Genomic DNA, 57,109 nt, shown 5'->3' with positions numbered 1-57,109 from the left:
GGGCGCCCATCCATGACACCTGCGCTCGTGCGGCAGCACGTACGGCACACGGCAACAGTGCCCGACGCGGAGCCACGCGCACGCGCGCGTGACTGGTCCGAGATCCAGGAGCGGATGCTGGTCCCGCTCTACGAGGCCGTCTACGCGCGACTGGACGTGGGCTCCGGCACACGGCTGCTGGCCCTCGGCTGCGGCTCCGGACTCGCCCTGCTCCTGGCCGCGGCCAGAGGCGCGACGGTCACCGGTGTCGACTCCTCCTGCCCCGAGCGGCTCGCCCTCGCCCGCAGGCGGCTGCTGCCGGACCCGTGGGACACACGCACGCGTGCGACCGCCCGGATCGTCGACGGATCACCGCGGGACGCCGCAGTTCCGGGCAGCCCCGCGTACACCGTCGTGACCGCCTTCGAGCCGATCGGCTGCCTCGCGGGAGACTCGGAGGGGCCGGCCGGTCTGCTCGCCGCCGCGGCACCGCTCGCCGAGAAGGGAGCGCCCGTGGTCCTGGCCGGCTGGGGACCGCCGGAGCGCTGCGCGACCTCGTCCGTGCTGCGGGTGGCGACCAAGCTCGCCGATCCGCTGCGCGGCCCCGGCAGTTGGCGCCCCGCCCTGCGCGACGACCTGGAGGAGGTGGCCCAGCGTGCCGGTCTGCGGCCGGACGGCTCCGGCCGCGTCGCCTGCCCCTTCGGGTACGCCGACCTCGACAGCGCGGTACGCGGACTGCTCTCCACGGGGCTGTTCGACGCGGCCGTCGCCGCCACCGACCGGAACCAGGTCGACAAGGAACTCACCGAGGCCCTGCACGCACACCAGCGGCCGGACGGCACCGTGTGGATGCCCAACGTCTTCCGGTACCTGATCGCACGGACCCCCTGAATGCGGACGCCCTGAACACGACGCCCCGGACCCGGACGCCCGGACACCGGCGCGCGCCCGCACACCCCCGAACCTCACTGGACGCCGTCGGCCTCCGCCTCCTTCCGCAACCGGGTGATCCCGGCGACCCGGTAGGCGTCGGCCTCCTCCAGCGTCTCGTTCTCCAGCAGCGCCTGCGCCAGCGCGTCCAGCTGCCCCCGGTGGTCACGCAGCTTGCGGCACGCCTCCTCGTAGCACTCGTCGACGATGCGCCGCATCTCGCTGTCGATGGCGTCCAGGGTCTGCGGGGCGGCGGCGAGCCCGTAGGCCTGCTGGGCGTCGTCCGGCAGGGCGGAGAGGCGGCCCAGGTGCTCGCTCATGCCCCAGCGGGCCACCATCCCGCGCGCGATGCCGGTGACCTGCTCGAGGTCGTGCTCGGAGCCGGTCGTGACGACCCCGTAGACGACGTGTTCCGCCGCCATACCGCCCAGCGCACCGATGATGCGGCCCCGCAGGTAATCCTCGGTGTACGCGTACTTGTCGGACTCCGGCGTCGACAGCGTCACCCCGAGCGCCCTCCCGCGCGGGACGATGGTGATCTTGCGAACGGGGTCGGCGCCGGGCTGGAGCATGCCCAGCAGGGCGTGCCCGCTCTCGTGGTACGCGGTGCGCCTGCGCTCCTCCTCGGGCATCACCAGCGCACGTTCGGCGCCGAGCTGGACCTTCTCCAACGCCTCCGAGAAGTCGGCCCGCGTCACCTGCTCCTGCCGGCGCTTGACCGCGAGCAGGGCGGCCTCGTTGGCGAGGTTGGCCAGCTCCGCCCCGGTCATGCCCGGAGTCGTACGGGCCACCCGGGCGAGGTCCACGTCCGGGGAGAGCGGGATCTGGCGGGTGTGGATCCGCAGGATCGCCTCGCGGCCGCCCCGGTCCGGCGGCGAGACGCTCACCACCCGGTCGAAACGGCCCGGACGGGTCAGCGCGGGATCCAGCACGTCGGCACGGTTCGTGGCGGCGAGCACGATGACGCCCTCCGAGCCGGAGAAGCCGTCCATCTCCGTCAGGATCTGGTTGAGCGTCTGCTCGCGCTCGTCGTGCCCGCCCACCGAGGCACCGCCGCCCCGGGCCCGGCCGATGGTGTCGATCTCGTCGATGAAGACGATCGACGGCGCCACCTTGCGGGCCTCCGCGAACAGCTCGCGCACCCGGGAGGCACCCACCCCCACGATCATCTCGATGAACTCGGACGCCGACGCCGAGAAGAACGGCACATCCGCCTCACCGGCCACGGCCCGCGCGAGCAACGTCTTGCCCGTGCCCGGCGGTCCCGTGAGCAGCACCCCGCGGGGCATCTTCGCGCCCATGTGGCGATAGGCGTCCGGATGCTCCAGGAAGTCGACGACGTCGTCCAGCTCGCCCTTGACCTCGTCGATGCCCGCCACGTCCGCGAAGGTGGTGCGCTGGGTGCCCGGCTGTAGTTCGATCGGCCTGGGCGGCGTCTTGCGCCCCAGCAGACCGCCCGGCCCGCCCAGACCCGAGCCGATCCGCCGTGCGAAGAAGATCCACAGCGCCGCCAGCACCGCGATCGGCGCCAGCGAGAGCAGGAGATTCGACAGCAGGCCGCGCTCCTGCACGACCGGCTGCGCGGTCACCGTGACATGGTGGCTGCTCAGGCTCTGCCAGAGCTTGTCGTCCGCGAAGGCCGGACGCTGCGTCTTGAACTTGGTGTACTTCCCGCCGCCCTCGGGTTTGGCCTGGGCGCTCCTGAGCCGGCCCTGGATCGCGTCGCCCTTGGAGTAGATCGTGCCGACGTTGCCCGCGCCGAGCTGCCTGCTGAACTCGGTGTACGAGATCGTCGGCTCGCTGCCCTGGTTGTAGTAGCTCAGCCCGCCGTAGGCCACCAGGAAGACGATCACCGCGGTGACGAGCAGGCCCCACCACCTGCCGCGCATCCTTCTGCCACCGGGCCGCCTCGGCGGCTCGTCCGGCGTGCCCTCGGTACGCCACGGCTGGTCAGAGCCGTTGCGCGGCGGCGCGACATTGCTCATATCTGGACGTTACGGCACATGGCGTACACCGGCACGCGCTGAGGGCGCCCCTCCGTGGAAGGGCACCCTCAGCGTCGTCCAGACGCCGTACGAGTGACAAGCGCGTCCCGTAAGACGCTCGGGGTGGGCCTCAGCCCATGAACTTCTTGAACTCGTCCGGAAGCTCGAAGTCCTGGCCGGCCTGCTGCGGCAGTCCCAGGGCGCCGCCGGCCTGGGCGGCGGCGCGGCGGGCCGCCTCCTCCTGCTCCTGCTGCTTGCGCTTCATCGGGTTGCCGGAGCGCTGCTTGCCCTTGGCCTTCTTCGGCTGCTTCTTGGACCGGCCGGGACCGCCGCCCATGCCCGGGATCCCCGGCATGCCGGGCATACCGCCGCCCTGGGCCATGCGGGACATCATCTTGCGCGCCTCGAAGAACCGCTCGACCAGGTTCTTCACCGCGCTGACCTCGACGCCGGAACCCTTGGCGATACGGGCGCGGCGCGAGCCGTTGATGACGGTCGGGTCCTGGCGCTCGCCCGGGGTCATCGACTTGATGATCGCGGCCGTGCGGTCGACGTCCCGCTCGTCGATGTTGTTGATCTGGTCCTTGATCTGGCCCATGCCGGGCAGCATCCCGAGCAGCTTGCTGATGCTGCCCATCTTCCTGACCTGCTCCATCTGGGCCAGGAAGTCGTCCAGGGTGAAGTCCTGGCCCTTCTTGGACGCCAGCTTGGAGGCCATCTTCTCGGCCTCTTCCTGGCTGAACGTCTTCTCCGCCTGCTCGATCAGGGTGAGCAGGTCACCCATGTCGAGGATGCGGGAGGCCATCCGGTCCGGGTGGAAGGCGTCGAAGTCGTCGAACTTCTCACCGTTGGACGCGAACATGATCGGCTTGCCGGTGATCTGCCGGATCGACAGGGCCGCACCACCGCGGGCGTCACCGTCGAGCTTGGACAGCACCACGCCGTCGAAGCCGACGCCGTCGCGGAAGGCCTCCGCGGTGTTGACGGCGTCCTGACCGATCATCGCGTCGACGACGAACAGGATCTCGTCGGGGCTGACGACGTCCCTGATGTCCGCCGCCTGCTGCATCATCTCCTGGTCGATGCCGAGGCGACCGGCGGTGTCCACGATCACGATGTCGTGGACCTGGGTCCGCGCGTGCTCGATGGAGTCCTTGGCGACCTTGACCGGGTCGCCCACACCGTTGCCCGGCTCGGGCGCGTACACGGCGACGCCGGCGCGCTCGGCGACGACGCTGAGCTGGTTGACGGCGTTCGGACGCTGGAGGTCACAGGCGACCAGCAGCGGGGAGTGACCCTGCTCCTTGAGCCACTTGCCGAGCTTGCCCGCGAGCGTGGTCTTACCGGCGCCCTGCAGACCGGCCAGCATGATCACGGTGGGCGGCTGCTTGGCGAAACGCAGGCGGCGGGTCTCGCCGCCGAGGATCGTGACCAGCTCGTCGTTGACGATCTTGAGGACCTGCTGGGCCGGGTTCAGCGCCTTCGAGACCTCGGCGCCGAGGGCACGCTCCTTGACGTTCTTGATGAACGAACGCACGACGGGGAGGGCGACGTCGGCTTCGAGCAGGGCGATGCGGATCTCGCGCGCCGTGGCGTCGATGTCCGCTTCGCTCAGGCGCCCCTTGCCCCTGAGGGACTTGAAGGTGGCTGAGAGGCGGTCGGAGAGAGTATCGAACACGGCGGCGTCGGTCCTCGGCATAGGCGACAGGATGGATCGCCCTCCAGGGTATCCGGCCCCGCAAGGGATTCGTCCCCGCCCGCCCGCGAGGTCACGTCCGCAGCGCCTCCTCCAGCCGCCGCACCACGGACGCCGCCTCCTCGTCGGGCAGCGGGTCGCCCGCCGGGCCGGTGACGTAGAAGGCGTCCGCGGCGTTCGCTCCCAGCGTGCTGACGTGCGCGCTGCGCACCCGTACCTTCGCGTCCTCGAGCGCCCGCCCGATCCGGAACAGCAGCCCCGGCGCGTCCTGGGCGCGTACCTCGATCACGGTGGCGTGCCGGGAGGCGGCCGGGGCGACCGTGACCCTGGGCGGGGGTGCCGCCACGCCGTGGCGGCGCGGGTAGGCGGCGTCCCGTTCGGCGAGGCGGGCCGCGATGTCGAGGGAGCCGTCCAGGGCCCGGACGAGGTCGGCGCGCAGCCGGGCGGCCCGGGGCAGGGCGCCGTACTCGGCGGCCACGCGCCAGTCCAGCAGCAGTACGGAGCCGGGAGCGACGCCGTCCGGCAGGTCCAGGGGCCGTAGCTCGGCCGTGCGGACGGTGAGCCTGTGGGTCGCCAGCACTCCGGCGACCGAGGGCAGGACGCCGGGCTGGTCGGGGACGGCGATCAGCAGCTCGACGCCAAGGGGGTCGGGCTCACCGGGGTACTCCTCGATGGACGGTTCGGTCCGCGCCCGCAGTGCCAGGGCCGGCCCGCCGGTGCGGAACGCCTCGATGGCGAGCCGTTCCTGCTCGGCGGTGGGCGCGGCGGGCTCGGGCTCGTCGGGGACGTCCCCGGCGAGGACCGCGCCGACCCGTCCGACCAGGTCGGTGACCAGGGAGCCACGCCAGGACGACCAGGCGGCCGGCCCGGTGGCCAGGGCGTCCGCCTCGGTGAGGGCGTGCAGCAGTTCGAGGGTGCTCTGGGTGCCGACCGCCTCGGCGACGGCGTGGACGGTGACCGGGTCGTCCAGGTCGCGCCGGGTGGCGGTCCGGACGAGCAGCAGGTGGTGGCGTACGAGGGTGGCGAGCACCCGGGTGTCCGCCGGGTCGAAGCCGATGCGCCCGGCCACGTCCGCGGCGATGCCCTCGCCGGCCGCGCAGTGGTCGCCGGGCCGGCCCTTGCCGATGTCGTGCAGCAGCGCGGCGACCAGGAGCAGGTCGGGGCGGCCGACCCGGCGGGTGAGGGCGGAGGCGCGTACGGCGGTCTCGATCAGGTGGCGGTCGACCGTCCAGCGGTGGACGGGGTTGCGCTGCGGGCGGCAGCGCACCCGCTCCCAGTCGGGCAGCAACCGGGTGATCAGCCCCTCCGCCTCCAGTGCCTCCCAGACCTCGACGGTGGGGCGGCCGGAGCCGAGCAGGGTGACGAGCTGTTCGCGGGCCTCGGCGGGCCAGGGCGTGGGCAGGGGGCACGCGGTGGCCGCGAGGTGCCGTACGGCGTGCGGTGAAAGCGGCAGGCCTGCCTGCGCGGCGGCGGCCGCTGCGCGCAGCGGAAGCACCGGGTCGCGTTCGGGGCGCGCGGTGCGGGCGAGCCCGACCTCGCCGTCCTGTTCCACCACCCCTTCGGCGAGCGGCGTCCGCTCCACGACCGGCCGCCCGCCGCCGAGCAGGGCGCGCAGCCTCGGCCGCACGGCGCGCGACCGGAGCACGCGTCCCACCTCGCGCCAGGTGACGTCACCGGCGTACGAGAGGACGCGTGCCGCCTCGTACACCTGGCGCAGGAGCGCGTCGGCGTCGGGCAGGCCCAGTTCCGCGGCGACCTGGTCCTGGTCCTGCAACGCGAGCCGGTCGGAGGCGCGGCCCGTCGTCAGGTGCAGGACGTCGCGCACGTCCAGCAGCCGGCGGCGGGCGTCGGCGAGGCCCTCGCGCGGTGCGTCGGCGAGCCAGGAGGCGGCGACGGCGCGCAGGGCGGTGGCGTCCCGCAGGCCACCGCGGGCCTCCTTCAGGTCGGGTTCCAGGAGGTACCCCAACTCGCCCTGCCGTTCGGCGCGTTCGGCGCACAGCTCCCGGAGTTCGGGCAGGCGTCTCGGCGCCTGGTTGCGCCAGTCGGCGAGGATCGCGGTGCGCAGTGCGGTCGTCAGGCCGAGGTCGCCGGCGAGGTGCCGGGCGTCCAGCAGGCCGAGCTGGACCTTGAGGTCGTCGCGCGCCGCCCCGCGGGCCTCGGCCGGGGTGCGGACCGCGTGGTCGAGGGCGATGCCGAGGTCCCACACGGGGTACCAGAGGCGGTCGGCGAGGGCGGCGATCTCCTCGGTGTCGCCGCCGTGCAGGAGCAGCAGGTCCAGGTCGCTGCGGGGCGACAGCTCTCCGCGCCCGTAGCCGCCCACGGCGACGAGGGCGACGCCCCGCGGTCCCCCGGCCGCCCTGGTGAACAGCTCCGCGAGCCAGCGGTCGGTCAGTCCGGCGAGCGCGGCCCGGCGCGGTGGCCCGGACCGCGCCCCCTCGGTGAGGAGGCGCAGCCGGGCCGCCGCGTAGCCGCCCGGCCCCGCGTTCTCCGCTTCGCTTCGCACGTCCGCGCCCGTCACCGGCGGCTCCTGTTCCTCGCGCTGTTCAGAGCGCGTCCGGGCCGCGCTCGCCGGTGCGGACCCGGACCGCCGTCTCGACCGGCACGGACCAGACCTTGCCGTCACCGATCTTCCCTGTGCGGGCGGCCTTCACGACGACCTCGATCAGCTGCTCGGCTTCGTCGTCCTCGGCGAGCACCTCGATGCGGATCTTGGGCACCAGGTCGACGGTGTACTCGGCTCCGCGGTAGACCTCGGTGTGGCCGCGCTGACGTCCGTAGCCGCTCGCCTCGGTGACGGTGAGACCGTTGACGCCGAACGCCTGGAGGGCCTCCTTGATCTCGTCGAGCCGGTGGGGCTTGACCACGGCGGTGATGAGCTTCATGCGTCCACCTTCCTGCTCTGCGTGGCGGCCTTCTTGATCTGCGCGGCGGCCAGGGCCGGGGTGGTGACGGCGGTGACGACTCCGCCGCCCGCGCCGGTGAGGTCGTAGGCGGTCTCGGCGTGCTCGGCCTGGTCGATGCCGGAGATCTCCTCGTCCTCGATGACCCGCATGCCGATGGTCCGGTCCAGGAGGAAGGCGAGGACCCCGGAGGCGATCAGGGAGTAGGCGAGGATGGCGAAGACACCGGCGCACTGCTTCCAGAACTGCTCCAGGCCACCGCCGTAGAAGAGGCCCTTGACGGAGGACTGGCCCTTGCCGCTGGCGAAGAAGCCGATCAGCAGGGAGCCGACGACGCCGCCGACCATGTGGACGCCGACCACGTCGAGGGAGTCGTCGTAGCCGAACCGGTACTTCAGGCCGACCGCCATGGCGCACAGGACGCCGGCGACGGCGCCCACGGCCATCGCGCCGAGCGGGGAGACGGCGCCACCGGACGGGGTGATCGCGACCAGGCCGGCGACCGCGCCGGACGCGGCTCCGAGGGTGGTGAACGCGCCGTGCCGGATCTTCTCGTAGGCGAGCCAGGCGAGCATGGCGGTGCCGGTGGCGACCTGGGTGTTGACGAACATCAGCGGGCCGACGCCGTCGTCGTTGCCGAGCCAGGAGCCGGCGTTGAAGCCGAACCAGCCGAACCACAGCAGGCCCGCGCCGAGCATGACCAGCGGGAGGCTGTGCGGGCGCATCGGGTCCTTCTTGAAGCCGATGCGCCTGCCGATGACGAGGATCACGCCGAGTGCCGCCGCGCCGGCGTTGATGTGGACCGCGGTACCGCCCGCGAAGTCGATCACTCCGAGTTTGCCGGCCCAGCCGCCGGGGCCCCAGACCCAGTGGGCGACCGGGAAGTACACGACCGTGGCCCACAGCACCAGGAACAGCGTCCAGGCGCTGAACTTGACCCGGTCGGCCAGGGCGCCGCTGATCAGGGCGGGGGTGATGATCGCGAACATCAGCTGGAAGACGGCGAAGACGAAGACCGGGATGGTGTATCCGGGCCACAGTTCGGTCTTGCCGATACCGCTGAAGCCGACGAAGTCGGAGGTCCAGCCGATGAGGGAGCCCCGGTCGGCGCCGAAGGCCATCGAGAAGCCGTAGAGCACCCACAGGACGGTGACGACGCCGAGGCTGATGAAGCTCATCATCAGCATGTTCAGCGTGCTCTTGACCCGGACCATGCCTCCGTAGAAGAAGGCCAGACCGGGGGTCATCAGCATCACCAGGGCGGAACAGATGAGCATGAAGCCGGTGTTGGCGGACGACAGTTTGGGTGCGTCCGCCGCCAGCAGGATGGCGGCTGATGCCATCGGCGTCTCCTCGTCGGTCGGTGCGGCCCCGTACGGGCGGCCGGGCGAAGCCTTGCGCGGTCCGGTCGGCCAGGGGTTGGGCCGGCCGACCGTGCCACGAGACTGGCCCGGCGCGGTTTCGGTGGACGCCTCGCGTTGTTTCGCCGGGGTGACGAAGAGGTCTGCTGTGTTACGTGCCGGTGAAGCGCGTGGTGACGTGCCGTGAAGCACGTGCCGGAAACAGGCCGGCCGCGGGCGGCCTTCCGATGACCAGGCATGGGGGAGCCGAGTCGGGCAGTTCGGGAGGGCCGGCCGCGGCCGGGGTCGGGGAGGGCGCTGTCAGACGGCTTCGGCGGTCTCGGGCAGTTCGGCGGCGAGCTGTTCGGTCAGGTCGACGACCTCCGCGAGGTCCCCGTAGCCGCGTACGGCGTTGTCGACGGTCTTGCGGATACGCGTGGTCACGCGCTCGGAGCGGACCTTCTTGGCCACCCTCATGGCCTGCCTCGCGTATTCGGTGCTCTGCTCGGGCTCGCGCTGGAGCAGGTGGACCGTGGCCATGCCGATGAGGTTCAGGGCGTACGACCGCTGGTGTTCGCGGTCCTCGGCGAACCGTTCCACGGCCTTTTGCATCAGCGGCTCCGCCAGTGAGGCGTAGGTGGGGCTGCGGCCGGCGACGTAGGCGAGGTCGCGGAAGGAGTGGGAGTTCTCGCCGTACAGCTCGGCCTCGGAGAAGAAACGGATCCAGTCGGGGTCGGGCTCGTCCCAGTCCTCGGCGTCGGCGAAGGCGTCCTCGGCCATGCGCACGGCGCGCTTGCACTTGCCGGGCTGGCCCGTGTTGGCGTAGGCGCGGGCCTCCAGTGCGTACAGCATGGACTGGGTGCGTGGGCTCGCGCAGTCGCGGCTGCCGTACTGCGCGAGGTGGATGAGCTCCAGGGCGTCCTCGGGGCGGCCGAGGTGGATCATCTGGCGGCTCATGCTGGACAGGACGTAGGAGCCGAGCGGCTTGTCGCCGGCTTCCTTGGCGGCGTGCAGGGCGAGGACGAAGTACTTCTGCGCGGTGGGCTGGAGTCCCACGTCGTAGCTCATCCAGCCGGCCAGTTCGGCGAGTTCCGCGGCGACCTTGAACAGTCGGCGGCCGGTGGGCTCGGGCTGGGGCTCCTGGAGGAGGTCCGTCACCTCGTGCAACTGGCCGACGACCGCCTTGCGGCGCAGGCCGCCGCCGCACTGGGCGTCCCACTGCCGGAACATCACGGTGGTGGTCTCCAGCAGCTCCAGCTCGGGCCGGGAGAGCCGGCCGGGGCGACGGGAGGCGGCTTGCGGCTCGGGCTCCTCCAGGGGGGCCGGGGGCGCGGGCACGAGCCAGCGCTGGAGCGGCTCGATGAGGGACGGGCCCGCGGACAGCGCCAGCGACGTTCCGAGGAAGCCGCGCCGCGCCAGCATCAGGTCGCTGCGCGAGAACTCGCTGAGCAGGGCCACGGTCTGCGGGCCCGTCCAGGGCAGGTCGACACCGGTGGCGGAGGGGGTCGGGCGGGCGGTGCGCAGACCGAGGTCCTCCACGGCGACGACGCAGCCGAAGCGCTCGGAGAACAGCTCCGAGAGGATCCTGGGGATAGGCTCGCGCGGGTTTTCGCCGTCCAGCCACCGCCTGACGCGCGAGGTGTCGGTGGAGATGTGGCTGGCGCCCAGCTGGCGGGCTCGGCGGTTGACCTGGCGGGCGAGCTCGCCCTTGGACCATCCGCTGCGCACGAACCACGAGGCGAGCAGCTCGTTCGGGCGCTTGTCCGCGCTCGCAGCGCTCGTCTCGCTTCCGCCGTTGCCGCTCACTGGAACGCCCCCATCCCTGAGACCACTTGTCGCTTGGTGCGCCAAGCCCTATCAGAATGCCGGTCAACAAGGCCGCTCGTCCGCCGGTTCTCACCCTTCGAACCGACTGCCGACTTGCCTCCGGCATACCCACGAGTGCATGTGCCCCCAGGCCTCGCACACTCACAGTAATCCCACGATCACCGGCTCAGCCACGGGGATCCCTGAAACGCCACCATTCGCCACCCCTTCGAATGAACCCTCGGTGGCCCCTACGCGATTCACTTGACATAGGACAGCCGCGGGCGAGTGGAGCGGTGCACGCGAGGGCGCGCACCGCCGGACGCACCACCCCCGCCACTTCCGCACGCCGTATGGACCCGGCCGGGCCGGGAGGGGTGGAAACAGAGAGCGACGATCGGCATCCGCTTCGTAACCATCGGGGCGGTGGACCCGTTGGAGGGGGCATGGGCTTCACGATCGGCGGCATTCGCGAGATCCGCTCCGGCACGCGGCGGCGCGGCCGGTCGTACCGCTCGTCGGAGTGCACGGCGGTGGCCGAGTACACCGGGCTGTGGGGCTGGGACGTGGTGCGGGGCGCGCGGGCCGTCGGCGGCGCCTGCTCCTGCGGCCGCACACACTGCCCGGCTCCGGGCGCCCACCCCCTGGAGTTCGCGCCCGGGATCCCGGCCGGGGCCACGCTCGACGAGGTGACCAGGGCGTGGCGGGAGCTGCCGGGGGCCGCGGTGATGCTGGCCGTCGGCCGCGTCTTCGACGTCATCGAGGTCGCCGAGCCGGCCGGGCGCCGCGCCCTGGCCCGGCTGGAGCGCATGGGCCTCCCCCTCGGCCCGGTGACCGCCACCCCGGACGGCCGGGCCCAGTTCTTCGTCGCCCCCGGCGCCGCCGCCGAGCTGCCCGCCCTGCTCTACCGCCTGGGCTGGGACGATCCCGCCGCCCTCGATCTGTGCGGCCTCGGCCCCGGCACGTTCCTCACGGCCCCGCCGTCCGACCGCGGCGGCCGCGGCCCGGTCCGCTGGCTCCGCCCACCCGCCCTGGACACCGCCAAGCCGCCTCAGGCCCGACTCCTCCTGGGCACGCTGGCCTACGTGGCTCACCGGTCACGGGCGTAGCCGGCGGACGGGACACTCGAGCATCGCCACCGGGGACACCCGACGGCGAGCGGAGGTCGGGGCGCGGTCCCGCCGAGCGGGGCCGCCCACGGGGTCAGTCTGCCGAGCGGGGCCCACGGGAGCAGTCGCCGAGCACGAGTGCCGGGGGCATCCGCCGCCAGGGTGGACGCGAACAGAGAGGGCACGGCGCCCGTCGGCCCCACAAAGAAGGACTCGCCCTCGAAGGCGGTCGAAGAATGCCTCATTGGCGCCCCCTCTCACTGGGCACCCCGACCGGCAGACGACGGAATCCGTCCGGACGCGGCGAACCGATGGCCCGAGCAGCCAGGCGGCCGGGGTGAGGTGGGCCCGCGGCCCGTACGGCCGAGAGGTGCTCGGCTCATGTCCGGACAGCACTGGTCGTATGGACGACGCCCAACCCAGGGCCGCGTGTCCTGTGCTGGTGCGCGTCCGGGTCCGGGTGGTGGCGCGTGCGTGTGCCCAGGCGGCGCCTGCGACTCGGCACGTGTCCGCGCCCGCCGGTGTCCCCACGCCGTGTACGGGCGCGGGGCGGGCCGCGGCCGAAGGTGCCGGCGTCCGGCCGGGGTCGTTCCGGGAGCGGCCGCGAGTGAGCGCGGCTCGACGGACCGCCGGAGGGACGAGGCGTCCGGGTGTCGTGGCTCCCCGGCGGCCGGGGCAGGGACTCGTCCTGCGGTCCTCGGCTCGGCCTGTCGGGCCCGGCTCGACGTGCCGTCCCGTGGACGCTCGGCGTACTGGGTCCGCAGGCGCTCGGCGTGCCGGGTCCGTAGACGGAAGTGCCCGCCCCGGTGGGACCGGGGCGGGCGCTGAAAGGGGTGGGAGTCAGTCTCCGATGAGGGCGTCGACGAAGGCCTCCGGTTCGAAGGGGGCCAGGTCGTCCGGGCCCTCGCCGAGGCCGACCAGCTTGACCGGCACACCCAGCTCGCGCTGGACGGCGACCACGATGCCGCCCTTGGCCGTACCGTCCAGCTTGGTGAGCACGATGCCCGTGATGTCGACGACCTCGGCGAAGACGCGCGCCTGGACCAGGCCGTTCTGGCCGGTGGTCGCGTCGAGCACGAGCAGCACCTCGTCCAGCGGCGCGTGCTTCTCCACGACGCGCTTGACCTTGCCGAGCTCGTCCATGAGGCCGGTCTTGGTGTGCAGGCGGCCGGCGGTGTCGATGAGCACCACGTCGGCGCCCATCTCCTTGCCGTCCTTCACCGCGTCGAAGGCGACGGAGGCGGGGTCGCCGGCCTCGGGGCCGCGCACGGTGTAGGCGCCGACCCGTTCGCCCCAGGTCTGCAGCTGGTCGGCGGCGGCCGCGCGGAAGGTGTCGGCGGCGCCCAGCACGACGCTGCGGCCGTCGGCGACCAGGACCCGGGCGAGCTTGCCCGTCGTCGTGGTCTTGCCGGTGCCGTTGACGCCGACGACCATCACGATGCCCGGCTTGCTGGCGGCCGGCTCGGTCTTCACCGTGCGGTCCATGTCGGGGCCGATCAGCGTGAGCAGCTCCTCGCGCAGCAGCCCGCGCAGCTCCTCGGGAGTGCGGGTACCGAGCACGCGCACGCGCTCGCGCAGCCGGTCGACCAGCTCCTGGGTGGGCTGCACACCGACGTCGGCGGTCAGCAGGGTGTCCTCGATCTCCTCCCACGTGTCCTCGTCGAGGTTCTCGCGGGAGAGCAGAATGAGCAGGCCCTTGCCCAGGGCGTTCTGCGAGCGGGAGAGGCGGGCGCGCAGCCGCACCAGACGGCCGGCGGTGGGCTCGGGCACCTCGATCGGGGGTGCCGGAAGCTCCTCGACGGGCGGCTCCTCGACGGCGACGGGAGCCGAGCCGTCGGGCAGGTCCACCTCCTCGATCGTCCGCCGCGGCTCCTCTCGCGGCGTCTCGGCCTCCTCGCCGACGTGTGGCTCGGCCGGAGGGGCGGTGATGTCGGGCGCCGAGGGCGGCGGCGGGGGCAGCGGCTTCCTCCGCCGGCTGCCGATGATGAGCCCGCCGAGCGCGCCGAGCACGACCACGGCGATAACTACAGCAAGGATGATGGTTTCCATAACGCGTCCAGTATGCGCGACCACCTGGGCGGTCAGCGGTAGTCCCGACGGGGCCGCGTGCCCCTGGAATACGGGACCCGCCGACCGCCCGGCGTACAGGATGCGGAACGCCCTCACGAGCACGTGCTGCCCCGGCTCGGTGCGTGAGCCGGGGCAGTGAGGCAGGGGCGGTTACCCCATCTCCTCCAGCGCCTTGCCCTTCGTCTCCTTGACGAACTTCAGGACGAACGGGATGGAGAGCGCGGCGAAGGCCGTGTAGACGACGTAGGTCCAGGAGAGGTTCCAGTCGGCCAGCGACGGGAAGCTCGCGGTGATGGCCCAGTTGGCGATCCACTGCGCCGAGGCGGCCACGCCCAGCGCGGCGGCGCGGATCTTATTCGGGAACATCTCGCCGAGCAGGACCCAGACGACCACACCCCAGGACAGGGCGAAGAAGAGGACGAAGACGTGGGCCGCGATCAGGGCGACCCAGCCCTGGGTGGCCGGCAGCTTGCCGCCGACCAGGGGGTACGAGAACGCCCAGGCCTCCAGGGCCAGGCCGACGACCATGCCGCACGAGCCGATGAGCGCGAGCGGCTTGCGGCCGATGCGGTCCACGAAGATCATCGCGATCACGGTGCCGACGATGTTGATGATCGACGTCGTGAACGAGTAGAGGAACGACTCCGTCGGGTTGACGCCGACCGACTGCCACAGCGTCGCGGAGTAGTAGAACGCGACGTTGATGCCGACGAACTGCTGGAAGGCGGACAGGCCGATGCCGATCCAGACGATCCGCTTGAAGAGGAAGCTGCCGCCGAGCAGGTCCTTGAAGGTGGACTTGTGCTCGCGCTTCATGGCGGTCTCGATCTCGGCCACGCGGGCGTCGAGGTCGATGTGGTCGCCCTCGACCTCGGCGAGGATCCGGCGGGCCCGTTCACGGCGGCCGACGGAGAGCAGGAAGCGCGGGGACTCGGGGATGGCGAAGGAGAGCAGTCCGTACAGGACGGCCGGGACGACCATCACGCCGAGCATCACCTGCCAGGCCTCAAGGCCCATCAGCCGGCCGCGCTGGTTGCCGCCGGCGGCGTTGAGCAGACCCCAGTTGACCAGCTGGGAGATGGCGATGCCGACGACGATCGCGGCCTGCTGGAAGGAGCCGAGACGGCCGCGGTAGGCGGGCGGGGCGACCTCGGCGATGTAGGCGGGGCCGATGACCGAGGCCATGCCGATGGCGAAGCCGCCGACGATCCGCCAGAAGGCGAGGTCCCACAGGGCGAACGGCAGGGCCGAACCGACGGCGCTGACGGTGAACAGGGCCGCGGCGATCCGCATGCAGCGGATGCGGCCGATGCGGTCGGCGATGCGGCCCGCGGTCGCGGCGCCGATCGCGCAGCCGATCAGGGCGATGGCGATGACCTGGGCCAGTTCCGCCGATCCGATGCCGTAGCGGCTCCGGATGGCCTCGACGGCGCCGTTGATCACGGAGCTGTCGTATCCGAAAAGGAAGCCGCCCATGGCGGCGGCCGCGGCGATGAAGATGACGTGCCCGAGATGTTCGGGGTGAGCCGTCCGGGCTCCTGGCCCTGGGGCCTGCATTGTGGTCACGTGTTACTCCTCGGGCACCCCGGCAGCGCTGCCGGGGTGGGGGTCAGCCCCTCCAGACGAAGAGATCAGATCTGAAGATAAAAACAACGGTACAGAGACTATGCCTTCACTTGCCGAAGTCAATTTCCTGCCCTATTGGGCTTTAGACGGGCATCGATCCCCTGGCGACTCTGGACTTCGATTCAAGTGTTGTAGTCAAGCTGCGGACATGGTCCGTCTACCCCGAAGCGACGGAGGCACGCGGGATCCCTGGCACCACACGTGCCGGGGCGCTGACGCAGTGCTAACGCAGGCGCTGGCTGATGACCTTCGACACACCGTCGCCCTGCATGGAGACGCCGTAGAGCGCGTCGGCGACCTCCATCGTGCGCTTCTGGTGTGTGATCACGATCAGCTGCGAGGCCTCCTGAAGCTCCTGCATGATCCGGATCAGCCTTTGGAGGTTGGTGTCGTCGAGGGCCGCCTCGACCTCGTCCATGACGTAGAAGGGGCTCGGACGGGCCTTGAAGATCGACACGAGCAGCGCGACTGCGGTCAGCGACCGCTCGCCGCCGGAGAGCAGGGACAGCCGCTTGACCTTCTTGCCCGGCGGGCGCGCCTCGACGTCCACGCCCGTGGTGAGCATGTTGTCGGGGTCGGTCAGTACGAGCCGGCCCTCGCCGCCCGGGAAGAGCCGGCCGAAGACGCCCTCGAACTCGCGGGCGGTGTCCCGGTAGGCCTCGGTGAAGACCTGCTCGACGCGCTCGTCGACCTCCTTGACTACCTGGAGCAGGTCGGCGCGGGTCTTCTTGAGGTCCTCGAGCTGCTCGCTGAGGAACTTGTGGCGTTCCTCCAGCGCCGCGAACTCCTCCAGGGCCAGCGGGTTGACCTTGCCGAGCCGCTGGTAGGCGCGCTCGGCGGCCTTCAGCCGCTTCTCCTGCTCGGCCCGCAGGTAGGGCCGGGGCCGGTTGCGGGGGTGCTGCGGGTCCTCCGGCAGCTGCTCCCCCTCGGCGGGCGGCGAGGGCGGGACGAGCTGGTGCGGCCCGTACTCCGCCATCAGGCCCGCCGGTTCGACCCCGAGTTCCTCCAGTGCCCTGGTCTCCAGCTGCTCGATGCGCAGCCGCTTCTCGGCGCCGAGCACCTCGCCCCGGTGGACCGAGTCGGTCAGCTTGTCGAGTTCGGCCTTGAGCTCCCGGTCCTCGGTGCGGGCGGCGGTCAGCTCCTGCTCGCGCCGGGCCTTGGCGGCCTCGGCGGCGGCCCGCTCCTCCTCGGCGCGGGCCACGGAGACCTCGACGTGCGCGAGCAGCTGCCGGGCGCCGGAGGCGACCGCCGAGGCGACCTCCGCCTCGTGGCGGAGCCGGGCGCGCCGCTGCTCGGCACGCGCGCGTGCCTCGCGTTCGGCACGGGCGGCCCGGTCCAGCGAGTCGGCCCTGCCGGCCAGTGCCCTGACCCGTTCCTCGTGCGTACGGACCTGGAGGCGGGCCTCCATCTCGGTCTGGCGGGCGTTGGCGCCGTCGGCCGCGAGCCGGTCGCGTGCGGAGGTGTCGGGCTCCTCCTCGATCGGCATCTCCTCGGCCACGGCGAGCCGCTCGGCGAGTTCCTCCACCTCCTGGAGGGCGTTGTCGAGGGCCTCCTGGGCGCGGGCGGCGGCGGCCGAGGACCGCTCGGCCTCCCCGGCGGCGCCGCGCGCCTGCCCGGCGAGCCGGCCCAGTTGCTGGGCAACGGCCGACTTCTCCCGGTCGGCGGTCCGCCGCCGCTCCCCCAGCTCCTCGACCAGCGCCGCGCACCGGCCGCGCCGCTCGGCGGCCCGCTGCTGGTCCTCGGTCAGCTCCTCGCACCGCACGGCGAGCCGCTCCAGCTCGGCGGCGGCCTCGTCCACGGAGGCCTGCACCTCCAGCAGACTGGGCGCCCCGGCGGAGCCGCCCTGAGCGAAGTACGCCCCGAGCAGATCCCCTTCGGCGGTCACAGCGGTCAGCTCGGGTCGGGCGAGGACCAGATCCTCCGCGTCCTCCAGCGTCCCCACCACGACGATTCCCCGCAGCAGCCACCGCACGGCGGGCATCAGCTCCGCGGGGCCGCGCACGAACTCGGCGGCGAAGTGGTGCCCGGACACCGGGGTGCCGGTGGTGGCGGGCGCGCCCGACGCACCGCCGGTACGGTCCTCGGCCCCACCCCGTCCGGCAGCGGCGCCAACCGGCCCACCGGCCGCGGAAAGCCCGGCTCCCGCCGCACCGGTTCCACCCGCATCGACGACTGCCACACCCCCGGCCGCGGACGGATCGGCACAGACCGCCAAGGTCGTGGCCTCGTCCGGCTGGATGGCGTCCGGCGCGCCCGACGAAGTGGTGGGCGTCGCCGGGGCCGCCGTCGGGCCGGGCTGGGTGTCGCTCGGGAGGGCTTCGCCCGGCGGCGTGGGCGCTTGGATCGTGGGGGTTTCGGGTGAGGGGCCCGCGAGGAGCAGTGCGGCTCGGCCCGCGTCCTGTTTGCGCAGCAGGCGGAGGGCGTCGGCCGCCGCTGAGGGGGTGGTCACGGCCAGGGCGTCGGCGGCGGTGCCGAAGGCGGTGGCCAGAGGGGTTTCGTAGCCGGGGGTGACCGTCAGGAGTTCGGCGGCGGGGCCCAGCAGGCCGGTGAGGCGGTCCCCGGCGTCGAGCAGGGCGCCCGTGCCGTCCTTGCGGCGCAGGCCCAGGGCGAGGGCGTCGTGCCGGGCCTGGGTCGCGGCCCGCCTGCGTTCGGCCGCGGTGACCGCCTCTCGGGCGGCCGTGAGGGCGGCCTCCGCCTCGGCCAGTGCCGTCTTCGCCGCCTCGTGCCGCCCGGCCAGCTCCTCGTCGCCCGCGTCGAGGCCGTCGACCTCGGCCTTGAGCGCCTCGTAATCCTCCTGGGCGTGGACGGCCCGTTCCTGGGCCTCGTCCCTGGCGGCGGCCAGCCGCTCGATCTCGGCCTGGGCGGAGGCGGCGCGGGAACGTGCCGCGTTCACCTGGCCGCCCAGCCGGGCCAGGCCCTCACGGCGGTCGGCGATGGCGCGGGCCGCGTCCTTCAGGCGCCGCTCCTCGACGGCCAGTTCCCGCTCCAGCTCGGCGCGGTGGGCGATGGTGTCGTCCAGGGCGCGCTGTGCCGCCTCCAGGGCCGCCTCCAGCCCGGCCTCCTGTTCGCGGACGCGGTCGGCCTCGCGCTCCAGTTCCTCCGGATCGCGGCCGCGCCGCTCCTCGGGCGGCGCGGAGGTGGCGCTGTGCACGCGCGCGTCGGCGAGCGAGATGGTGCCGCGCACGCGTTCGGCGAGCTGGGACAGTTCGTACCAGGTCTGCTGGGCGCGCTGGAGGCGCGGGACGAGCCGGCGCACCTCGTCCTCCAGCAGGGCCTCGCGCTGGAGGGCCTTCTTCAGCTCCTGCTCGGCGGTTTCCTTGCGTTCCTTCAGGGCCGCTTCGTCTGCGACCTCGGCCTTCAGGGCCTCGCGCAGGCCGACGAGGTCGTCGGCCAGAAGCCGCAGGCGCGCGTCCCTCAGGTCCGCCTGGATGACCGCGGCTCTGCGCGCGACCGCCGCCTGCCGGCCCAACGGCTTGAGCTGGCGGCGCAGTTCGTCGGTGAGGTCCTGCACCCGCGCGAGGTTGGCCCGCATCGCGTCCAGTTTCCTGAGCGCCTTCTCCTTGCGCTTGCGGTGCTTGAGGACGCCCGCGGCCTCCTCGATGAAGGCGCGGCGGCCCATGGGGTCGGCGTGCAGGACGGAGTCGAGCTGGCCCTGGCCGACGATGACGTGCATCTCGCGGCCGATGCCGGAGTCGGAGAGCAGTTCCTGGATGTCGAGCAGCCGGCAGGTGTCGCCGTTGATCTGGTACTCGCTGCCGCCGTTGCGGAACATGATCCGCGTGATGGTGACCTCGGCGTACTCGATGGGCAGGGCCCCGTCGGAGTTGTCGATGGTCAGGGACACCTCGGCGCGGCCGAGCGGCGGACGGCCGGTGGTGCCGGCGAAGATGACGTCCTCCATCTTTCCGCCGCGCAGCGATTTGGCGCCCTGTTCGCCCATGACCCAGCTGAGCGCGTCCACGACATTGGACTTGCCCGAGCCGTTCGGTCCGACGACGCACGTGATCCCCGGCTCGAACCGGAGCGTGGTCGCCGAGGCGAACGACTTGAACCCACGGAGGGTCAGGGCCTTGAGGTGCACGCCGCCGGACTTTACCGGCCGTCGGTACCCCACTCCACGAACCCCCGCAACCGCGCGGTTTCACCTTTGAATATGCAGGGCACACCAAAAGTTAAAGACGGTGAAAGGACACGCGGGGGCAACAAAGGCGGGGCAAGAAGGGCGGGGGGAAAGAACGAAGGGACGCCGAAGCGTCCCTTGCAACTCTGACAACTGAGCGGTTGACGGGCAGCCCAACCACTGTGTCGTTGTGCGATGCAGTGATCAGGTGAGCGCAGGCTCCGCCTGGTGTGCGTCGACGCGCTCCATGATCCTGTCGTGAGAAGCGGCAGCCGTCAGGGCGTCGTTCTCCGCCTGGATCCGCACAAGCTCGGATTCCAGGTCCTGGACGCGCTGCTGGAGCCGTCGCATCTCGGCGAGGAGTCGAGGGTCGGAGCCGCCGACGTAACCGAGAAGCGCCTTTGCCATGATGGATGGTCCTCCACACTGAGTGACCGACCGAAGCGGTGTGGGTCGTGAGGGATTCGCACCCGTGGTGCTTGGCACTGCCTGAGTTATGGTGCCGTTCATCCATGCCAAACAGCTAAGGTGCGCGGGCTTTCAGCGTCTCACCAAAAAGTTTGACGGTCAACACGATCACGCCCCGTATCCATGGGCGTCCCGGGGGCGCGCGACCGGAAACCAGGTGGCGCTGCGACTCCTGCGGGCCCCTCGGGGCGTGCGGATCATCTTGCTGTGCGGAGCCTGCCACGCCGCGCGTTTCTTGGCAACCACCTGCTCCTTTTCCCTTCGGGCAGATGCCGGTGGCAGTTCCCGCCGCGGCCGGCGGGACCCGCACCGCGCCACACGATCAGCGGATGGCGAAGCCGTCGTACCCGCCGCGCGGTGTGTCCCAGATCTCGGTGACACCGTCCACACGTCCGGGCGTGTCGCCGCCCTGCAACCAGTCCAGGAGTTTCTGGCACCCCTCACGGGCCCCCTCCGCGACCACCTGCACGCGCCCGTCCCCGAGATTGAGGGCGAAACCGCTCAGGCCCCCGATCTCCAGCGCCGTGGCCCGGGTGAACCAGCGGAAACCCACTCCCTGGACTCGTCCGCGAACCCAGGCGACCAGTCGAACATCCTCGCTCATGGGTGCAACCTAACCGGCCAATGTCTCTCTGGGCACCTCCGCCTCTCGCGCCATGCGGTACCGTCCCGATCCAATGAATCTCATCTGAAACTCACTCGATCGAGTGAGTTGGGTTGACCGCGTCGGCTCAGGGCGCGCGTCGACAGAGAGAGACGAGGAAGGCCAGCACATGGGACGCCACCGACGCTCGGACGCCGGCCGCGCCGCCACGGGCCGCGCCACGGGGGACAGTCGGACGCACGGCTCGTACGAGCGGGACCGCGATCCGTGGGACAGCCACCCGCAGGACGACGACGGCCGTCTGGGCATCGCGCCCTACCTGAACGCGGACCTGTACGCCGACCCCCGCACCAGACCCCAGGAGTACCTCTTCGACACGGACGACGGCGCCGCCCACGCCAGGACCACCGTGGTCTTCCCGGCCGAGGGCTTCAGCCCGGCGGACGGACCGCGGGAGCGGGGGCACCGCCGGAAGAAGAAGGCCGCGACGCCGGTCCGCACGGGGCTTCTCGGGGTCTCCGCCGCGGTCGCCCTCGGCACCGTCGCGGTCGCCACCGGCGCGATGCCCGGGCTCGAGAACTACAAGCTGGGCGGCCCGAACGGCGGCGGCGCCGACAAGGTGCAGGCCGCGGGCTCGCCGACGAACAGCGAGAGCCCGCAGGGCGGCACCTCCGGCAGCGCCGGCGTCGAGCCGGGCGGCCCCGACCCGGGCTCCACGACGAGCCGCGACGTGGATCGGTCCACGTCACCGGAGCGGTCCGCCTCCGAGTCGGCCCCGGCCACCGCGCCGGACGCCGACCCGTCGTCGGCCACGCCCACGAAGGCACCGGAGGCGAAGCCGGTCACGGCGCCGGAGAAGCCGGAGACCGCGCCGGCCGAGACCGCCACCAAGGCGCCGCCGAAGACCCAGGCCCCGACCGCCGTCTCCACGCAGGCCGCCGTCGAGGCCGAGGTGCTCAGGCTCGTCAACGAGGAACGGGCGAAGGTGGGGTGCAGCGCGCTGACGGCGAGCAGCTCGCTCGCCGGCCTCGCCCAGGACTTCAGCGAGGCGATGGCCGACCAGAACTTCTTCGACCACACCGATCCCAGCGGCGCCTCGCCGTGGGACCGGGCGGCGAAGCTCGGCATCACCAGCCTCGGCGGCGAGAACATAGCCCGCGGGCAGGCCGACGCGGAGGCGGTGATGGACGCCTGGATGAACAGCCCCGGCCACCGCGCCAACATACTGAACTGCGACTTCAAGACCCTGGGCGTCGGTGTGCACTTCGGCTCCGGCGGTCCGTGGTGGACGCAGGACTTCGGGTACTGAGACAGCCGCAGGTCAGAGGTCTGGGCCGAGTGCCGGCGTCGTCCCATGGCCACGACATCTGCAGGGATATGGCCATGCGGCCTGATCGCACTCATCATGACCGGCATGCGGAGCGTTCAGGCGGGAGCAAAGACCGGCAGGGCACGGGGATCGCTCGGCAGAGCCTCGGCCTGTCTCTTCGTGACGGGGAGCGTTGACGCGGGGATTTATCTCGCCGAGTTGATCACGGATGGCGACCGCTACGTCGCCATGCTCGAGTCCGCCTCTGTGCTGCTGTTCACAAGCTGGATCGTCGGAGCAGTGCACTTTCTCCGGATCAGGAAGGTGGAGAGGCAGGCACTGGCGGGACCTGCCCCGCCGATCGTCAGGTAGCACTGACTCTTGGTCAGCGCCACCTGATGGTGAGCGCTGTGCGCGGGTACGCTTGGGTCATGAGCACCCCGCAGACCCAGGACGACCTCCCTTACAGCGTGTTCGCCAGGGCCTGCCCTTCACGCGGCACGCTGGAACATGTCACGGGTCGCTGGGGCGGGCTCGCGCTGGGCGCCCTGTACGAGGGCTCGCTCCGCTTCAACGAGCTGCGCCGCCGTGTCGACGGCGTGAGCGAGAAGATGCTGTCCCAGACCCTCCAGGCGCTGGAGCGCGACGGCCTGGTGCATCGCGAGGCCCAGCCGACCAACCCGCCCCGGGTGGACTACGAGCTCACGGCGCTGGGCCGCGAGGTCGCCGAGCGCCTGCTGTCGCTCATCCACTGCGTGGAGGGGCGCATGGACGACGTCCTGGCGGCACGCGAGCGTTACGACGCCACGCGCGGCGCTCGCTGACACTTCGGGCAGTAGTAGCTGGAGCGGTTCATCCACGGGCGGCGACGCAGCGGGGTGGCGCAGCGGCGGCAGGGCAGGCCCTCACGGCCGTAGGCGTCCAGGGAGCGGTCGAAGTAGCCGGACTCCCCGTTGACGTTGACGTAGAGGCTGTCGAAGCTGGTGCCGCCGACGGCGAGGGCCTCGTTCATCACCCCCCGGACGTGGGTGAGGAGTTCGGCCGTGCGGGAGCGGGTGAAGGTCGCGGTGGGGCGTTCGTAGTGGACGCGGGTGCGCCACAGGGCCTCGTCCGCGTAGATGTTGCCGACGCCGCTGATCAGGGACTGGTCGAGCAGGGCCCGTTTGATGGTGGTCCGCTTGCGGCGCAGGGCCTGGTGGAAGGCCTCGTCGTCGAACAGCGGGTCGAGGGGGTCGCGGGCGATGTGCGCGATGACGTCGGGCAGCCCGTCGGGGGTGGTGTCGTGCAGCGACAGGCCGCCGAAGGTGCGCTGGTCGACGAAGCGGAGTTCGGTGTTCAGCTCGTCGGCGAAGCGGACGCGGATGCGCAGGTGCTTCTCGACGGGCGCGGTCAGCGGCTGGACCAGCAGCTGGCCGCTCATGCCGAGGTGCGCAAGGATCGCCTGGCCACTGTCCTGGAGGGGCAGCCACAGGTACTTGCCGCGGCGGCTGGGCAGGCCGAGCCGATGGCCCTGGACTCGGTGCGCGAAATCCTCCGCGCCGGCCGGGTGGCGGCGTACGGCACGCGGGTGCAGGACCTCGACGCCGGCGACGCTCCGCTGCGCGACCCACCGCTCCAGTCCGCGCCGTACGACCTCGACCTCGGGCAGCTCGGGCATGACTCCCCCGTTTCACACATCGCGGCCGCTGCGGCCGTCACGGGCCGAGCGCCCGCCCCGGGGCGGGGACGGGCGCTCGGTCGCGTTCTGCTGGGCGCGGCCTGCGGGCGGAGGACCGCCGGACGGCCGCGCTCGGTTTCCCGGTTCTCAGGCGGAGGCCGGCGCCTCGTCGGCGCCGTCGGCGGACCCCACCGCCTTGGCGCGCTCGTCCGCTGCGGCCCGGATGGCCCGCCACGCGGACTCCGCGGCCTGCTGCTCCGCCTCCTTCTTGCTGCGGCCGGTGCCGGTGCCGTACGAGACGCCTCCGACGCGGGCGGCAGCAGTGAAGGTCTTCTCATGATCGGGGCCGGTCTCCGTGACCAGGTACTCGGGGACGCCGAGCCCCTCGGTCGCGGTGAGCTCCTGGAGACTGGTCTTCCAGTCCAGGCCGGCTCCGAGGTTGGAGGACTTCTCGATCAGTGGGTCGAACAGGCGGTGCACCAGTTCGGAGGCCGCGTCGAGGCCCTGGTCGAGGTAGACCGCGCCGATCACCGCTTCCAGGGTGTCGGCGAGGATGGACGCCTTGTCCCGGCCGCCCGTGCCCTCTTCACCACGGCCGAGCCGGATGAAGGCGCCCAGGTCGAGGCCACGGCCGACCTCCGCCAGCGCACGCGAGTTGACCACCGCGGCCCGCAGCTTGGCCAGCTGGCCTTCGGGCAGGTCGGGGTGGGTGCGGTACAGCGTGTCCGTGACGACCAGACCGAGGACGGAGTCACCGAGGAACTCCAGTCGCTCGTTCGTCGGCAGACCGCCGTTCTCGTACGCGTAGGAACGGTGGGTCAGCGCGCGCACCAGAAGGGCGGACTCGAGCTTGTAGCCGAGCCGCCCTTCCAGAAGCGTGTGGGACGAGGCCGTGTTGTCCGACGGAGCACCTCCGCGTCGGCGGTGATTGCCCGCTTCGGCGCCTTCCGCCTTCTTGGCAGTGGACACAGTGCCTCTCACCAGCCGCTCAGACCTCGAGGACCTGGCGCTTGTTGTAGGTGCCGCACGACGGGCACGCGATGTGCTGCTGCTTGGGCTCGTGGCAGCGCTCGCACGCAACCAGGGTGGGGACCGCAGCCTTCCACTGCGACCGGCGGTGGCGCGTGTTGCTGCGCGACATCTTCCGCTTCGGAACAGCCACGGCTACTTCTCCTGCTTCTCGTCGGCGCGTGCTGATCGAGGCGCGCCGCCGCTCATCTCGTCCTTCTCGCCGTCCTTCATGGTGCCGGCGAGTCCCTGCAAAGCCGCCCAACGGATGTCGACGGCGTCGTGGTGGTGGTCCGGGTCGTCCGCGAGCCGCGCTCCACACTCGGAGCACAGACCAGCGCAGTCTTCCTGGCACACCGGCTGCATCGGCAGTGCGAGCACCACCGCATCCCGCAGCAGAGGTTCGAGGTCGAAGAGTCCGTCCTCGAGGAAGAGCCTGTCCTCGTCGTCCTCGTCGTCGGCGGCGTCTTCGTCGGACCGTGCGATCGCACGGCCCCGCTCGTCGGCGTCGGGGTACGAGAACAGCTCCTGGAAGTCCGCGTCGAGTTCGAGCTCGAGCGGCTCCAGACACCTTACGCACTCCCCCTCGGCCTGTGCACGGGCGGTGCCTGTGACGAGCACCCCTTCCATGACCGACTCGAGCCGGAGTTCGAGTTCCACCGGGGCGCCTTCCGGCACTCCGACGACGCCCTGGAGACCGAGGTCCTTGGGGGCGGGGACCGTACGGGTCAGGCGCTGCAGCGCGCCGGGCCGCCGTCCCAGCTCGTGCGTGTCGAACACGAGAGGGTTGCGGTGGTCGAGGCGGGCGTTCTGAGCCATTCCTGCTTTCGGTTTCCGAACTCGGGGGGACGCTCTCCCGGCGGTGTTCCGGGCAGCGCAGATCGCGGACGTATGCACGACCGAAGAGCCAGGATACTTGACCTTTCGCTCTCGGCCCAAATGGGCGGCCGGCCTAGAGGCCGCGGCCCTGTTCGTAGGCGCGCAACTGCTCGGCGCTGATCATGCTGGTGTCGAAGAGGCTGGTCTCGTCGAGGGCGTGCGCCTGCGGCTGCGCGTAGCCGTGGTGGTCCTGGGGGTCCTGCTGCCCCTGCTGGGCCTGGCTCGGGTCGTAGCCGGCCGGCTGCTGGGCGTCGTAGGCCTGGAAGGGGGCGCCTCCCGCCTGGGCGTAGCCGGAGGTGCCGGCGGTGGGGGCATACGGGTCGGGCTGCTGGTAGCCGTACTGGTCCTGCTGGCCGTAGCCCTGCGGGTAGCCGCCGTACGGATCGCTCTGCCCGGGCTGCTGGTAGCCGTAGGCCGGCTGCGGCTCGTACTGCGGCGGGGCGGGCCGCTCGGCGGGCGGGGACGCCGGAGCCACCGGGGAGAGCGGGGCCGCCGGAGCGTCGGCCAGGGCCGCGAGGTCGGCGAGGTAGTCGGCGTCGCTGGAGTGCTGGACCGTGGTGGTGTCGTCGGCGAGGGCGCCGAGGTCGTCGGTGGCGATGCGGCCGTGCAGCTTCTGGCGGCCGCGGCCGACGGCCTCCAGGGTCTTGGCGAGGACCGCCTCGAAGGCGCCGAGCTTGGCGTCGACGTACGCGTCGGCGTTGCGGCGCAGGGTCTCGGGGTCGTGGCTGCGCTCGGGGGCGTCCTCGTCCTCGTAGCCGTCCTCGTCGAGGCCGGGGCCGGTGCCGAGCAGCTTCTCGCGACCGCGGCCGACCGAGCCGAGGGTCTTGGTGAGGACGACCTCGAAGTTGGCGAGCTTGGAGTCGACGTAGTCGTCGGCCTCGGCGCGGACCTCCTCGGCCTCCTGCCGGGCCTCGCCGAGGATCCGGTCGGCCTCGGCCTGGGAGCGGCGGGCCACCTCGGTGCCGGAGACCAGCGAGCCGCGCTCGGCGTGCGCGCCTTCGATGATCCGCTCGGCCTCGCGCCGGGCCTCGTGCACCATCTGGTCGCGGTCCCCGATCAGCTCCTGGGCCTGTGCGAGGGAACCGGGCAGGACCTGGCGCACCTCGTCGAGCAGCGCGAGCAGTTCGGCGCGGTTGACCACGCACGACGCCGACATGGGCATGGACCGGGCGCTGGAGACCGTGGCCACGATCTCGTCGAGCTTGTTCTGCACGTCCACCGTGTGCTCGCCACTCTCTACAGGTGTGTTGGACTACCGATGTGTCGGAGACGGACGGGACGACTGTACGTCCATGAGGTGATCGCCGGACACCGGGTGACAGGCAGTCAGCCGCCTCAGTCCTTCTTCAGCCGCTGGGTGAGGGCCTCGAGGACCTGCGGCGGCACCAGGTGGGAGACGTCTCCGCCCCATGCCGCGACCTCCTTGACCAGGGAGGACGACAGGAAGCTGTAGGTGGGGTTGGTGGGCACGAACAGCGTCTCGACGCCGGAGAGGCCGTTGTTCATCTGGGCCATCTGCAGCTCGTAGTCGAAGTCGCTGACGGCGCGCAGGCCCTTGACGATGGCCGGGATGTCGCGCTGCTTGCAGAAGTCGACCAGGAGGCCGTGGAAGGCCTCGACCCGGACGTTTCCGTACTCGGCGGTGACCTGCTGGATGAGGTCGATCCGCTCGTCGATCTCGAACAGGCCCTTCTTCGACTGGTTGATCATCACCGCGACGTAGACCTCGTCGTAGAGACGGGAGGCGCGGGCGATGATGTCCAGGTGTCCGTTGGTGATGGGGTCGAACGACCCGGGGCAGACGGCGCGGCGCACTTGAGATCCCTCGCTCTCCGGTCCGGTCATCGTGCGTCTTCGCACGTAGAGGCGGCGCGACCGTACCAAAACGTCCCTTCGCCGTAGCGACGGGCCCGGATCGCGTCGAACCCTCGCGGCCACGTGAACTCGCCGCCCCTGGTGCTGCGCTCCACGGTGACGAGGGCGCCCTCCGCGAGCCACCCCTCGGTGCGGAGTGTGAGCAGAATCTCGCGAAGATCGTCGTCGGAGACCGCGTACGGCGGGTCGAGGAAGACGATGTCGTACGGCTCCGCCGGGGCCGGTGTCTGGACGATCTGTTCCGCTTTGCCCGCCCGTACGTCGGCGCCTGGGAGGCCGAGCGCCTTCACGTTCTCCCGGACGGTGCGGACCGCTCGCGCGTCGGCCTCCACGAGCAGGGTGTGCCCGGCGCCCCGGGACAGCGCCTCCAGGCCGACGGCGCCCGAGCCGGCGTACAGGTCCAGGACGCGTTCGCCGTCCAGCGGGCCGCCCAGGAGGGACTGCCAGGTGGAGAACAGGCCTTCGCGCGCCCGGTCCGAGGTGGGGCGGGTTCCGCTGCCCGGCGGTACGGCGAGACGGCGTCCGCCGGCCCGGCCGGCGATCACGCGGGTCATGTCTGGGTCCTTGCTTGTCGGTGGCGGCTCGGGTGCGGGCCGGTCCCAGTCTGTCAGCCCTTCTCCAGGTATCGCTCCCGCTCCTCGTCCAGCAACGCGTCCAGCGCCGTGCGCAGTCCGGGCAGGTGCTCCAGGTCCGGGTCGGCGGCCACCACCGCGGCGGCCTCCTCGCGGGCCTCGGCGATGATCTCCTCGTCGTCGATGACGGCGAGCACCCGCAGGCTGGAGCGGGCGCCGGACTGGGCCTGGCCGAGGACGTCGCCCTCGCGGCGCTGTTCGAGGTCGATGCGGGAGAGCTCGAAGCCGTCGAGGGTGGAGGCCACCGCGTTCAGCCGCTGCCGGGCGGCGCTCGCCTCCGGCATCTCGCTGACCAGCAGGCACAGTCCGGGCGCCGCGCCGCGACCGACGCGGCCGCGCAGCTGGTGCAGCTGGGAGACGCCGAAGCGGTCGGCGTCCATGATCACCATCACCGTGGCGTTCGGCACGTTCACGCCGACCTCGATGACCGTGGTGGCGACCAGGACGTCGGTCTCGGCGGCGGCGAAGCGGCGCATGACCGCGTCCTTGTCGTCGGGCTGCATACGCCCGTGCAGCACCTCGACCTTCAGGCCGTGCAGGGGGCCCTTGCCCAGCCGGCCCGCGACGTCCAGCACGGCGAGCGGCGGGCGCTTCTCCGCCTCGTCCTCGGCGGACTTCTTCGCGGCGGCCTTCTTCGGGTCGTCCTCCTCGTCCCCGATGCGCGGGCAGACCACGTACGCCTGGTGGCCCTTCGCCACCTCCTCGCGCACCCGCTCCCAGGCCCGGGCGAGGAAGTGCGGTTTGTCGGCTGCCGGGACGACATGGCTGGCGATGGGCGAGCGGCCCGCCGGGAGCTGGTCGAGGACGGAGGTCTCCAGGTCGCCGAAGACGGTCATCGCGACCGTGCGCGGAATGGGCGTGGCGGTCATGACCAGCAGGTGCGGGGGTTGCCTGCCCTTGCCGCGCAGCGCGTCGCGCTGCTCGACGCCGAACCGGTGCTGCTCGTCCACCACGACCAGTCCCAGGTCGTGGAACTGGACCTTGTCCTCGATCAGCGCGTGTGTGCCGATGACGATGCCCGCCTCGCCGGTGGCCAGGTCGAGCAGGGCCTGCCGACGGGCCGCGGCGCCCATGGACCCGGTGAGCAGCACCACCTTGGTGCCGTGCTCGGCGCCGCCCAGCATGCCTCCCTCGGCGAGCTCCCCCAACATCTCGGTGACCGACCTGTGGTGCTGCTGGGCCAGCACCTCGGTGGGCGCGAGCATCGCGGCCTGCCCGCCCGCGTCGACGACGGCGAGCATGGCGCGCAGGGCGACGAGCGTCTTGCCGCTGCCGACCTCGCCCTGGAGCAGGCGGTGCATCGGGTGCTCGGTGGCCAGGTCGGCGAAGATCTCGCGGGAGACCTTCCGCTGCCCCTCCGTGAGCGTGAAGGGGAGGCGGTCGTCGAAGGCCGCCAGGAGGCCGTCCGGGCCGGGTACGCGGGCGACGGCGGGGAGTTGGGTGTCCGCGTGGCGGCGGCGGGCGAGCGCGACCTGGAGGACGAAGGCCTCGTCCCACTTCAGGCGGGCGTGGGCGTCGGCGATGTCCGCCTTGCTGTGCGGGCGGTGGATCTTGAGCAGGGCCTCGGGGAGGGCGACCAGCCCGCGGCCCGCGCGCAGCGACTCGGGCAGCGGGTCGAGCGCCTCCTGGGCACTGGGCAGGACGGTCTGGACCGCCTTGCCGATCTTCCAGGACTCCAGCTTGGCGGTGGCCGGGTACATCGGGATGAGGGCGCCGGCCCAGCTCTCGACTGCTTCTCCGTCCTCCCCCTTCAGCAACTCGTACGCCGGGTGGGCCAGTTGCAGCCGCCGGTTGAAGACCGAGACCTTGCCCGCGAACATCGCGCGTGTGCCCGGCAGGAGTTCCTTGTGGGGTTTGTGCACGCCGTTGCCGAAGAAGACCAGTTGGAGCCGGCCGCTGCCGTCGGTGATCGTCACCTCCAGGCGCTGGCCCTTGCCGCGGGGCGCGCGGGCGGAGGCGAACGTGTGCAGGCGGGCGTCGGCGACCTGGGCGACCACCGTGACGTGCTCGTCCATGGGCAGGTCGGCGAGGTGGGTGAGCTGGCCGCGCTCCTCGTACCGGCGCGGGTAGTGGTGCAGGAGGTCACCGACGGTGTGCAGGCCGAGGTGCTCGGCCATCACCTTCGCGGTGGCGGGGCCGAGCACTGACTTCAGTGGCTGTTTCAGTGGTTCTTGCAGTGCGGGCACGAGATCCATTGCACACCACGGCACCGACAATGCCGTAGACCTCCCGGGAAACTCCTGGTCAGCCGGTCCGTCCGGGCTCCGGGTCCGGTCGTCGCACTCCCACTCGTTCCGCCCGAGGGGCGGGCCGCACGGCAGGCGCGAATGTGACGGCGGGAATGTGACGACAGGGCCTAAGATGACGTGCTCCGGCCATCCCCGCGGCAACCGCCTCACAGGTGCCGCCCTACCCCGCGCCGACGCGAAGTCCCCCACCGGCGCTGCGACGATGGACTTCCAGACCTCACAGTCAGCACAGGCATCCCACTCACCACAGTCGTCCCGCCGGCCCGACTCGGCCCATATGTTCCAGGTCGATCTCCGGGGTCTGGTGGATCTGCTCTCGCACCACCTGTACTCCAGCCCCAAGGTCTACCTGCGCGAACTGCTCCAGAACGCCGTGGACGCCATCACCGCCCGGCGCGCGGAGGAGCCCGGCGCCCCCGCGCGCGTACGACTGTTCGCGGACGGCGACACCCTGCGGGTGGAGGACACCGGCGTCGGTCTCACCGAGTCCGACGTGCACGAGCTGCTGGCCACCATCGGCCGCAGCTCCAAGCGGGCCGACGGCCTGCGCGAGGCGCGCTCGGACTTCCTCGGCCAGTTCGGCATCGGCCTGCTGGCCTGCTTCGTGGTGGCCGAGCGGATCCGGGTGGTCAGCCGCAGCGCCCGTACGCCCGACGCCCCGCCCGTGGAGTGGACGGCGCGCGACGACGGCTCGTACACCGTGCGGGCCCTCCCGGACTCCGCCCGCCCGGAACCCGGCACCACCGTGCACCTCCGGGCCCGGGCCGGGACGGGCGAGTGGCTCACCGAGCAGCGTGTGCTCGCACTGGCACGGGACTTCGGGTCGCTGCTGCCGTACGACGTCCGGGTGGGCGAGGAGCCGGTCACCGATCTGCCGGCACCGTGGGACCGGGCCTACCCCTCCCCCGCGGCCCGCCGGGTCGCCCTGGCCCGGTACTGCCACGAGGCGTTCGGGTTCACCCCGCTGGACACCATCGGCCTGGACGTGCCGCTGGCCGGGATCCGCGGGGTGGCGTACGTGCTGCCGTCGGCGGTCAGCCCGGCGCAGCGGGCGGGTCACCGCGTGCACCTGAAGGGCATGCTGCTGACCGAACGGGCCGAACAGCTGCTGCCCGACTGGGCGTTCTTCGTGCGCTGCGTACTCGACACCGACAGCCTGCGGCCCACCGCCTCGCGGGAGTCGCTGTACAAGGACGAGACGCTGGCCGCCGTGCGCGAGGCGCTCGGGGAGCGGATCCGGTCCTGGCTGGCCTCTCTCGCGGCCGGCGACCCGGAGCGGCTGACGGCGTTCCTCTCGGTGCACTTCCTGGGCGTGAAGTCCCTCGCCCGGCACGACACGGAGATGCTGCGCACGATGCTGCCGTGGCTGCCCTTCGAGACGACCGACGGGCGGCTCTCCCTGGAGGAGTTCGCGCAGCGCCACCCCGTCGTGCACTTCACGCGCACGGTCGAGGAGTACCGGCAGGTCGCGCCGATCGCCTCCGCGCAGGGCATCGGCGTCGTCAACGGCGGCTACACCTACGACAGCGAGCTGGTCGAGGCACTGCCGTCGGTGCGCCCGGGGACGGCGGTGGCCGAGCTGGACGCGGACATCGTGACCGCGCACCTGGACTCCGTCGACCCGGCCGAGGAGCTGGCCCTGTCGGGCTTCCTGGCCGCCGCGCGGAACCGGCTGGACCCGCTGGGCTGCGACGTCGTGCTGCGCGCCTTCCACCCGCTGTCCGTGCCGGCGCTGCACCTGGACGACCGGGCGGCCCGGCACGAGCAGGCCCGCGCCGAGGCCGAGGCGCAGGCCGACGACCTGTGGGCGGGCATCCTCGGCTCGCTGCGGGGCGGCGCCCCGCGCGCGCGTCTGGTGCTCAACCACCTCAACCCGCTGATCCGCCGGATCGGTTCGCTGGGCGACCCGGAGCTGATCGGCACGGCGACCGAGTCGCTGTACGGGCAGGCACTGCTGATGGCGCAGCGCCCACTGCGGCCGGCGGACTCGGCGCTGCTGAACCGGGCGTTCATCGGCCTGCTGGAGTGGGCCACGCACAGCGGCACCGACTCGACGGGGGACGGCCGGCGATGAGTGACATCACCGACTTCGACTCGCTGCGCCGGGAGATCGCCGCCAACGGCGAGCGGCCGGAGGGTCCGGCCCGCAACGCGCGCGCGGAGCGGCTGCTCGCCGAGGCCGAGAGGCTGAACATCCCGCTCGCCGTGATCGAGGCGCTCGGACACCAGCTGAAGGTCTACAACTACAGCTCCGAGAAGGACAGGATGTTCGTCCCGTTCGCGCGGCTGCTGCGCATGTGGGACGAACGCCCGGAGGACTTCGACGAGTACGAGACCCACTCGCTGCACTGGGTCTTCAAGTGGATGTCGGCGGGCATGCTGGGCCAGTCGCACATCCCGCTGGCCGCCGTCGAGAAGTGGCTCGGCGAGATGGAGCACCGCTACCGGCTCGCCGGCCACTCCGAACGTGCCGTGCGCAGCGCCGAGTTCAGCGTCGCCCGGCACGTCGGTGACCTCGCGCGGGCGGAGCGGGCGTACGCGGCGTGGCTGGCCGCCGACCGGGACCGCATGGCGGACTGCCACGCCTGCGAACTGCACGACCAGGGCAGGTGGCAGGCCGAGTGCGGCCGCGACGCGGAGGCGGTCGAGCTGTGGCGGCCGGTGCTGGACGGCGAGTTCTCCTGCGCCCACGAGCCGCACGGCGTCCTCGCCTCGTCGCTGATGCCGCTGCTGCGGCTGGGCCGTCCCGACGAGGCGCGCGCCCACCATCTGCGGGGCCTACGGCTGGTGCGGCCGATGGAGAGCATGCGCGGCGCCTACGCCGACCACGTGGAGTTCTGCGCGCTGACCGGCAACGAGGCGCGGGCCCTGGAGCTGCTGGCCGAGCGGCCGGCGTACTTCACGGACGACGGGAACCCGCTCGGCAGGCTGGACTTCCTGGCGGTGGCGGCCCTGCTCATGGACCGGCTGGTCGAGCTGGGGCGGGACGGGCAGGCGGTGCCCGGTCCGGCGGGGCGCGTCTGGACGGCCGGGGAACTCGCCGTGCACGCGCGCGCGGAGGCATCGGCCCTGGCGGCCCGCTTCGACGAGCGCAACGGCACGTCCCGGGTCGGCGAGCGGGCACGCGCGCGCATGGCGCGGCGCCCGCTGGTGGACCGGCTGCCGCTGGGCGTGCGCACGGCACGGCCCGCCGGCATCGCTCCGGCTCCCGCCGTGCGAGTCCCCGTTGAGGCGGCGGCCGAAGCGGCGGCCCCCGAAGAAGCCGGCCTGCCCGCGCTGATCGCCGAGGCGCGACGGCTGTCGGACACCCTGCGGCCGCACGCCATGGAGGCGTGGGCGGCGGTCGCGCGGGCCGCGCAGGGCGTCGAGCTGGAGGCGCGGGACCGGGCCGAGATCGCCGACCACGAGGCGATGGACCGGGGCCCCGAGGGCGCCGCGCTGTTCGAGCGCGCCGCCGAGTGGTACGCGCGGGCGGGCGATCTTGGCGAGGCGCTGGCGGCACGCTCGCGTGCGGCGTACGTGAGGGCGCTGACCGGCGACGTGGACGGGGCGCTCACCGCGGTCGCCGAACCCTACGAGCGGGTCCTCGCGTTGTACGCCGAGGAGGGCACCGGCCTACGGCAGGCCGCGTCCGTGGTGATGGGACGGGCGCGGATCCTGATGCGGCCGGTGCACGAGGCCGAAGGGCCCGTGGACCCGGGGACGCTGTCCGCCGCCGAGGAGGCCGCGCGCGAGGTCCTGGCCCTCGTGGAGGGGCACGCCGGGGACGATGTGCGGCTCGCGTCCCGGGCGGCCGAGGCGCGGGCGATGCTCGCCGAGACCGCCGCGCGCACCGGGGACCTCCGGGGGGCCGCGGAGCTGTTCGGGCGGGCGGCGGCCGAGTACGTCGGGGCGGGCCTGCCGTGGTTCGCGGTGGAGTACGAGGCCCGGCTGGCGGCCCTCGCGCACCACCTGGGCGACCCGGAGGGCGCCGAGCGGGCCCTGCGGGCGGCCCTGGAGCACGGCGGGGCGCATCTGGAGGCCGTGGGCCGGGCACAGCTGCACCTTCAGCTCGCCGAGGTGCTCGGCGGCCTGGACCGGACCGAGGAGGCGGCGGAACACGCCCTGGAGGCGGCGCACTGGGCCGACGTGGCGGACGAAGGACCGGCGCTCGGGGCCTGGGCCCGGCAGCAGCTCGGCGGCCTGCTGCTGCGGCTGGGGCGGTGGGCGGAGGCCGCGGAGGTGCTGGAGTCCGCGCTGCCCGACCTGTCCGCCGAGACGCACGGCGACGGGGCCGTCGTACAGACGCAGTGGTGGCTCGGCGACTGTCTGAGCGAGCTCGGGGAGCACCGTGCGGCAGCCGAACGCAGGCTTCAGGCCGCCGAGACCGCCCGGCACTGGTCCGAGCAGCAGGACCACGCGAGCCTCGCTCATCTGGCCGCCGAGTCGCTGAGCCGGGCCGGGCTGCACGACGAGGCGGACCGTGCCTACACGCGCGCGGGCGACCTGTGGCGCTCCCTGGGCGACGTGCACGGCCTGGTCCGCGCCCTGCGCGCACGCGCGTGGCTCGCGCTGGGCACCGAGGCCGGCCCGGACGCGGCGCGGGAGCTGATGGAGGCCGCCGTCACCGAGTGCGAGGCGGCGCTGGACGCGGTGGACGACACGGCGGCGCGGCAGCGGCTCGTCGCCGAACTCGGGCACACCCAGCGGCAGTTCGGTGATCTGCTCGCGGACAGCGCGCAGGACGAGGGGGACGGGGCCGCGTCCGAGGAGGCCCTGTCCAGGCTGGAGCGGGCGATCGCCGCCTTCGCCCTGCTGGGTCCGGCCGCCGTGTACGACCGGACCGGAGCGGAACTCGCCGCGGGATGGCTGGCGTTCGGCCTGGGCCGCCCCGCCGAGGCCAAGGCCCGCGCGCGTGCCGTGCTGGCGGCCTACGAGCACGCGGACGACGAGGACGGCAGACCTCGTTCCCGCCGTACGGAAGCCGAAAGACTCCTGCGAGCCCCCGAGGTGGAGGGATCCGCGGACTGAGGCTCACTCCACCCCGATGAGCAGCAGCGCCCCCTGCCGGCCGCCCCGGTGGACCACCGTGTCGACGGCGAGGTAGGACTCGCGGACGCGGGTCTGGAGGCGGTCGGCGATCGCGTCGGGGGCCTCGTCGCCGAGGACGAGGGTGACCAGTTCGCCGCCCGCCGAGAGCATGCGGTCCAGGACGGTCTCGGCGGTGGCCGCGACGTCCGAGCCGATCACGGCCACGTCGCCGTCGATGAGGCCGAGGACGTCACCGGCCTGGCAGATGCCGGCCGTGGTCCAGGACTGGCGTTCCGCGACGGTGACCTCGGCGTGGCGGGTGGCGCCGGCCGCCGAGGTCATGGCGACGACGTCCTCGTCGAAGCGGCGCCCCGGCTCGTGCACGGCGAGGGCGGCGATGCCCTGCACGGCCGAGCGGGTCGGGATCAGTGCGACGCGGACGCCCTCCCCGCGGGCCTGCTCGGCCGCGGCGGACGCGGTGTGGCGCAGCTCGGGGTCGTTGGGCAGCAGGACCACCTCGCGCGCGTGTGCCCGCCGTACGGCCTCGACGAGCTCCCCGCTCGCGAGCTGCTCCCCGGGCCGGGCGAGCACCGCGGTCGCCCCGGCCTCGGAGTAGAGCGCGGCCAGGCCCTCGCCGGGCACGACGGCCACCACGGCGCGCTGGGCCCGCTCCCGGTGCGGCCGTCCGGACCCGCCGGTGTGCGCGTCACCGGCGCCGAAGTGCGTGATCCGGATCCGGTGCGGCCGCCCGGCCTCCACGCCCGCCTCCACGGCGGCTCCGGCGTCGTCGACGTGCACGTGCACGTTCCACAGGCCGTCGCCGCCGACCACGACGAGGGAGTCCCCGAGCCCGTCGAGACGCTCGCGCAGCCGGGCGACGGCCGTGTCCTCGGCGTCCAGCAGGTAGATCACCTCGAAGGCGGGACCGCTCGCGGGCGGCGCGCAGGCGCCGGGCCCGTCGTCCTCGGCGGGGCACACGCGCGCGTGGGGCACGAGCGGCCGGCCGTCAGCCGCCACCGCGGCTGCCGAGGGGGATGCGCCCTGCTCCGGCGTGCGCCCCGTGAACGTCTCCACCAGGGCCGCGAGGACCGCCACCAGCCCCCGCCCGCCCGCGTCGACCACCCCGGCGCGCTCCAGGACCGCCAGCTGGCCGGGGGTCGCGGCGAGGGCCGCGCACGCTCCCTCGTAGGCGGCCAGCGCGACCGTCCCGCAGTCTCCCTCGGCTCCGGTGGCCGCGTCCGCGGCGGCCGAGGCCACCGACAGGACCGTGCCCTCCATCGGGTGCGCCACGGCCTGCCGGGCGGAGTCGGCCGCGCGCCGCAGGGCCAGGCACAAACCGAGCCCGTCGGTGTGCGCGCGGTCACCGTCGGCGGCGAACACCTGGGCCATGCCGCGCAGCAGCTGGGCGAGGATCGTCCCGGAGTTGCCGCGGGCCCCGATCAGCGCGCCGTGCGCCATCGCCCGCGCGGCGTCGGCCAGGGAGGGGCCGGAGGCAGTCCCCTCGGCCGCGCCGGTCCCGCCGCCCACCTCGTGCGCGGCGAACACGGCCTCCACCGCCGCGGCGGCGGACTCCACGGTCAGATACAGGTTGGTGCCGGTGTCCCCGTCGGCCACGGGGTAGACGTTGATCGCGTCGATCTCCTCGCGCGCGCGTCCCAGCGCCCGCAGCGCGAGTCCGCACCAGGTGCGCACCGCCGGCGCGTCGAACGTCTGCGGCACCTGCGCCACCTGCGCCTCCCTGAGCTGCTGGACTGGACGCAGCGTAGACCCCGGGGCGGTGCCTGACGGAAGAGGGCCCGCGCGGGCCCCGGAGCCACCGTGGTAGTTTCGCCCTACGGACGCAGCCGTTGTATGCTGCTCCGGTTGCCCGATCCTGATCGGGCTCTCCCCTGGCAACGCCACTCGGATTTCAAGTTTCAAGAGCGTTCTCTGAGCCTGAGATCTTGATCCCGGCATGCCGGGATCAACCGTAAGTGCATCTGAAGTCTTTGGAGTGACCCGTGGCTGCCAACTGCGACGTCTGCGGCAAGGGGCCGGGCTTCGGCAACAACATCTCGCACTCGCACCGCCGTACGTCCCGTCGCTGGAACCCGAACATCCAGCGTGTGCGTACCGTGGTCGGCGGGACGCCGAAGCGCGTGAACGCCTGCACCTCGTGCATCAAGGCCGGCAAGGTCTCGCGCTGACGCACAGCAACAGCTAAGCGCGCGGCCACCGCTGGTTCGCTGCACTGAGCCGGTCCACCTCGGTGGACCGGCTTTTTGCCGTACCCGCGCACGCCATACCCGCGCACGCCATGCCCGCGCACGCCATGCCCGCGCAAGCCGTACCCGCGCACCCGGACCCCCGGTCGGTGCGCGGGCCGCGCGACTACCCCGCCCGAGGCCCGCCCAGGGCCCACCCGTGGTCCACGGGCCCGATCCCCCCGCCGAGCGCGAAGCCGGCCGCGATCGCCCCGGTGACGTACTCCTTGGCCGCCGCCACGGCCTCCGGCACGGAATCGCCCCTCGCCAGGTGCGAGGCGATCGCGGAGGCGAGGGTGCAGCCGGTGCCGTGCGTGTGCCGGTTGTCGTACCGCGAGGCGCGCAGCCAGTGCTCCTCGGCGCCGTCGGTGAGCAGGTCCACGGCCTGGTCCCCGCCCTCCCGCACAGTCTGGTTCCCGCCCTTCCCCCCGGCGTCTCCGGCGAGATGGCCGCCCTTGATCAGCACCCACTTCGGCCCGAACGCCAGCACCGCCTCCGCGGCCTCCCGCATCTGCCCCTCCGTCCGGACCCGGACGCCGGTCAGCTGGGCCACCTCGTCGAGGTTCGGCGTGGCGACGGTCGCCACCGGCAGCAGCCTGGTCCGTACGGTCCGAAGCGCGGACGCGGCAAGGAGCGGGTCGCCGTGCTTGGAGACGCCGACCGGGTCGACGACCGCGGGCGCGTCGGTCCCGGCGATCAATTCCGCGACGGCCCCGGCCAGTTCCGCCGAGGCCAGCATCCCGGTCTTGACCGCCTGGACGCCGATGTCGTCCACGACGCTGCGGTACTGGGCCCGGACCGCCTCCACGGGCAGTTCCCACGCGCCCTGCACGCCGAGCGAGTTCTGGGCGGTGACCGCGGTGATCACGCTCATGCCGTGCACACCCAGGGCGAGCATCGTCTTCAGGTCGGCCTGGATGCCGGCGCCGCCGCCGGAGTCGGAGCCCGCGACGGTCAGCACACGGGGAGGGGCGGCGGTCATGACTCGATGTCCCCGAAGTGGTCCCAGCCGCCCTTGCTGGTCCACAGCGCGCCGTCGACCGTGACCTGGGGCACGGCCGAGGGGCTGAGCACTTCGCCGATCACCTTCCAGCGGGCCGGCAGCTTCACGTCCGGGGGGAAGGCCGCCACGATCGCGTGGTCCTCGCCCCCGGTCAGCACCCACTGCAACGGGTCGACGCCGACGGCCTGCCCGATGTCGTTCATCTGTGAGGGGATGTCTATGGCTCCGGAGCGGATGTCGATGTGGACCTTGCTGGCCTCCGCGATGTGCCCGAGGTCGGCGATCAGTCCGTCGCTGACGTCGCACATCGCGGTGGCGCCGAGCCCGGCGGCCGCGGGACCCGCGTGGTACGGCGGCTCGGGACGGCGGTGGGCCTCGACGAAGGCGCGGGGCGAGCGGAAGCCCCGGGAGAGCACCGCGTATCCGGCCGCGGACCAGCCCAGCCAGCCGGTCACCGCGATCAGGTCGCCGGGTTGTGCGCCGGCGCGGGTGACGGGCTCGTGGTTGCGCAGATCGCCGAGCGCGGTGATCGACACCATGATCGTGTCGCCGCGCACCACGTCGCCGCCGACGACGGCGGCCCCGGCGACCTGGCACTCGTCGCGCAGCCCGTCCATCAGCTCGGTGGGCCAGGTGACCGGGAGCTCGGAGGGGACGACCAGGCCGAGCAGCAGCGCGGTCGGCACGGCGCCCATGGCGGCGATGTCCGCGAGGTTCTGGGCGGCCGCCTTGCGGCCCACGTCGTAGGCCGTGGACCAGTCCCGGCGGAAGTGCCGCCCCTCCAGGAGTATGTCTGTGCTCGCCACGACCCTGCGGTCGGGGGCGGCGACCACCGCGGCGTCGTCGCCGGGGCCGACCCGGACCGCCGGGGTGGTGGTGAGACGGGAGGTGAGCTCCCTGATGAGCCCGAACTCCCCGAGCTCACCAACAGTGCCCTTCATCGACCTTTCGCCCCTTCTGTCCCTGTACGTTCCCGGTCGCGCTTCAACGCGGTCCTCGCTACGGTCGAGATGACCGTCAACTTCTGTCCTACCTGCACCCCGGCGCGTGCGTCACGGTCTTCCCGGGTCTCCCCACGGCGCGTGACGACGCGATACCGTGGCGTTCCTTTTCCCCCACATGATCCTCGTGGCCGCCCTGGAGGTTCCGTGGTACAGGCGTACATCCTGATCCAGACGGAGGTCGGCAAGGCGTCGACCGTCGCCGAGACGATCAGCAAGATCCCTGGGGTGATCCAGGCCGAGGACGTGACGGGCCCGTACGACGTCATCGTGCGCGCCCAGGCCGACACGGTGGACGACCTGGGTCGCATGGTGGTCGCGAAGGTCCAGCAGGTGGACGGCATCACGCGCACCCTGACCTGCCCGGTCGTGCATCTGTAGCCCCCGTCTACCCTTGGCCGGTGAGCTTCTTCCGTCACCGGCTTCTCGGCCTGCCCGTTCTCGCCGCGCTGATCACCGCCGCGGGCTGTTCCCCAAGCGACGACAGCGCCACCGTGACGGTTCCCCGCCCACGGCCGTCGGTTGCCGAACTGTGCCGGAATCTGGACAGGGAACTGCCTGGGAAAGTGGACGGACTGAGCCGCGAGGACCCCCGGCCCGCCTCCGCGCTGACCGCGGCTTGGGGAAGCCCGGCGATCATACTGCGCTGCGGTGTCCCGCGGCCCGCCGCGATGGACGATCCGGAGGCCGACGGGGCCGAGGTGAACGACGTGGGCTGGCTGCTGCAGAAGCAGGGGGACAGGTCGTTCCGCTTCACCACCACGCTGCGCCTGGCCTATGTGGAGGTGACGATCCCCGCGGGGCGGACGGACCACGGGGTGGCGCCGCTGGTCGATCTGGCCCCGGCCGTGAAGAAGGCGATCCCCAAGGGGATCGCCGACTGAGCGCACGGCACGCGCCGTGGGGGTCCCGGACGTCCGCCGGCACCCGCTGCCCCCTGGGCGCGCGTCCTCAGCGCAGGCCCGTCGAGCGGCGCAGCGCCGCCTGGATCAGCCGGTCCACCAGTTCCGGGTAGCTGATCCCGCTCGCCTGCCACATCTGCGGGTACATCGAGATGGGCGTGAAGCCGGGCATGGTGTTGATCTCGTTGATCACGAACTCGCCGTCCTCGGTGAGGAAGAAGTCCGCGCGCACCAGGCCCTCGCAGGAGGCCGCCTCGAACGCCTCCACCGCGAGCCGCCGCACCTCGGCGGTCTCCTCGTCGGTCAGCGGGGCGGGCACGACGCCGGGCGTGGAGTCGATGTACTTGGCCTCGAAGTCGTAGTACGCGTGCGCCTCGGGCGGCGGGATCTCGGCCGGTACGGAGGCCCGCGGGCCGTCCTCGAACTCCAGCACGCCGCACTCGATCTCGCGGCCGCGCAGCGCGGCCTCCACGAGCACCTTCGGGTCGTGCCGCCGGGCCTCCTCGACCGCCTCGTCCAGGCCGGAGAGGTCGTCGACCTTGGTGATGCCGATCGACGAACCGGCGCGCGCGGGCTTCACGAACAGCGGCCAGCCGTGCTCGCCGGCGAAGTCGACGATCTTCTTGCGGGCGGCGGACGGGTCCCGCGCCCACTCGCGCGGCCGGATCACCACGTACGGGCCGACCTTGAGCCCGAAGGAGGTGAACACCCGCTTCATGTACTCCTTGTCCTGGCCGACGGCCGAGGCGAGCACGCCCGAGCCCACGTACGGCACGCCGGACAGCTCCAGGAGGCCCTGGAGGGTGCCGTCCTCGCCGTAGGGGCCGTGCAGCACCGGGAAGACCACGTCGACCTCGCCGAGCGCCTTGGGCACCGAACCGGGCTCGCTGTAGACGACTTCGCGGTTGGCCGGGTCCACGGGGAGCACCACGCCGCCCTCGGCGGAGTCGGTGAGCTCCTCGACGTTCGGGGTGCGGCCCTCGGTGATGGCCATGCGCTCCGGCTCGTCGGCGGTCAGGGCCCAGCGGCCGTCGCGGGTGATGCCGATCGGCAGGACCTCGTACTTGGTCCGGTCGATGGCGCGCAGCACCGCGCCCGCGGTGACCACGGAGATTCCGTGTTCGGAGCTGCGGCCGCCGCACACGACGGCCACGCGGGGCTTGCGGGACGGCTGCTCGGGGCTCTGGGGGAGGTTCTCGCTGCTCATATCGCGATGAGAGTACCCGCTGGTATCCACGGCGTCAGTGCCCGCATGGGCACCGTAGCTCAGCGTCGCACGGACGGTCGCGCAACGTGATGCGGACGGCCGAACGGCGCCGGTTTCAGCGGCGTTCGGGCTTGGCGCTGCGCGACATCAGCTCCCGGAGGGCCACCACAGGCGGCTTGGCCTCGTGCACGATGCCGACGACGGTCTCGGTGATGGGCATGTCGACGCCGTGCCGGCGGGCCAGATCCAGCACCGACTCACAGGACTTGACGCCCTCGGCGGTCTGCTTGGTGACCGCGATGGTCTCCTGGAGGGTCATGCCCTTGCCGAGGTTGGTGCCGAAGGTGTGGTTGCGCGAAAGCGGCGAGGAGCAGGTGGCCACCAGGTCGCCGAGGCCGGCGAGTCCGGAGAAGGTCAGCGGGTCGGCGCCCAGGGCCATGCCCAGCCGGGTGGTCTCGGCGAGACCGCGGGTGATGAGCGACCCCTTGGCGTTGTCGCCGAGCCCCATGCCGTCCGCGATACCGACGGCCAGACCGATCACGTTCTTGACGGCGCCGCCGAGTTCGCAGCCGACCACATCGGTGTTGGTGTACGGCCGGAAGTACGGGGTGTGGCAGGCGGCCTGCAACCGCCGGGCCACCGCCTCGTCGGTGCACGCGACCACGCCGGCGGCCGGCATGCGGGCGGCGATCTCCCGGGCCAGGTTGGGCCCGGTGACGACGGCGATGCGGTCGGCGCCCACCTTGGCGACGTCCTCGATCACCTCGCTCATCCGCATGGCCGAGCCCAGTTCGACACCCTTCATCAGGGAGACGAGCACTGTGTCCGGGGCGAGCAGCGGCGCCCATTCGGCGAGGTTCGCCCGCATGGTCTGCGAGGGGATGGCGAGCACCGTGAAGTCGGCGTCGCGGGCGGCCTCGGCGGCGTCGGCCGTGGCCCGCAGGTTCTCCGGGAGTTCGACTCCGGGCAGGTAGTCGGGGTTGGTCCGGGTGGAGTTGACCGCGTCGACGAGTTCGGCGCGGCGGGCCCACAGGGTCACCTCGCAACCGGCGTCGGCGAGGACCATGCCGAAGGCGGTGCCCCACGATCCGGTACCGAAGACGGCCGCCTTGACCGGCTTGCTCACGTGCCCTGCCCCTCTTCCTGCACGGATTCCCGCACGGCCGGCCCGCGCTGCGCGGCCGGCACGGTCCTGCCCTGGTTCTGCGACTCGGTGCGGCGGCGCTGCTCGATCCGCTCCCGCCGCGGATCGTACGGCTCGGCGGGCGCCTTCTCGCCGCGGATCTCCTCCAGCCGGCGGGTGATGGCCGCCATGATGACCTCGGTCGCCTCCTTCAGCAGTTCCGGGGTCATCTCCTGGTCGTAGAAGCGGGAGAGGTCCACGGGCGGTCCGGCCAGCACGTGGTGGGTCTTGCGGGGCAGCAGGTGGGGCTTCTTGGCGTAGGGCGGCAGCAGTTCGTTGGCGCCCCACTGGGCGACCGGAATCACCGGGCACTTGGTCTGGAGGGCGACCCGGGCGGCGCCGGTCTTGCCGGTCATCGGCCAGCCGCCGGGGTCGCGGGTGAGGGTGCCCTCGGGGTAGAAGGCGACGCACTCGCCGCGCTCCACGGCGTCGATGGCGGCCCGGAACGCGCTCAGCGCGTCCGTGCTCTCGCGGTAGACGGGGATCTGCCCGGTGCCGCGCATCGCGGCACCCACCAATCCCTTCTTGAAAAGCCCGCTCTTCGCCAGGAATCGCGGCACTCGGCCGGTGTTGTACTGAAAGTGGGCGTACGCGAAGGGGTCGACGTGCGAATTGTGGTTCACCACGGTGATAAATCCGCCGTCGGCAGGAATGTTCTCCATTCCGCGCCAGTCCCGCTTGATCAGAACCACCAGTGGCGGTTTGCAGATCACCGCTGCGAAGCGATACCAGAAGCCGATTCTGCGGCGGGGCACGCGGACACCTTCCTCTAGGGCCTGGGGGCCGCACAAGTGTCGCCCCAGGCCGCCTGTCTGTCGAGAACACCGTACGCCCGCACGTCACCGGGAAGCGCTCTTGGAAGGAGCTTCGCGCCCCTCCCCTTCCCGGTCCCCCCGGACGGTCCGGGGGGACTCCGGGAGACAATGACGACCACACGAGAGGGGCGGAACGCCGGTGCAGTGGACCTTGGTCATCCCCCTGAAGCCCCTGACCCGGGCCAAGAGCAGGCTTTCGGACACCGCCGGCGACGGGGTGCGTCCCGGCCTGGCCCTCGCCTTCGCCGTGGACACGGTGGCGGCCTCGCTGGCCTGCCCCGCGGTGGCGGATGTGGCGGTCGTCACGGACGACGCCGAGGCCGGGCGGGAACTGGCGGCGCTGGGCGCCCGGATCGTCGCCGACGAGCCGCGGGCCGGTCTGAACGCCGCGCTCGCGCACGGGGCGGCGGTCGTACGGGCCTCGCGCCCCCGAAGTCCGGTGGCGGCCCTGAACGCCGATCTTCCCGCGCTGCGGCCCATGGAATTGGCCCGGGTTCTGGAGGCGGCCGCACAATTCCCGCGGGCATTTCTCGCGGATTCCGCGGCCATCGGCACGACTTTGCTGGCGGCGTCCCCCGGGCATCCGCTGCTTCCGGCTTTCGGCGCCGATTCCCGGGCCCGCCACCGGGCGTCCGGCGCGATGGAACTGTCCCTTCAGGCGGTGGAATCCGTACGCCGGGACGTGGACACCGGGCACGATCTGCGGGCTGCGCTGGCCCTCGGCGTGGGACCGCGGACGGCCGCCGCCGCCGCGCGGCTGCCGGTCCCGGGACAGTAGGCTGCCATCATGCACGCGACCGCATACACGTACGACCCCGAAAGCCGCAGCGGGCAGGTGCTCCTGGACGACGGGACCCCGGTGCCCTTCGACGCGCCGGCGTTCGACGCGGGCGGTCTGCGGCTGCTGCGGCCGGGGCAGCGAGTGCGGATCGAGACCGAGGGCGAGGGGAACGGCCTGCGGATCACCCTGGTGACGCTGCAGACCTTCTGAGCAGGCAGGAAGGCCGTCCGGTCGGCGCGAGAGGCCTTCCCCGCCGGGCGGACCGGGCTGGGCGTGCCCGAACACGCCGCGGGCCGGGCTCCCTCGGGAGTCCGGCCCGGCGCGTGAGTACCCTGCGCCGCTACTTGCCGCGGGCAGTGGTCTTCTTGGCGGTGGTCTTGCGGGCGGTCGACTTCTTGGCGGGGGCCTTCTTGGCCGTCACCTTCTTCGCCGGCGCCTTCTTGGCCGTGGTCTTCTTGGCCGCGGCCTTCGTGGCCGTCGTCTTCTTGGCGGCCGCCGTGGTCTTCTTCGCCGCCGCGGTGGTCTTCTTGGCAGTGGTCTTCTTCGCCGCCGCGGTGGCCTTCTTGGCGGTGGTCTTCTTCGCCGCCGCGGTGGCCTTCTTCGCCGCGGCCTTCTTTCCGACGGCCTTGGCGATGGTGGCGGTCGGGCCGGACAGGCTGCCCTTGGGCGCCTTCTTGACCGCGATGTCGTGCTTCGGGAGCTTCTTCGAGCCGCTCACCAGGTCTTTGAAGCCCTGGCCGGCCCGGAAGCGGGGAACGGAGGTCTTCTTGACCCGCACCCGCTCACCCGTCTGCGGGTTGCGCGCATAACGGGCGGGACGGTCGACCTTCTCGAAGGACCCGAAGCCGGTGACCGAGACCCGGTCTCCCGCGACGACCGCGCGGACGACGGCGTCCAGTACCGCGTCCACCGCATCGGCGGCCTGCTGGCGGCCGCCCATCTTGTCGGCAATCGCTTCTACGAGCTGCGCCTTGTTCACGTCTTCCCCTTCGGAGACCTTGCCAGAACGAAAGTGTTCAAGCGTTTTCGCACGTTAGGCAGATATATACCGCAAATCAAACACGAAACGGGCTAATCACCCTTGTGCCGCAACGGACTCGACGGCCTCGGGCTGTTCAGCCTTCCTCGCTGGGGATTCGCCCCTGGTCGAGGTCTTCCGTGAACCGCTCCAGACGCCTTGTCGCACCGGCGAGATCGTGCTTGGCCGCGGCCGTAATGACCAGCAGCTTCCGGGTCAGCGCCATCCGTACGCTCTCCGGGACTTGCAGTGCGCGCACCCTTTCGTGCGCTTCCTTGAGCTGGGCCGCGACCGCCGTATAGAGCTCGAGTTGGCCGTCGTTGTCCATGCACAGATTGTGCCATCTGGGGCGAGTTGTCGCCTGCGCTGGGGGGCAACTGACGCCCGTGACGACCATCCGGGCGGCTGCGGCGGGCGGGGTCCGGAACCTCGTCTACCCCAGCAATAACCCGCTTAACGTGGGAAGTTGAGTGCCTCGACGGCGGCGCGCCGGGTGGCACGGGCGCCAAAACGGCTGTACCCCCGATCGCCTCGATCGGGGGTACAGCGGGGTCATACGGTGGCCGAAAGACGACTTGTCACAGCGCCGGGGAGCGGTGCCCGGCTCGGCGGTCGATCATCGGCCGGGGCGCTGGATCAGACCGGCAGGGTGCGCGGCTTGAAGGCCGGGCGCTTCGCCTCGTAGGCGGCGATGTCGCTCTCGTTCTGGAGGGTGATGGAGATGTCGTCCAGCCCGTTCAGCAGCCGCCAGCGGGAGTTCTCGTCCAGCTCGAAGGAGGCGGTGATCCCCTCGGCGCGCACCTCGCGGGCGACCAGGTCGACGGTCACCTCGGCCTCGGGGTCCTTCTCGGTGAGCTCCCACAGCGCGTCCACGACCTTCTGGTCCAGGACCACGGTCAGCAGACCGTTCTTCAGCGAGTTGCCCCGGAAGATGTCCGCGAAGCGGGAGGAGATCACGGTCTTGAAGCCGTAGTTCTGCAGCGCCCAGACGGCGTGCTCGCGGGAGGAGCCGGTGCCGAAGTCGGGGCCGGCGACCAGGACCGTGGCGCCGTGGCGCTCCGGACGGTTGAGCACGAACTCGGGGTCCTTGCGCCAGGCCTCGAACAGCCCGTCCTCGAACCCGTCGCGGGTGACCTTCTTGAGCCAGTGGGCGGGGATGATCTGGTCGGTGTCGACGTTGCTGCGGCGCAGCGGGACGGCCCGGCCGGTGTGGGTGGTGAAGGCTTCCATGATTCTCAGACTCCAGCGGGCGTGGGGGCGTCGGACAGGTCGGCCGGGCAGGCCAGGTGGCCGAGGACCGCGGTGGCCGCGGCGACCTGCGGGGAGACCAGGTGCGTGCGGCCGCCCTTGCCCTGCCTGCCCTCGAAGTTGCGGTTGGAGGTGGAGGCGGACCGCTCGCCGGGGGCCAGCTGGTCGGGGTTCATGCCCAGACACATCGAGCAGCCCGCGTGCCGCCATTCGGCGCCGGCCTCCTTGAAGACCACGTCCAGGCCCTCGGAGACGGCCTGGAGACCCACGCGCGCGGAGCCGGGGACGACCAGCATCCGTACGCCGTCGGCGACTTTGCGGCTCCGCAGGATCTCGGCGGCGGCGCGCAGGTCCTCGATGCGGCCGTTGGTGCAGGAGCCTACGAAGACGGTGTCCACACTGATGGAGCGCAGCGGCTGTCCGGCCTCCAACCCCATGTATTCCAGGGCCTTTTCGGCGGCCAGGCGCTCCGATGCGTCTTCGTACGAAGCCGGGTCGGGGACGGCTGCCGAAAGCGGCGCGCCCTGGCCGGGGTTGGTGCCCCAGGTGACGAACGGGGACAGTGCGGCGGCGTCGATGACGACCTCGGCGTCGAAGACGGCGTCGTCGTCCGAGCGCAGGGTCTTCCAGTACGCCACGGCGGCGTCCCAGTCCTCGTCCCGGGGGGCGTGCGGGCGGCCCTGGAGGTAGGCGAAGGTGGTCTCGTCGGGGGCGATCATGCCCGCGCGGGCGCCGGCCTCGATGGACATGTTGCAGATGGTCATGCGGGCCTCCATCGAGAGCTTCTCGATGGCGGAGCCGCGGTACTCCAGGATGTAGCCCTGGCCGCCGCCGGTGCCGATCCTCGCGATGATCGCCAGGATCAGGTCCTTGGCCGTGACGCCCTCGGGCAGTTCGCCCTCGACCGTGATCGCCATGGTCTTCGGGCGGGCCATCGGCAGGGTCTGGGTGGCGAGCACGTGCTCGACCTGGGAGGTGCCGATACCGAACGCCAGCGCGCCGAAGGCGCCGTGCGTGGAGGTGTGCGAGTCACCGCAGACCACGGTGGTGCCCGGCTGCGTCAGGCCCAGCTGCGGTCCCACCACGTGGACGACGCCCTGCTCGACGTCGCCCAGCGGGTGCAGCCGCACCCCGAAGTCCGCGCAGTTCTTGCGCAGCGTCTCCAGCTGGACACGGGAGACGGGGTCCGCGATGGGCTTGTCGATGTCGAGGGTCGGGGTGTTGTGATCCTCGGTCGCGATGGTCAGGTCGAGCCGGCGCACGGGGCGGCCGCTCTTGCGCAGGCCGTCGAAGGCCTGGGGGCTGGTCACCTCGTGCAGCAGGTGCAGATCGATGAAGAGGAGGTCGGGCTCGCCCTCGGCGCGCCGGACGACGTGGTCGTCCCAGACCTTCTCCGCGAGTGTCCTACCCATCGCTTTCCCTCCGGCCGGACGCCAAGGGCGCCGGCCCAACTAGAGATCTTGAGGATGCGGCACCCGCGCCCCCCTCCGGGCGTCCGCCGCCGAGCCCGCCGGTCCACGGGCCGCCATGACTTCCAGAGTGGCGTGTTCCACGGAAAATTGAACTTGCGTTTCACAGAGTGAGACGCAAGTATCGTTGCATGGACAACAGTAGCGGCGTCGGCGTTCTGGACAAGGCAGCCCTTGTCCTGAGCGCTCTGGAGTCCGGTCCGGCCACCCTCGCGGGTCTGGTCGCGTCCACCGGACTGGCACGACCCACGGCCCACCGGCTGGCCGTGGCGCTGGAACACCACCGCATGGTGGCGCGCGACATGCAGGGCCGGTTCATCCTCGGCCCGCGCCTCGCGGAACTGGCCGCGGCCGCGGGCGAGGACCGCCTGCTGGCCACCGCCGGGCCGGTGCTCACGCACCTGAGGGACGTGACGGGCGAGAGCGCGCAGCTCTACCGCCGCCAGGGCGACATGCGCATCTGCGTCGCCGCGGCCGAGCGCCTGTCCGGCCTTCGGGACACCGTCCCGGTCGGCTCCACTCTCACGATGAAGGCCGGCTCCTCGGCCCAGGTCCTGATGGCCTGGGAGGAGCCGGAGCGGCTCCACCGCGGCCTCCAGGGCGCCCGCTTCACGGCGACGGCCCTGTCGGGCGTACGGCGCCGTGGCTGGGCTCAGTCGATCGGCGAGCGCGAGCCGGGCGTCGCGTCCGTCTCCGCGCCCGTACGCGGCCCCTCGAACCGCGTGGTGGCCGCCGTCTCGGTCTCCGGCCCCATCGAGCGCCTCACCCGCCACCCCGGCCGCATGCACGCCCAGGCGGTCATCGACGCCGCCGCGCGCCTGTCCGAGGCCCTGCGCCGCTCCGGCTGACTCAAGAAACCGCGAGGGCCGGCCTCAACGCCGCGGCAGGCCCTTCCGGCAGTCGACTCCCCCACCCGCCGACCCACCGACCGGCTCCGGTCGAGACCCACGACAAGCAGGGACCCGCCCCTCCGCAGCCCACTGGGGGCGGGGAGCGGGAATCCTGCGGAAACGCCGAAGGGCCCTCCCGAGGGAGGGCCCTTCCGACTGCGTACCCCCGACCGGATTCGAACCGGCGCTACCGCCTTGAGAGGGCGGCGTGCTAGGCCGCTACACAACGGGGGCTTGGACACTGCGTTTCCGCAGGTCCGAGCTGGTCTACCTGGACTCGAACCAAGACTAACTGAACCAGAATCAGTCGTGCTGCCAATTACACCATAGACCAATGATGGTTTAGACCAGTCGTACCCCCGACCGGATTCGAACCGGCGCTACCGCCTTGAGAGGGCGGCGTGCTAGGCCGCTACACAACGGGGGCCCTAGCGATCCTGCATCGGCAACAACGGGTGCGACCCTGATTGTTCCCGCGAGAAGGATCTGTACCCCCGACCGGATTCGAACCGGCGCTACCGCCTTGAGAGGGCGGCGTGCTAGGCCGCTACACAACGGGGGCCTGCGGATGAAATCCGCGGTGCAGATGAGCTCTGCGAGCTGGCCTACCTGGACTCGAACCAAGACTAACTGAACCAGAATCAGTCGTGCTGCCAATTACACCATAGGCCACTGAAAAGCAAGATCTTGTGAGGATCCTGTTTTAGTGTTGCACTCGCGGGTTCCGGACCTTCGGCCCGCGCCCCGCGGCGCAGGAAGAACATTACCCGAAGGTGGACGGGGCTCCAAAACGAGTATCGGAGCCGAGGATCGCGGGCAGTTCGGCGAGCGAGGCGATCCGGTGCCGGCCCGCGCCGTCGTGGTCTCCGGCGTGCACGCCCGCGCGGTCGATCCAGACCGACAGCAGCCCGGCCTCGGCGGCGCCCCGCCCGTCGATCTCCGGGTGGTCGCCGACGTACGCCACCTGGTGCGGGCCGAGTTCCAGTGCCTCGCAGGCCGCGTGGAACGCCCGTGGCTCCGGCTTGGACACCCCGAGTTCGGCGGCGCACAGCACGGTCTCGAAGCGGTCGCGCACGCCGAGGGCGCGCAGCTTGCGTTCCTGGACGTGGATGCTGGAGTTGGACAGCACGGCGTGCCGGTGGCTGGCGGCGAGCGCGTCCAGGACGGGCAGCACGTCCGGGAAGAGCGCCCAGGCGGCCTCGTAGTGGCCCAGGTAGCGCTCGAACCACGCGTCGATCACGTCGTCGGTCAGCTCCGGCCGGGCGAGGAAGTCCCGCACCCGGTCCCGCCGCTGCTCCTCGAAGGTCGCCTCCCCCGCCGAGAACCGCGCCCACTGCGCGTCGGTGATCCGCCGCCAGTGGGCCAGGGCCTCCTCCACGGTCCCGTACCCGTCCAGCAGTCCCTCGGCCACCAGGTGCGCCCGCATGCCGGCCCGGTCGGCGGTCGTGTAGTCGAAGAGGGTGTCGTCGACGTCCCACAGGACCGCTCTGATCGCCATGCCACCGACGGTACCGTCCGGACCGCCGCGCGGGGGCGGGCCGCTGAAAGATCCGTTCCCGGCAGGCGGTGCCGAACGCCGAGGGGCGGCACCCCGGCCGGGTGCCGCCCCTCGCGCGTACCTGTGACAGCCGTACCTGTGACGGCCGTATCCGTGTCAGCGCCGCACGCTCACGCCGCCAGCTTCGCCAGCGCCGCGTCGATACGGGCCAGGGTCCTCTCCTTGCCCAGGATCTCGAGGGACTCGAAGAGGGGCAGGCCGACCGTGCGGCCGGTGACGGCCACGCGGACCGGGGCCTGGGCCTTGCCGAGCTTGAGGCCGTGGGCCTCGCCGGCGGCCAGGACGGCCTCCTTCAGGGAGTCGGGGGAGGTCCAGTCGGCCGACTCCAGCTTCTCCCGGGCGGTGCGGAGCAGGGCGTCCGAGCCCTCCTTCATCGCCTTGGTCCAGCTCGGCTCGTCGAAGACCGGCTCGGGCAGGAACAGGAAGTCCACGTTGTCCGTGATCTCGGACAGGACCTTCAGACGCGTCTGCGCCTGCGGGGCGATCGCCTGCCACTTGGTCTCGTCGAAGTCCTCCGGGGCCCAGGGGGCGAACGGGGCCTGGAGCCAGGGACGGCAGCGCTCGGTGAAGTCCTTCGCGTCGAGCAGCCGGATGTGGTCGGCGTTGATCGCCTCGCACTTCTTCAGGTCGAAGCGGGCCGGGTTGGGGTTCACGTCCGCGATGTCGAAGGCCGCGACCATCTCCTCGACGGAGAAGATGTCCCGGTCGGCGGAGAGCGACCAGCCGAGCAGCGAGAGGTAGTTGAGCAGACCCTCGGGCAGGAAGCCGCGCTCGCGGTAGAGGTTCAGCGACGACTGCGGGTCGCGCTTGGAGAGCTTCTTGTTGCCCTCGCCCATCACGTACGGCAGGTGGCCGAAGGACGGGATCTCCTTGGCGATGCCCAGTTCCATCAGCGCCTTGTACAGGGCCACCTGGCGCGGGGTGGAGGAGAGCAGGTCCTCGCCCCGCAGGATGTGGGTGATCTCCATGAGCGCGTCGTCGACCGGGTTGACCAGCGTGTACAGCGGGGCGCCGTTGGCGCGGACGATGCCGTAGTCCGGGACGTTCTCCGGGGTGAAGGTCAGCTCGCCGCGGACCAGGTCGGTGAAGGTGATCGTCTCGTCGGGCATGCGGAAGCGGACGATCGGCGCCCGGCCCTGGGCCTTGTACTCCTCCACCTGCGCGGCGGTCAGGTCGCGGCAGTGGCCGTCGTAGCCGGACGGCTTGCCGGCCGCGCGGGCGGCCTCGCGACGGCTGTCCAGCTCCTCCTGGGAGCAGTAGCAGTGGTAGGCATGGCCGGCCTCGAGCAGCTTGTGGGCGACGTCCTGGTAGATGTCCATGCGCTGCGACTGCCGGTACGGCGCGTGCGGTCCGCCCACCTCGGGGCCCTCGTCCCAGTCGAAGCCCAGCCAGCGCATCGCGTCGAGCAGCTGGTTGTAGGACTCCTCGGAGTCGCGGGCCGCGTCGGTGTCCTCGATGCGGAAGACCAGAGTGCCCTGGTGGTGCCGGGCGAACGCCCAGTTGAACAGGGCGGTGCGGACCAGGCCCACATGGGGGTTACCGGTGGGAGACGGGCAGAAACGGACGCGTACGGGGGAGTCGGATGCGCTAGCCACGCTTGACAACCTTGTTGGTGAGAGTGCCGATGCCTTCGATGGTGACGGCGACCTCGTCGCCGACGTTGAGGGGGCCGACCCCAGCCGGGGTGCCCGTGAGGATCACGTCGCCGGGGAGCAGCGTCATGGCCTCGGAGATGTTGACGATCAGATCCTCGATCGGGTGGATCATCTCGCTGGTACGGCCCAGCTGCCGCTGCTCGCCGTTGACGGTGAGCTGGATGGTCAGGTCGGCCGCGGCGGTGAGGTCGATGTCCGTCTCCACCCAGGGGCCGAGCGGGCAGGAGGTGTCGAAGCCCTTGGCCCTGGCCCACTGCTTCTCGCGCCGCTGCACGTCGCGGGCGGTGACGTCGTTGGCGCAGGTGTAGCCGAAGATCACGTCCTTGACGCGCTCGCGCGGGACCTCCCGGCACATGCGGCCGATGACCACGGCCAGCTCGGCCTCGTGGTGCAGTTCCTGGGAGAAGGAGGGGTACTGGATCGGGTCGCCGGGGCCGATCACCGAGGTGGACGGCTTGAAGAAGGCGAACGGCGCGTCGGGCACCTCGTTGCCGAGTTCGCGTGCGTGCTCGGCGTAGTTGCGGCCGAAGGCCACGACCTTGTTGGGGAGCACGGGCGGCAGCAGCCGTACCTTGCTCAGCGGCACCCGGGTGCCGGAGAGCTCGAAGTCCGCGAACGGGATGCCCTTGATGATGTCGAGGACGAGCTCGTCCGGCTTGTCGCCCTCGACCGCGCCGAAGGCGACGTTCCCGTCGATGGAGAACCTGGCGATGCGCACGGGTTGCTTGGCCCCTTGACTGAAGCGGCTGGAGTCTGACGCTCCAGGCTAACGCGGCCGGGACCCCGGACCTCGCGCCATTACGGCGCACGGGGCACGAAGGCGGGGCGCCCCGCGTGCGGGACGCCCCTGGATCTGCGGCCATGGCCGGACCGCGTGCTACTCCGCGACGGCGGCCGCGACGGGCACCTCCATGAGGATCGTGCGCCGGGGGTTGGCGGTCTGCTCGGGGAGGGAGACGGAGTGCTCCGGCTGCTCCGGCGTCGGCAGCGCGTCGGCTCCTTCGAGGTGCATCAGCGTCGTGCGCCGGGGGTTGGCTATGGTGCGGAACATCATCGTCGTCTTCACGGTTGTACGAGACCTTGTCGTCTTCGGGCACCGGGAGGTCCGCATGACCCCCGCGTGGGCGCCGGTTGTCGGATTTGCCATCCCTGTAAAGCGTCAGGCTAAACATTCAATTCCCGACCGAAGACGTGAAGAGCCTGTGATGTCGGTGTGAGTTTGCTCACGAACGCCTCGACAATCCAGACAATTCCTGAGCGCGTTCCCCGCCAACGAATCGGACATTGACTCACTGAAGCCACCATTCCGCTCCCGATCATGGCGACTGGGACACCTCAAGTGACTCGCGGGTACGTAGCGAAATGTCCCCTATACGGGAGATCACTTTCCACATCAGGTAATCCGTCACTCACGGGCTGTCACGGAGGTCACAGCCTGGTCCACATGCCTTGTTGGAGATCCGGCACTGTGCTGGAATGCCACGGACCGCTGCAGGATCAAGCCGGCGCGCAGGGGGCGCAACGCAGCGCCGAGCGGCGGTGAGAAGGGGGAACCAGCGCCGGTCACTCACGACCATCCGGGAAGTGTGTTCAGGGCGCTTCCCACAACGCCGACACCGTCCTTCCGCTCGCGCGGAGGGGCGCCTGGTCCAGAGGTTGCGACGCTAGTGCAGGGACGTTTCAAGAGGGATGGCAGCGCTTCGGCGGAGCCGGAGCCGCACGGCGGGACTGGCCCCATGGCCGTCAGCTCCTCGCCCCAGCACGCCCAGAACCCGGCCCCGGCCGGCGACGGCGCAGAGCGCCCCGGACGCTCGGGCACGACCGGCCCGACGGGTGCGTCGGCGTCGTCGAGCCAGGCTCCGGCGGCCAAGCAGGCCGGGAGCCAGGGGCCGTCGGGCCCCGGCTCACGCATGGCCCTGCGCAACTGGCGCATCTCCACGCGTCTGGTGTCGCTGCTCGCCCTGCCCGTGGTCGCTGCGACCTCGCTGGGCGGGATGCGTATCAGCCAGAGCATGGACGACATCCAGCAGCTCGACAACATGAAGCTGCTGACGGAGATGACCAAGCAGGCCACCGAACTGGCCGCCGCGCTCCAGGAGGAGCGCGACCAGTCCGCCGGCCCGCTGGCGCAGCACTCCAGCGCGGCCGCCATCACCATCAAGGGCTACCGGGACCGGACCGACCGGGCCCGGGACAACTTCGTCTCCGCGTCCGAGGAGATCGACGCCGCCAGCAAGGACGGCAACCTCCTGGGTGTCCGCGACACCCTGGTCGGCCTGGCGAGCGACCTCAACGGCCTCACCAAGATCCGCAAGGACGCGTACCAGTCCGAGCAGAACTCGGCCCGGACGGTCGAGAGCTACCACCGGCTCATCACCGAGCTGCTCGCCCTCTCCCAGGACATGGCCGAGGCGACCAGCAACCCGCAGATGATCCAGCGGACGCGTGCGCTGGCCGCCTTCTCCTCCGCCAAGGAGTACGCGTCCGTCCAGCGCGCCGTCATCGCCGCCGCGCTGCCGGGCAACAACACCAGCACCGGCAAGCTCTCGGAGAACGACCGCCTCTACGCCCAGCAGGCGCTGGAGAGCCAGATCTCCGACCTCAACGGCTTCCGCAACATCTACGGGGAGGGCTCCGAGGAGCTCATCAAGCCCATCGAAGAGGGCAACCCGACGATCCTGTCCGCGGACACCTACGCCAAGCGTGTCCTGGACGGCCCCGACGGCCTGAAGCAGGCGAACAAGCGCTCCTACAAGGACTGGGTCGACGACAGCTCCACCAAGATCCAGCAGATGAAGAACATCGAGCACACGCTGCTCGAGGAGATGGAGCAGAAGGCCCGCGAGCTGCGCAGCGCCACCGAGTACGACGCCATCGTCTCCGGTGTGCTGATCCTGCTCGTGCTCGGCGTGTCGCTGGTCGGCGCCTTCGTCGTGGCCCGCTCCATGATCCGCTCGCTGCACCGGCTCCAGGAGACCGCCACCAAGGTCGCCCAGGACCGTCTGCCCGAGCTGGTCCGGCAGCTGTCCGAGTCCGACCCGCAGGACGTGGACACGTCCGTGGAGTCGGTCGGTGTGCACTCCCGGGACGAGATCGGCCAGGTGGCCGCGGCCTTCGACGACGTGCACCGCGAGGCGGTCCGCCTCGCCGCCGAGCAGGCCCTGCTGCGGGGCAACGTCAACGCGATGTTCACCAACCTCTCGCGCCGCTCCCAGGGTCTGATCCAGCGCCAGCTGTCACTGATCTCCGAGCTCGAGTCCCGCGAGGCCGACCCGGACCAGCTGTCCTCGCTGTTCAAGCTCGACCACCTCGCCACGCGCATGCGGCGTAACGGTGAGAACCTCCTCGTCCTCGCCGGTGAGGAGCCCGGCCGCCGCTGGACCCGTCCGGTCCCGCTGGTCGACGTGCTCCGCGCCGCCGCGTCCGAGGTGGAGCAGTACGAGCGCATCGAGCTGGCCTCGGTGCCGGGCACCGAGGTCGCCGGCCGGGTGGTCAACGACCTCGTGCACCTGCTCGCCGAGCTGCTGGAGAACGCGACCTCGTTCTCCTCGCCGCAGACCAAGGTCAAGGTCACCGGTCACGCGCTGCCGGACGGGCGGGTGCTGATCGAGATCCACGACACCGGTATCGGTCTGTCCCCGGAGGACCTCGCCGCGATCAACGAGCGGCTCGCCTCGCCGCCCACCGTGGACGTGTCGGTCTCCCGCCGCATGGGCCTCTTCGTGGTCGGTCGTCTGTCCCAGCGCCACGGCATCCGCATCCAGCTGCGCCCCTCCGACTCCGGTGGTACGACGGCTCTGGTCATGCTGCCCGTCGACGTCGCCCAGGGCGGCAAGAAGCCGGGCGCGGGCAAGCCCGGCGGCCCGTCCGCGGGTGGTCCGGCGGCCGCGGCTGCCGCCGCCGGCGCCGCAGCGGCCCGCCGGCAGGGCGGTCAGCAGGGCGGCGGAACCCTCGGCGCGGGCGGTCAGCAGGGCGGGGCCGGCCGGCTCGGTCCCGGAGCCGCTCCGCGCGGCCAGGTCGGTGGCGGCCAGGGGCCGCGGGCCGCGCTGCCCGGCGCCGGCCGCCAGGGCGGTCCGAACGGACCGCGTGGCCAGCAGGGTCCGGGGCAGCCGCAGCAGGGCCGCCCGGCCGCTACGGGCATGGCCGGCGGCTTCGACGGCCAGGCACCCGGCGGGCCGCAGGGTCCCGGTGCGGGCGCTCCGCAGGGCTTCGGCGACGGCCGGCACCCGGCCGCCTCGCAGGGCTTCGGCGACGGACGCCGCCAGGACGCCTTCGGCGGCCCACGCGGTGGTGTTCCCCCGCAGCGCGGTAACGGCGCGGAGGCGGGCCGGCAGCCGCAGTTGCCGCCGCGCGGTGGCCCGCGGGCCGAACTGCCGGGCGGCAACGGTCCGTCCCGTACGCCGGGTTGGGGCGACGAGAACGCTCAGGGCCGGGCCGTGCTGGACGCGCCGCGCGGCCACGACGAGCAGGACCCGTCGCAGACCTCCCGGATGCCTCGGATCGACGACCGGCAGGGACCCGGCTCGACGGCCGAGATGCCTCGCTTCGACGACCGTCAGGGACCCGGCTCCGCAGCGGATACCTCGGCGTTTCCCCGCCCCGACTTCAACGCCCCCCACCCGGGCGCCAACGACGCCCAGAACACGGGCGAGTTCGTCCGCTCGGACGTCTACGGTCCGTCCGGGCAGAACAACCCCGCCGACACAGGCCGGTTCGCGGCCCAGCAGGGGTACGACAACGGCTCCACCGGCCAGTTCGCGGCCCAGCAGGGATACGACAACGGCCCCACCGGCCAGTTCGCGGCCCAGCAGGGATACGACAACGGCCCCACCGGCCAGTTCGCGGCCCAGCAGGGATACGACAACGGCCCCACCGGCCAGTTCG

Annotated in this window: 47 protein-coding genes and 5 tRNA genes; 14 read left to right on the top strand and 38 right to left on the bottom strand. The window is 72.0% G+C overall.

Translation table 11 applies throughout. From position 1 onward, the window contains the following. The first annotated feature begins 12 nt into the window (after window positions 1–12). Window positions 13–870 carry an SAM-dependent methyltransferase gene (locus ACFY3J_RS09915; RefSeq protein ID WP_390840685.1) on the top strand — a complete coding sequence of 286 codons (858 nt, stop codon included), beginning with the start codon at window positions 13–15 and terminating at the stop codon, window positions 868–870. A 74-nt stretch (window positions 871–944) separates the two neighbouring features. On the opposite strand, the gene ftsH is transcribed toward ACFY3J_RS09915, so the two are convergent. From ftsH to ACFY3J_RS09885, 6 genes are all read right to left on the bottom strand, one after another. Continuing rightward, entirely contained in the window at window positions 945–2,894 is a 1,950-nt protein-coding gene (gene ftsH / locus ACFY3J_RS09910) for an ATP-dependent zinc metalloprotease FtsH (RefSeq protein WP_384182581.1), read from the bottom strand. Window positions 2,895–3,024: 130 nt separating this feature from the next. Then, a complete protein-coding gene (gene ffh / locus ACFY3J_RS09905; RefSeq protein ID WP_384182627.1) occupies window positions 3,025–4,572 on the bottom strand; it encodes a signal recognition particle protein in 1,548 nt (515 codons plus the stop codon). A 91-nt stretch (window positions 4,573–4,663) separates the two neighbouring features. Then, window positions 4,664–7,108: a [protein-PII] uridylyltransferase gene (locus ACFY3J_RS09900; protein ID WP_390840683.1), complete on the bottom strand. Its 2,445-nt coding sequence runs from the start codon at window positions 7,106–7,108 to the stop codon at window positions 4,664–4,666. A gap of 25 nt (window positions 7,109–7,133) precedes the next feature. Next, window positions 7,134–7,472: a P-II family nitrogen regulator gene (locus tag ACFY3J_RS09895; protein ID WP_225079378.1), complete on the bottom strand. Its 339-nt coding sequence runs from the start codon at window positions 7,470–7,472 to the stop codon at window positions 7,134–7,136. Further along, the gene (locus ACFY3J_RS09890; protein ID WP_390840682.1) at window positions 7,469–8,833 is read right to left on the bottom strand and encodes an ammonium transporter; all 1,365 of its coding nucleotides are present in this window, start codon (window positions 8,831–8,833) and stop codon (window positions 7,469–7,471) included. The genes ACFY3J_RS09895 and ACFY3J_RS09890 overlap by 4 nt, the downstream gene beginning before the upstream one ends. Before the next feature lie 318 nt (window positions 8,834–9,151). Further along, a complete protein-coding gene (locus tag ACFY3J_RS09885) occupies window positions 9,152–10,636 on the bottom strand; it encodes a hypothetical protein (RefSeq protein WP_384182573.1) in 1,485 nt (494 codons plus the stop codon). Between the two features lie 446 nt (window positions 10,637–11,082). Between ACFY3J_RS09885 and ACFY3J_RS09880 the strand changes: the two genes are divergently transcribed. Continuing rightward, window positions 11,083–11,745, top strand: coding sequence for a bifunctional DNA primase/polymerase (locus tag ACFY3J_RS09880; protein ID WP_384182570.1), 663 nt, complete (start codon window positions 11,083–11,085; stop codon window positions 11,743–11,745). 840 nt (window positions 11,746–12,585) lie between these two features. Here ACFY3J_RS09880 and ftsY read toward each other — a convergent pair. The 5 genes from ftsY to ACFY3J_RS09855 form a co-directional block, all read right to left on the bottom strand. Then, on the bottom strand, window positions 12,586–13,794 hold the full coding sequence (gene ftsY / locus ACFY3J_RS09875; protein ID WP_384182567.1) for a signal recognition particle-docking protein FtsY: 1,209 nt from the start codon (window positions 13,792–13,794) through the stop codon (window positions 12,586–12,588). A 171-nt stretch (window positions 13,795–13,965) separates the two neighbouring features. Continuing rightward, on the bottom strand, window positions 13,966–15,372 hold the full coding sequence (locus ACFY3J_RS09870; RefSeq protein ID WP_384182624.1) for a sugar porter family MFS transporter: 1,407 nt from the start codon (window positions 15,370–15,372) through the stop codon (window positions 13,966–13,968). 292 nt (window positions 15,373–15,664) lie between these two features. Next, window positions 15,665–19,522: an AAA family ATPase gene (locus ACFY3J_RS09865; protein WP_384182563.1), complete on the bottom strand. Its 3,858-nt coding sequence runs from the start codon at window positions 19,520–19,522 to the stop codon at window positions 15,665–15,667. 243 nt (window positions 19,523–19,765) lie between these two features. Beyond that, window positions 19,766–19,969: a hypothetical protein gene (locus ACFY3J_RS09860; RefSeq protein WP_009190853.1), complete on the bottom strand. Its 204-nt coding sequence runs from the start codon at window positions 19,967–19,969 to the stop codon at window positions 19,766–19,768. A gap of 382 nt (window positions 19,970–20,351) precedes the next feature. Then, a complete protein-coding gene (locus ACFY3J_RS09855; protein WP_225079385.1) occupies window positions 20,352–20,633 on the bottom strand; it encodes an acylphosphatase in 282 nt (93 codons plus the stop codon). Between the two features lie 169 nt (window positions 20,634–20,802). Between ACFY3J_RS09855 and ACFY3J_RS09850 the strand changes: the two genes are divergently transcribed. The 3 genes from ACFY3J_RS09850 to ACFY3J_RS09840 all read left to right on the top strand — a co-directional run bounded on the left by ACFY3J_RS09850 (window position 20,803) and on the right by ACFY3J_RS09840 (window position 22,766). Beyond that, the gene (locus tag ACFY3J_RS09850) at window positions 20,803–21,942 is read left to right on the top strand and encodes a CAP domain-containing protein (protein ID WP_390840681.1); all 1,140 of its coding nucleotides are present in this window, start codon (window positions 20,803–20,805) and stop codon (window positions 21,940–21,942) included. Window positions 21,943–22,047: 105 nt separating this feature from the next. Then, complete coding sequence (locus ACFY3J_RS09845; RefSeq protein WP_390840680.1) at window positions 22,048–22,314, top strand: hypothetical protein; 267 nt, start codon at window positions 22,048–22,050, stop codon at window positions 22,312–22,314. A 59-nt stretch (window positions 22,315–22,373) separates the two neighbouring features. Next, a complete protein-coding gene (locus tag ACFY3J_RS09840) occupies window positions 22,374–22,766 on the top strand; it encodes a winged helix-turn-helix transcriptional regulator (RefSeq protein ID WP_384182552.1) in 393 nt (130 codons plus the stop codon). On the opposite strand, the gene mutM is transcribed toward ACFY3J_RS09840, so the two are convergent. The 8 genes from mutM to recG form a co-directional block, all read right to left on the bottom strand. Beyond that, window positions 22,739–23,599 (bottom strand): bifunctional DNA-formamidopyrimidine glycosylase/DNA-(apurinic or apyrimidinic site) lyase, encoded by an 861-nt coding sequence (gene mutM / locus ACFY3J_RS09835; RefSeq protein ID WP_390840679.1) that lies wholly within the window; start codon window positions 23,597–23,599, stop codon window positions 22,739–22,741. The genes ACFY3J_RS09840 and mutM overlap by 28 nt on opposite strands. A gap of 147 nt (window positions 23,600–23,746) precedes the next feature. After that, window positions 23,747–24,580, bottom strand: coding sequence for a ribonuclease III (gene rnc, locus ACFY3J_RS09830; RefSeq protein ID WP_172632827.1), 834 nt, complete (start codon window positions 24,578–24,580; stop codon window positions 23,747–23,749). A 7-nt stretch (window positions 24,581–24,587) separates the two neighbouring features. After that, complete coding sequence (gene rpmF / locus ACFY3J_RS09825; protein WP_003951102.1) at window positions 24,588–24,761, bottom strand: 50S ribosomal protein L32; 174 nt, start codon at window positions 24,759–24,761, stop codon at window positions 24,588–24,590. A gap of 2 nt (window positions 24,762–24,763) precedes the next feature. Next, window positions 24,764–25,426 carry a YceD family protein gene (locus ACFY3J_RS09820; RefSeq protein WP_384182546.1) on the bottom strand — a complete coding sequence of 221 codons (663 nt, stop codon included), beginning with the start codon at window positions 25,424–25,426 and terminating at the stop codon, window positions 24,764–24,766. Window positions 25,427–25,559: 133 nt separating this feature from the next. Then, complete coding sequence (locus ACFY3J_RS09815; RefSeq protein ID WP_390840678.1) at window positions 25,560–26,705, bottom strand: cell division initiation protein; 1,146 nt, start codon at window positions 26,703–26,705, stop codon at window positions 25,560–25,562. Window positions 26,706–26,821: 116 nt separating this feature from the next. Then, window positions 26,822–27,301, bottom strand: a complete 480-nt coding sequence (gene coaD / locus ACFY3J_RS09810; protein WP_225079420.1) for a pantetheine-phosphate adenylyltransferase — start codon at window positions 27,299–27,301, stop codon at window positions 26,822–26,824. A gap of 26 nt (window positions 27,302–27,327) precedes the next feature. Then, complete coding sequence (gene rsmD, locus ACFY3J_RS09805; protein ID WP_384182540.1) at window positions 27,328–27,915, bottom strand: 16S rRNA (guanine(966)-N(2))-methyltransferase RsmD; 588 nt, start codon at window positions 27,913–27,915, stop codon at window positions 27,328–27,330. 53 nt (window positions 27,916–27,968) lie between these two features. Next, window positions 27,969–30,188: an ATP-dependent DNA helicase RecG gene (gene recG / locus ACFY3J_RS09800; RefSeq protein ID WP_390840677.1), complete on the bottom strand. Its 2,220-nt coding sequence runs from the start codon at window positions 30,186–30,188 to the stop codon at window positions 27,969–27,971. A gap of 256 nt (window positions 30,189–30,444) precedes the next feature. Here recG and ACFY3J_RS09795 point away from each other — a divergent pair, with 256 nt between their 5' ends. Together ACFY3J_RS09795 and ACFY3J_RS09790 are read left to right on the top strand one after the other, a co-directional pair. Further along, entirely contained in the window at window positions 30,445–32,316 is a 1,872-nt protein-coding gene (locus tag ACFY3J_RS09795) for an HSP90 family protein (protein ID WP_390840676.1), read from the top strand. Continuing rightward, window positions 32,313–35,252, top strand: a complete 2,940-nt coding sequence (locus tag ACFY3J_RS09790; RefSeq protein ID WP_390840675.1) for a tetratricopeptide repeat protein — start codon at window positions 32,313–32,315, stop codon at window positions 35,250–35,252. Before ACFY3J_RS09795 ends, ACFY3J_RS09790 begins: the two co-directional genes overlap by 4 nt. 3 nt (window positions 35,253–35,255) lie before the next feature. On the opposite strand, the gene ACFY3J_RS09785 is transcribed toward ACFY3J_RS09790, so the two are convergent. Continuing rightward, on the bottom strand, window positions 35,256–36,980 hold the full coding sequence (locus ACFY3J_RS09785) for a DAK2 domain-containing protein (RefSeq protein WP_390840674.1): 1,725 nt from the start codon (window positions 36,978–36,980) through the stop codon (window positions 35,256–35,258). Between the two features lie 272 nt (window positions 36,981–37,252). Between ACFY3J_RS09785 and rpmB the strand changes: the two genes are divergently transcribed. After that, entirely contained in the window at window positions 37,253–37,438 is a 186-nt protein-coding gene (rpmB, locus tag ACFY3J_RS09780) for a 50S ribosomal protein L28 (protein ID WP_003993230.1), read from the top strand. A 184-nt stretch (window positions 37,439–37,622) separates the two neighbouring features. Here rpmB and thiD read toward each other — a convergent pair whose 3' ends face one another. Together thiD and ACFY3J_RS09770 are read right to left on the bottom strand one after the other, a co-directional pair. Next, the gene (gene thiD / locus ACFY3J_RS09775) at window positions 37,623–38,477 is read right to left on the bottom strand and encodes a bifunctional hydroxymethylpyrimidine kinase/phosphomethylpyrimidine kinase (protein ID WP_384182524.1); all 855 of its coding nucleotides are present in this window, start codon (window positions 38,475–38,477) and stop codon (window positions 37,623–37,625) included. Next, entirely contained in the window at window positions 38,474–39,439 is a 966-nt protein-coding gene (locus ACFY3J_RS09770) for a thiamine-phosphate kinase (RefSeq protein WP_390840673.1), read from the bottom strand. Before ACFY3J_RS09770 ends, thiD begins: the two co-directional genes overlap by 4 nt. A gap of 207 nt (window positions 39,440–39,646) precedes the next feature. On the opposite strand from ACFY3J_RS09770, the gene ACFY3J_RS09765 reads away from it, so the two are divergent. After that, window positions 39,647–39,880, top strand: coding sequence for an Lrp/AsnC family transcriptional regulator (locus ACFY3J_RS09765; RefSeq protein WP_003997603.1), 234 nt, complete (start codon window positions 39,647–39,649; stop codon window positions 39,878–39,880). Between the two features lie 20 nt (window positions 39,881–39,900). Beyond that, window positions 39,901–40,383: a DUF3515 domain-containing protein gene (locus ACFY3J_RS09760; RefSeq protein ID WP_390840671.1), complete on the top strand. Its 483-nt coding sequence runs from the start codon at window positions 39,901–39,903 to the stop codon at window positions 40,381–40,383. Between the two features lie 67 nt (window positions 40,384–40,450). Here ACFY3J_RS09760 and ACFY3J_RS09755 read toward each other — a convergent pair whose 3' ends face one another. From ACFY3J_RS09755 to ACFY3J_RS09745, 3 genes are all read right to left on the bottom strand, one after another. Then, window positions 40,451–41,608 carry a D-alanine--D-alanine ligase family protein gene (locus ACFY3J_RS09755; RefSeq protein WP_384182515.1) on the bottom strand — a complete coding sequence of 386 codons (1,158 nt, stop codon included), beginning with the start codon at window positions 41,606–41,608 and terminating at the stop codon, window positions 40,451–40,453. Between the two features lie 115 nt (window positions 41,609–41,723). Further along, a complete protein-coding gene (locus tag ACFY3J_RS09750; RefSeq protein ID WP_384182512.1) occupies window positions 41,724–42,734 on the bottom strand; it encodes an NAD(P)H-dependent glycerol-3-phosphate dehydrogenase in 1,011 nt (336 codons plus the stop codon). Next, the gene (locus tag ACFY3J_RS09745; protein WP_390840670.1) at window positions 42,731–43,546 is read right to left on the bottom strand and encodes a lysophospholipid acyltransferase family protein; all 816 of its coding nucleotides are present in this window, start codon (window positions 43,544–43,546) and stop codon (window positions 42,731–42,733) included. The genes ACFY3J_RS09750 and ACFY3J_RS09745 overlap by 4 nt, the downstream gene beginning before the upstream one ends. Window positions 43,547–43,745: 199 nt before the next feature. On the opposite strand from ACFY3J_RS09745, the gene cofC reads away from it, so the two are divergent. Further along, window positions 43,746–44,384, top strand: coding sequence for a 2-phospho-L-lactate guanylyltransferase (gene cofC, locus ACFY3J_RS09740; protein ID WP_384182507.1), 639 nt, complete (start codon window positions 43,746–43,748; stop codon window positions 44,382–44,384). A 9-nt stretch (window positions 44,385–44,393) separates the two neighbouring features. Further along, entirely contained in the window at window positions 44,394–44,597 is a 204-nt protein-coding gene (locus ACFY3J_RS09735) for a hypothetical protein (RefSeq protein WP_141358005.1), read from the top strand. Between the two features lie 130 nt (window positions 44,598–44,727). Here the strand turns inward: ACFY3J_RS09735 and ACFY3J_RS09730 are convergent, their stop codons facing one another. From ACFY3J_RS09730 to leuC, 4 genes are all read right to left on the bottom strand, one after another. After that, window positions 44,728–45,366: an HU family DNA-binding protein gene (locus ACFY3J_RS09730; protein WP_225079404.1), complete on the bottom strand. Its 639-nt coding sequence runs from the start codon at window positions 45,364–45,366 to the stop codon at window positions 44,728–44,730. Window positions 45,367–45,502: 136 nt separating this feature from the next. Next, window positions 45,503–45,733 carry a hypothetical protein gene (locus tag ACFY3J_RS09725; protein ID WP_384182501.1) on the bottom strand — a complete coding sequence of 77 codons (231 nt, stop codon included), beginning with the start codon at window positions 45,731–45,733 and terminating at the stop codon, window positions 45,503–45,505. 308 nt (window positions 45,734–46,041) lie between these two features. Then, a complete protein-coding gene (gene leuD, locus ACFY3J_RS09720; protein WP_376544794.1) occupies window positions 46,042–46,635 on the bottom strand; it encodes a 3-isopropylmalate dehydratase small subunit in 594 nt (197 codons plus the stop codon). 5 nt (window positions 46,636–46,640) lie between these two features. Next, on the bottom strand, window positions 46,641–48,065 hold the full coding sequence (gene leuC / locus ACFY3J_RS09715; RefSeq protein WP_390840669.1) for a 3-isopropylmalate dehydratase large subunit: 1,425 nt from the start codon (window positions 48,063–48,065) through the stop codon (window positions 46,641–46,643). Between the two features lie 188 nt (window positions 48,066–48,253). Here leuC and ndgR point away from each other — a divergent pair, with 188 nt between their 5' ends. After that, entirely contained in the window at window positions 48,254–48,970 is a 717-nt protein-coding gene (gene ndgR / locus ACFY3J_RS09710; protein ID WP_141358015.1) for an IclR family transcriptional regulator NdgR, read from the top strand. Between the two features lie 203 nt (window positions 48,971–49,173). On the opposite strand, the gene ACFY3J_RS09705 is transcribed toward ndgR, so the two are convergent. The 9 genes from ACFY3J_RS09705 to ACFY3J_RS09665 form a co-directional block, all read right to left on the bottom strand. Continuing rightward, window positions 49,174–49,246: transfer RNA gene (locus ACFY3J_RS09705), tRNA-Glu, on the bottom strand. A gap of 28 nt (window positions 49,247–49,274) precedes the next feature. Continuing rightward, window positions 49,275–49,346, bottom strand: a tRNA-Gln gene (locus ACFY3J_RS09700). A 20-nt stretch (window positions 49,347–49,366) separates the two neighbouring features. Then, window positions 49,367–49,439: transfer RNA gene (locus tag ACFY3J_RS09695), tRNA-Glu, on the bottom strand. A 62-nt stretch (window positions 49,440–49,501) separates the two neighbouring features. After that, window positions 49,502–49,574, bottom strand: a tRNA-Glu gene (locus ACFY3J_RS09690). A gap of 38 nt (window positions 49,575–49,612) precedes the next feature. Further along, a tRNA-Gln gene (locus ACFY3J_RS09685) sits at window positions 49,613–49,684 on the bottom strand. Window positions 49,685–49,775: 91 nt separating this feature from the next. Beyond that, window positions 49,776–50,510, bottom strand: coding sequence for an HAD family hydrolase (locus tag ACFY3J_RS09680; RefSeq protein WP_384182492.1), 735 nt, complete (start codon window positions 50,508–50,510; stop codon window positions 49,776–49,778). Window positions 50,511–50,680: 170 nt separating this feature from the next. Continuing rightward, window positions 50,681–52,165 (bottom strand): glutamate--tRNA ligase, encoded by a 1,485-nt coding sequence (gltX, locus tag ACFY3J_RS09675; protein WP_388479509.1) that lies wholly within the window; start codon window positions 52,163–52,165, stop codon window positions 50,681–50,683. Beyond that, the gene (locus tag ACFY3J_RS09670) at window positions 52,158–52,943 is read right to left on the bottom strand and encodes a fumarylacetoacetate hydrolase family protein (RefSeq protein WP_141358021.1); all 786 of its coding nucleotides are present in this window, start codon (window positions 52,941–52,943) and stop codon (window positions 52,158–52,160) included. Before ACFY3J_RS09670 ends, gltX begins: the two co-directional genes overlap by 8 nt. Window positions 52,944–53,102: 159 nt before the next feature. Then, complete coding sequence (locus tag ACFY3J_RS09665; protein WP_384182486.1) at window positions 53,103–53,291, bottom strand: hypothetical protein; 189 nt, start codon at window positions 53,289–53,291, stop codon at window positions 53,103–53,105. Window positions 53,292–53,892: 601 nt separating this feature from the next. On the opposite strand from ACFY3J_RS09665, the gene ACFY3J_RS09660 reads away from it, so the two are divergent. After that, on the top strand, window positions 53,893–57,109 hold a 3,217-nt coding region (locus ACFY3J_RS09660), incomplete at its 3' end, for a nitrate- and nitrite sensing domain-containing protein (protein WP_390840668.1).

This window comes from Streptomyces sp. NPDC001231, from assembly GCF_042896885.1.
Lineage (GTDB): Bacteria > Actinomycetota > Actinomycetes > Streptomycetales > Streptomycetaceae > Streptomyces.
Note: the sequence above shows the minus strand (reverse complement) of the source record. Positions and strands in the feature narration are given on the sequence as shown.

Excerpts from the sequence above, each read along its gene's own strand:
- ACFY3J_RS09915 (WP_390840685.1), top strand. The coding sequence starts at position 13 with ATGACACCTGCGCTCGTGCGGCAGCACGTACGGCACACGGCAACAGTG.
- ftsH (WP_384182581.1), bottom strand. The coding sequence starts at position 2,894 with ATGAGCAATGTCGCGCCGCCGCGCAACGGCTCTGACCAGCCGTGGCGT.
- ACFY3J_RS09895 (WP_225079378.1), bottom strand. The coding sequence starts at position 7,472 with ATGAAGCTCATCACCGCCGTGGTCAAGCCCCACCGGCTCGACGAGATC.
- ACFY3J_RS09890 (WP_390840682.1), bottom strand. The coding sequence starts at position 8,833 with ATGGCATCAGCCGCCATCCTGCTGGCGGCGGACGCACCCAAACTGTCG.
- ACFY3J_RS09880 (WP_384182570.1), top strand. The coding sequence starts at position 11,083 with ATGGGCTTCACGATCGGCGGCATTCGCGAGATCCGCTCCGGCACGCGG.
- ftsY (WP_384182567.1), bottom strand. The coding sequence starts at position 13,794 with ATGGAAACCATCATCCTTGCTGTAGTTATCGCCGTGGTCGTGCTCGGC.
- ACFY3J_RS09870 (WP_384182624.1), bottom strand. The coding sequence starts at position 15,372 with ATGCAGGCCCCAGGGCCAGGAGCCCGGACGGCTCACCCCGAACATCTC.
- ACFY3J_RS09860 (WP_009190853.1), bottom strand. The coding sequence starts at position 19,969 with ATGGCAAAGGCGCTTCTCGGTTACGTCGGCGGCTCCGACCCTCGACTC.
- ACFY3J_RS09855 (WP_225079385.1), bottom strand. The coding sequence starts at position 20,633 with ATGAGCGAGGATGTTCGACTGGTCGCCTGGGTTCGCGGACGAGTCCAG.
- ACFY3J_RS09850 (WP_390840681.1), top strand. The coding sequence starts at position 20,803 with ATGGGACGCCACCGACGCTCGGACGCCGGCCGCGCCGCCACGGGCCGC.
- ACFY3J_RS09845 (WP_390840680.1), top strand. The coding sequence starts at position 22,048 with ATGCGGAGCGTTCAGGCGGGAGCAAAGACCGGCAGGGCACGGGGATCG.
- ACFY3J_RS09840 (WP_384182552.1), top strand. The coding sequence starts at position 22,374 with ATGAGCACCCCGCAGACCCAGGACGACCTCCCTTACAGCGTGTTCGCC.
- mutM (WP_390840679.1), bottom strand. The coding sequence starts at position 23,599 with ATGCCCGAGCTGCCCGAGGTCGAGGTCGTACGGCGCGGACTGGAGCGG.
- ACFY3J_RS09820 (WP_384182546.1), bottom strand. The coding sequence starts at position 25,426 with ATGGCTCAGAACGCCCGCCTCGACCACCGCAACCCTCTCGTGTTCGAC.
- rsmD (WP_384182540.1), bottom strand. The coding sequence starts at position 27,915 with ATGACCCGCGTGATCGCCGGCCGGGCCGGCGGACGCCGTCTCGCCGTA.
- recG (WP_390840677.1), bottom strand. The coding sequence starts at position 30,188 with ATGGATCTCGTGCCCGCACTGCAAGAACCACTGAAACAGCCACTGAAG.
- ACFY3J_RS09795 (WP_390840676.1), top strand. The coding sequence starts at position 30,445 with ATGGACTTCCAGACCTCACAGTCAGCACAGGCATCCCACTCACCACAG.
- ACFY3J_RS09790 (WP_390840675.1), top strand. The coding sequence starts at position 32,313 with ATGAGTGACATCACCGACTTCGACTCGCTGCGCCGGGAGATCGCCGCC.
- thiD (WP_384182524.1), bottom strand. The coding sequence starts at position 38,477 with ATGACCGCCGCCCCTCCCCGTGTGCTGACCGTCGCGGGCTCCGACTCC.
- ACFY3J_RS09770 (WP_390840673.1), bottom strand. The coding sequence starts at position 39,439 with ATGAAGGGCACTGTTGGTGAGCTCGGGGAGTTCGGGCTCATCAGGGAG.
- ACFY3J_RS09755 (WP_384182515.1), bottom strand. The coding sequence starts at position 41,608 with ATGAGCAGCGAGAACCTCCCCCAGAGCCCCGAGCAGCCGTCCCGCAAG.
- ACFY3J_RS09735 (WP_141358005.1), top strand. The coding sequence starts at position 44,394 with ATGCACGCGACCGCATACACGTACGACCCCGAAAGCCGCAGCGGGCAG.
- ACFY3J_RS09725 (WP_384182501.1), bottom strand. The coding sequence starts at position 45,733 with ATGGACAACGACGGCCAACTCGAGCTCTATACGGCGGTCGCGGCCCAG.
- leuD (WP_376544794.1), bottom strand. The coding sequence starts at position 46,635 with ATGGAAGCCTTCACCACCCACACCGGCCGGGCCGTCCCGCTGCGCCGC.
- leuC (WP_390840669.1), bottom strand. The coding sequence starts at position 48,065 with ATGGGTAGGACACTCGCGGAGAAGGTCTGGGACGACCACGTCGTCCGG.
- ndgR (WP_141358015.1), top strand. The coding sequence starts at position 48,254 with ATGGACAACAGTAGCGGCGTCGGCGTTCTGGACAAGGCAGCCCTTGTC.
- ACFY3J_RS09680 (WP_384182492.1), bottom strand. The coding sequence starts at position 50,510 with ATGGCGATCAGAGCGGTCCTGTGGGACGTCGACGACACCCTCTTCGAC.